54 protein-coding genes and 2 tRNA genes (2 of these 56 cut by a window edge) are annotated in these 57671 nt (G+C 43.5%); 34 read left to right on the top strand and 22 right to left on the bottom strand.

Features of this window, described 5'->3' with window-relative positions:
* From gspF to F955_RS01855, 3 genes are all read left to right on the top strand, one after another.
* A protein-coding gene (gene gspF, locus F955_RS01865) for a type II secretion system inner membrane protein GspF (protein ID WP_004813469.1) crosses the window boundary here: on the top strand, positions 1–1156 show its 3' portion. The gene continues 50 nt to the left of window position 1, outside the view; the window shows 1156 of its 1206 coding nt (coding positions 51–1206); the start codon falls outside the window, past its left edge; its stop codon occupies positions 1154–1156.
* Positions 1157–1244: 88 nt separating this feature from the next.
* The gene (gspG, locus tag F955_RS01860; RefSeq protein WP_017401519.1) at positions 1245–1712 is read left to right on the top strand and encodes a type II secretion system major pseudopilin GspG; all 468 of its coding nucleotides are present in this window, start codon (positions 1245–1247) and stop codon (positions 1710–1712) included.
* 284 nt (positions 1713–1996) lie between these two features.
* The gene (locus tag F955_RS01855) at positions 1997–2332 is read left to right on the top strand and encodes a hypothetical protein (protein WP_004890469.1); all 336 of its coding nucleotides are present in this window, start codon (positions 1997–1999) and stop codon (positions 2330–2332) included.
* 202 nt (positions 2333–2534) lie between these two features.
* On the opposite strand, the gene lnt is transcribed toward F955_RS01855, so the two are convergent.
* Both lnt and F955_RS01845 read right to left on the bottom strand, forming a co-directional pair.
* Positions 2535–4097, bottom strand: coding sequence for an apolipoprotein N-acyltransferase (gene lnt / locus F955_RS01850; protein WP_004890467.1), 1563 nt, complete (start codon positions 4095–4097; stop codon positions 2535–2537).
* Positions 4094–4933 (bottom strand): HlyC/CorC family transporter, encoded by an 840-nt coding sequence (locus tag F955_RS01845; RefSeq protein WP_004813460.1) that lies wholly within the window; start codon positions 4931–4933, stop codon positions 4094–4096. The genes lnt and F955_RS01845 overlap by 4 nt, the downstream gene beginning before the upstream one ends.
* 201 nt (positions 4934–5134) lie before the next feature.
* Here F955_RS01845 and tusA point away from each other — a divergent pair, with 201 nt between their 5' ends.
* The 5 genes from tusA to F955_RS01820 all read left to right on the top strand — a co-directional run bounded on the left by tusA (position 5135) and on the right by F955_RS01820 (position 11462).
* Positions 5135–5392, top strand: coding sequence for a sulfurtransferase TusA (gene tusA, locus F955_RS01840; RefSeq protein WP_004813458.1), 258 nt, complete (start codon positions 5135–5137; stop codon positions 5390–5392).
* 250 nt (positions 5393–5642) lie between these two features.
* Positions 5643–8282: a type VI secretion system Vgr family protein gene (locus F955_RS01835; RefSeq protein ID WP_004890464.1), complete on the top strand. Its 2640-nt coding sequence runs from the start codon at positions 5643–5645 to the stop codon at positions 8280–8282.
* The gene (locus F955_RS01830; protein WP_004890460.1) at positions 8283–9197 is read left to right on the top strand and encodes a DUF4123 domain-containing protein; all 915 of its coding nucleotides are present in this window, start codon (positions 8283–8285) and stop codon (positions 9195–9197) included.
* A gap of 101 nt (positions 9198–9298) precedes the next feature.
* Positions 9299–9754, top strand: coding sequence for a hypothetical protein (locus F955_RS01825; RefSeq protein ID WP_004890458.1), 456 nt, complete (start codon positions 9299–9301; stop codon positions 9752–9754).
* 4 nt (positions 9755–9758) lie between these two features.
* Positions 9759–11462, top strand: coding sequence for a T6SS phospholipase effector Tle1-like catalytic domain-containing protein (locus F955_RS01820; protein ID WP_004890455.1), 1704 nt, complete (start codon positions 9759–9761; stop codon positions 11460–11462).
* A gap of 664 nt (positions 11463–12126) precedes the next feature.
* On the opposite strand, the gene F955_RS01815 is transcribed toward F955_RS01820, so the two are convergent.
* Positions 12127–13839 (bottom strand): electron transfer flavoprotein-ubiquinone oxidoreductase, encoded by a 1713-nt coding sequence (locus tag F955_RS01815; RefSeq protein ID WP_004890452.1) that lies wholly within the window; start codon positions 13837–13839, stop codon positions 12127–12129.
* Positions 13840–14024: 185 nt separating this feature from the next.
* On the opposite strand from F955_RS01815, the gene F955_RS01810 reads away from it, so the two are divergent.
* From F955_RS01810 to F955_RS01790, 5 genes are all read left to right on the top strand, one after another.
* A complete protein-coding gene (locus F955_RS01810) occupies positions 14025–14636 on the top strand; it encodes a DUF1285 domain-containing protein (RefSeq protein WP_004890448.1) in 612 nt (203 codons plus the stop codon).
* Positions 14637–14684: 48 nt separating this feature from the next.
* A complete protein-coding gene (gene murI, locus F955_RS01805; RefSeq protein ID WP_004890445.1) occupies positions 14685–15548 on the top strand; it encodes a glutamate racemase in 864 nt (287 codons plus the stop codon).
* 128 nt (positions 15549–15676) lie between these two features.
* Positions 15677–16705: a DUF4062 domain-containing protein gene (locus tag F955_RS01800; protein WP_004890442.1), complete on the top strand. Its 1029-nt coding sequence runs from the start codon at positions 15677–15679 to the stop codon at positions 16703–16705.
* Positions 16706–16772: 67 nt separating this feature from the next.
* Positions 16773–17780, top strand: a complete 1008-nt coding sequence (hemH, locus tag F955_RS01795) for a ferrochelatase (protein ID WP_004890438.1) — start codon at positions 16773–16775, stop codon at positions 17778–17780.
* 21 nt (positions 17781–17801) lie between these two features.
* Positions 17802–18446 carry an MBL fold metallo-hydrolase gene (locus F955_RS01790; protein WP_004890436.1) on the top strand — a complete coding sequence of 215 codons (645 nt, stop codon included), beginning with the start codon at positions 17802–17804 and terminating at the stop codon, positions 18444–18446.
* A 514-nt stretch (positions 18447–18960) separates the two neighbouring features.
* Here F955_RS01790 and F955_RS01780 read toward each other — a convergent pair.
* Complete coding sequence (locus F955_RS01780) at positions 18961–19140, bottom strand: hypothetical protein (protein ID WP_004890431.1); 180 nt, start codon at positions 19138–19140, stop codon at positions 18961–18963.
* 144 nt (positions 19141–19284) lie between these two features.
* Positions 19285–19470, bottom strand: a complete 186-nt coding sequence (locus F955_RS01775; protein ID WP_004890428.1) for a DNA gyrase inhibitor YacG — start codon at positions 19468–19470, stop codon at positions 19285–19287.
* Between the two features lie 83 nt (positions 19471–19553).
* On the opposite strand from F955_RS01775, the gene F955_RS01770 reads away from it, so the two are divergent.
* The 3 genes from F955_RS01770 (at position 19554) to F955_RS01760 (ending at position 21897) form a co-directional block, all read left to right on the top strand.
* Complete coding sequence (locus F955_RS01770; protein WP_171058630.1) at positions 19554–20198, top strand: class I SAM-dependent methyltransferase; 645 nt, start codon at positions 19554–19556, stop codon at positions 20196–20198.
* Between the two features lie 3 nt (positions 20199–20201).
* Entirely contained in the window at positions 20202–21404 is a 1203-nt protein-coding gene (locus F955_RS01765; protein WP_004890425.1) for a TIGR03862 family flavoprotein, read from the top strand.
* An 82-nt stretch (positions 21405–21486) separates the two neighbouring features.
* Positions 21487–21897, top strand: a complete 411-nt coding sequence (locus F955_RS01760; protein ID WP_004890423.1) for a GFA family protein — start codon at positions 21487–21489, stop codon at positions 21895–21897.
* A 17-nt stretch (positions 21898–21914) separates the two neighbouring features.
* Here F955_RS01760 and F955_RS01755 read toward each other — a convergent pair whose 3' ends face one another.
* A complete protein-coding gene (locus F955_RS01755; protein WP_004890420.1) occupies positions 21915–22478 on the bottom strand; it encodes a hypothetical protein in 564 nt (187 codons plus the stop codon).
* Positions 22479–22501: 23 nt separating this feature from the next.
* A complete protein-coding gene (locus F955_RS01750; RefSeq protein ID WP_004890418.1) occupies positions 22502–23284 on the bottom strand; it encodes a class I SAM-dependent methyltransferase in 783 nt (260 codons plus the stop codon).
* 113 nt (positions 23285–23397) lie between these two features.
* Between F955_RS01750 and F955_RS01745 the strand changes: the two genes are divergently transcribed.
* From F955_RS01745 to F955_RS01735, 3 genes are all read left to right on the top strand, one after another.
* Entirely contained in the window at positions 23398–24669 is a 1272-nt protein-coding gene (locus F955_RS01745) for a hypothetical protein (protein WP_004890416.1), read from the top strand.
* A gap of 121 nt (positions 24670–24790) precedes the next feature.
* Entirely contained in the window at positions 24791–24988 is a 198-nt protein-coding gene (locus F955_RS01740) for a hypothetical protein (RefSeq protein ID WP_004813413.1), read from the top strand.
* 95 nt (positions 24989–25083) lie between these two features.
* Positions 25084–26037, top strand: coding sequence for a 2-hydroxyacid dehydrogenase (locus tag F955_RS01735; RefSeq protein WP_026056755.1), 954 nt, complete (start codon positions 25084–25086; stop codon positions 26035–26037).
* Between the two features lie 77 nt (positions 26038–26114).
* On the opposite strand, the gene F955_RS01730 is transcribed toward F955_RS01735, so the two are convergent.
* From F955_RS01730 to F955_RS01705, 6 genes are all read right to left on the bottom strand, one after another.
* Entirely contained in the window at positions 26115–26621 is a 507-nt protein-coding gene (locus F955_RS01730; protein ID WP_004890409.1) for a hypothetical protein, read from the bottom strand.
* A gap of 223 nt (positions 26622–26844) precedes the next feature.
* A complete protein-coding gene (locus F955_RS01725; protein ID WP_004813407.1) occupies positions 26845–27234 on the bottom strand; it encodes a hypothetical protein in 390 nt (129 codons plus the stop codon).
* Positions 27235–27301: 67 nt separating this feature from the next.
* Positions 27302–28036 (bottom strand): OST-HTH/LOTUS domain-containing protein, encoded by a 735-nt coding sequence (locus F955_RS01720; protein ID WP_004890405.1) that lies wholly within the window; start codon positions 28034–28036, stop codon positions 27302–27304.
* A gap of 170 nt (positions 28037–28206) precedes the next feature.
* Positions 28207–30276 carry a glycine--tRNA ligase subunit beta gene (glyS, locus tag F955_RS01715; RefSeq protein WP_004890403.1) on the bottom strand — a complete coding sequence of 690 codons (2070 nt, stop codon included), beginning with the start codon at positions 30274–30276 and terminating at the stop codon, positions 28207–28209.
* Complete coding sequence (glyQ, locus tag F955_RS01710) at positions 30276–31259, bottom strand: glycine--tRNA ligase subunit alpha (RefSeq protein WP_004890401.1); 984 nt, start codon at positions 31257–31259, stop codon at positions 30276–30278. The genes glyS and glyQ overlap by 1 nt, the downstream gene beginning before the upstream one ends.
* A gap of 95 nt (positions 31260–31354) precedes the next feature.
* A complete protein-coding gene (locus tag F955_RS01705) occupies positions 31355–31813 on the bottom strand; it encodes a hypothetical protein (protein WP_004890400.1) in 459 nt (152 codons plus the stop codon).
* Between the two features lie 186 nt (positions 31814–31999).
* Between F955_RS01705 and F955_RS01700 the strand changes: the two genes are divergently transcribed.
* Entirely contained in the window at positions 32000–33109 is a 1110-nt protein-coding gene (locus tag F955_RS01700; RefSeq protein WP_004890397.1) for an HPP family protein, read from the top strand.
* Positions 33110–33182: 73 nt separating this feature from the next.
* Here F955_RS01700 and F955_RS01695 read toward each other — a convergent pair whose 3' ends face one another.
* From F955_RS01695 to F955_RS01685, 3 genes are all read right to left on the bottom strand, one after another.
* Positions 33183–34595 (bottom strand): SLC13 family permease, encoded by a 1413-nt coding sequence (locus F955_RS01695; protein ID WP_004890394.1) that lies wholly within the window; start codon positions 34593–34595, stop codon positions 33183–33185.
* 79 nt (positions 34596–34674) lie between these two features.
* Positions 34675–35460, bottom strand: coding sequence for a sulfite exporter TauE/SafE family protein (locus tag F955_RS01690; RefSeq protein WP_004890392.1), 786 nt, complete (start codon positions 35458–35460; stop codon positions 34675–34677).
* 180 nt (positions 35461–35640) lie between these two features.
* The gene (locus tag F955_RS01685; RefSeq protein ID WP_004890388.1) at positions 35641–35910 is read right to left on the bottom strand and encodes a PspC domain-containing protein; all 270 of its coding nucleotides are present in this window, start codon (positions 35908–35910) and stop codon (positions 35641–35643) included.
* Positions 35911–36144: 234 nt separating this feature from the next.
* Between F955_RS01685 and F955_RS01680 the strand changes: the two genes are divergently transcribed.
* On the top strand, positions 36145–36834 hold the full coding sequence (locus F955_RS01680) for a hypothetical protein (protein ID WP_004890387.1): 690 nt from the start codon (positions 36145–36147) through the stop codon (positions 36832–36834).
* A 313-nt stretch (positions 36835–37147) separates the two neighbouring features.
* On the opposite strand, the gene F955_RS01675 is transcribed toward F955_RS01680, so the two are convergent.
* From F955_RS01675 to F955_RS16560, 5 genes are all read right to left on the bottom strand, one after another.
* Positions 37148–37223, bottom strand: a tRNA-Lys gene (locus F955_RS01675).
* Positions 37224–37295: 72 nt separating this feature from the next.
* Positions 37296–37371: transfer RNA gene (locus F955_RS01670), tRNA-Lys, on the bottom strand.
* Between the two features lie 131 nt (positions 37372–37502).
* Positions 37503–39344: a long-chain-acyl-CoA synthetase gene (locus F955_RS01665; RefSeq protein WP_004890385.1), complete on the bottom strand. Its 1842-nt coding sequence runs from the start codon at positions 39342–39344 to the stop codon at positions 37503–37505.
* 172 nt (positions 39345–39516) lie between these two features.
* Positions 39517–42951, bottom strand: coding sequence for an Rne/Rng family ribonuclease (locus F955_RS01660; RefSeq protein ID WP_004890383.1), 3435 nt, complete (start codon positions 42949–42951; stop codon positions 39517–39519).
* A gap of 96 nt (positions 42952–43047) precedes the next feature.
* Entirely contained in the window at positions 43048–43215 is a 168-nt protein-coding gene (locus tag F955_RS16560; RefSeq protein ID WP_155757520.1) for a hypothetical protein, read from the bottom strand.
* Between the two features lie 507 nt (positions 43216–43722).
* Here F955_RS16560 and F955_RS01655 point away from each other — a divergent pair.
* The 7 genes from F955_RS01655 to F955_RS01625 all read left to right on the top strand — a co-directional run bounded on the left by F955_RS01655 (position 43723) and on the right by F955_RS01625 (position 51809).
* On the top strand, positions 43723–44691 hold the full coding sequence (locus tag F955_RS01655) for an RluA family pseudouridine synthase (protein ID WP_004890381.1): 969 nt from the start codon (positions 43723–43725) through the stop codon (positions 44689–44691).
* 375 nt (positions 44692–45066) lie between these two features.
* Positions 45067–45735, top strand: coding sequence for an HAD-IA family hydrolase (locus F955_RS01650; protein WP_004890378.1), 669 nt, complete (start codon positions 45067–45069; stop codon positions 45733–45735).
* A gap of 407 nt (positions 45736–46142) precedes the next feature.
* Entirely contained in the window at positions 46143–46940 is a 798-nt protein-coding gene (locus F955_RS01645) for a 2-keto-4-pentenoate hydratase (RefSeq protein ID WP_004890376.1), read from the top strand.
* A gap of 21 nt (positions 46941–46961) precedes the next feature.
* Positions 46962–47858, top strand: coding sequence for an acetaldehyde dehydrogenase (acetylating) (locus tag F955_RS01640; protein WP_004729408.1), 897 nt, complete (start codon positions 46962–46964; stop codon positions 47856–47858).
* A gap of 11 nt (positions 47859–47869) precedes the next feature.
* Positions 47870–48889 (top strand): 4-hydroxy-2-oxovalerate aldolase, encoded by a 1020-nt coding sequence (dmpG, locus tag F955_RS01635; RefSeq protein WP_004813375.1) that lies wholly within the window; start codon positions 47870–47872, stop codon positions 48887–48889.
* 491 nt (positions 48890–49380) lie between these two features.
* The gene (locus F955_RS01630; protein ID WP_004890373.1) at positions 49381–50670 is read left to right on the top strand and encodes an OprD family outer membrane porin; all 1290 of its coding nucleotides are present in this window, start codon (positions 49381–49383) and stop codon (positions 50668–50670) included.
* Between the two features lie 278 nt (positions 50671–50948).
* Complete coding sequence (locus F955_RS01625; RefSeq protein ID WP_004813371.1) at positions 50949–51809, top strand: alpha/beta fold hydrolase; 861 nt, start codon at positions 50949–50951, stop codon at positions 51807–51809.
* Positions 51810–52203: 394 nt separating this feature from the next.
* Here the strand turns inward: F955_RS01625 and hcaR are convergent, their stop codons facing one another.
* Positions 52204–53106, bottom strand: coding sequence for a DNA-binding transcriptional regulator HcaR (hcaR, locus tag F955_RS01620; RefSeq protein WP_004813369.1), 903 nt, complete (start codon positions 53104–53106; stop codon positions 52204–52206).
* Positions 53107–53385: 279 nt separating this feature from the next.
* On the opposite strand from hcaR, the gene hcaE reads away from it, so the two are divergent.
* The 6 genes from hcaE to hcaD all read left to right on the top strand — a co-directional run.
* A complete protein-coding gene (gene hcaE / locus F955_RS01615; RefSeq protein WP_004781815.1) occupies positions 53386–54753 on the top strand; it encodes a 3-phenylpropionate/cinnamic acid dioxygenase subunit alpha in 1368 nt (455 codons plus the stop codon).
* A complete protein-coding gene (hcaF, locus tag F955_RS01610) occupies positions 54750–55268 on the top strand; it encodes a 3-phenylpropionate/cinnamic acid dioxygenase subunit beta (RefSeq protein ID WP_004781816.1) in 519 nt (172 codons plus the stop codon). The genes hcaE and hcaF overlap by 4 nt, the downstream gene beginning before the upstream one ends.
* Positions 55268–55594: a 3-phenylpropionate/cinnamic acid dioxygenase ferredoxin subunit gene (gene hcaC, locus F955_RS01605; RefSeq protein WP_004781817.1), complete on the top strand. Its 327-nt coding sequence runs from the start codon at positions 55268–55270 to the stop codon at positions 55592–55594. Before hcaF ends, hcaC begins: the two co-directional genes overlap by 1 nt.
* Before the next feature lie 2 nt (positions 55595–55596).
* Positions 55597–56412, top strand: a complete 816-nt coding sequence (gene hcaB, locus F955_RS01600) for a 3-phenylpropionate-dihydrodiol/cinnamic acid-dihydrodiol dehydrogenase (RefSeq protein ID WP_004781818.1) — start codon at positions 55597–55599, stop codon at positions 56410–56412.
* A gap of 70 nt (positions 56413–56482) precedes the next feature.
* Positions 56483–57448 (top strand): 3-carboxyethylcatechol 2,3-dioxygenase, encoded by a 966-nt coding sequence (locus F955_RS01595; RefSeq protein WP_004890370.1) that lies wholly within the window; start codon positions 56483–56485, stop codon positions 57446–57448.
* Positions 57449–57452: 4 nt separating this feature from the next.
* Positions 57453–57671: the beginning of a 3-phenylpropionate/cinnamic acid dioxygenase ferredoxin--NAD(+) reductase subunit gene (gene hcaD / locus F955_RS01590; RefSeq protein WP_004890368.1), read on the top strand. The gene runs 1011 nt beyond the window's last position; only the first 219 of its 1230 coding nucleotides appear in the window; it begins with the start codon at positions 57453–57455; its stop codon lies beyond the right edge, outside the window.

The raw sequence follows: 57671 nt of genomic DNA, 5'->3' as shown, positions 1-57671 counted from the left end.
AGGCGTACTGGAAGGGGACTCTGCACGTCAGATCCGTCAGCAACTTCGGGACAAAGCCTTGATTCCGGTGTCTGTTGATCCAGTCGAGCAAAAGGACAAGCATTACCGGCCGCGCTGGTTTGAAAAAAGCCTTACAGCTTATGACCTGGCACTGATGACCCGGCAACTCTCTGTTCTGGTTGCCGCCGGTATTCCGCTGGAAGAAGCCATTCGCGCCGTCGGTAAACAAAGCGAAAAGGTGCATGTACAGAACCTGCTGATGTCGGTGCGTTCCAAGGTGCTGGAAGGGCATAGTCTGGCACAGGGCTTGCAGCAATCCGGCCGCTTTCCGGAACTGTATATTGCAACCATTGCTGCCGGTGAACGTTCCGGACATCTGGACCTGATTATGGATCAGCTGGCGGACTATACCGAAAACCGCTTTGCCATGCAGAAAAAAATTCAGGGTGCGATGATTTACCCGATTATTCTGCTGCTGATGTCCTTTGCCATTGTGATGGGCCTGATGACCTATGTCGTTCCAGACATTGTCAAAACCTTTGACCAGAGCAAAGATGCTTTGCCATGGATCACGGTCGCGTTGATGAAAGCCAGTGACTTTATCCGGATGGCTTGGCCTTTCATGTTGGCTGGTAGTGCCGTTGCTATTTTCCTGCTGGTGCGTTTTCTACGCACCACCGCAGGACATTATGCTTTTGACCGCCTGACCTTGAAATTACCGCTATTTGGCAAACTATCACGTGGGATTAATGCGGCACGCTTTGCCAGTACCCTGTCCATTTTAACTCGTTCTGGGGTACCGCTGGTCGATGCCTTAAAGATTGGTGCGGCGGTCAGCAATAACTGGGTCATTCGTGATGCCGTTAATCTGGCAGCAGAAAAGGTGACTGAAGGCGGCAACCTGGCGACCCAGCTGGAGCGTAGTGGTTATTTCCCACCGATGATGGTACAAATGATTCGAAGTGGTGAAGCTTCCGGGGAACTAGACCGGATGCTGGACCGGGCATCAACCATGCAGGACCGTGAAGTGACCACACTGATTTCGACGTTACTGGCTTTGCTGGAACCTCTTATGCTGGTGCTGATGGCAAGTATTGTGTTAGTAATCGTAATTGCGGTGATGCTGCCAATTGTGAATATGAATAATATGATTTAAATAAAGTGTGGGTAGAATTCCAATTATAAGCCCAAACAGATTTTCAAAATTAAGCAATGAGAGACATGGAGTGAAAAGGACTGAGATGATGAATGAACAGCCAGATTCTTTAAAAACAGGCTCAGGTATGACGCGTATCAAACATACTTCGGGTTTTACCCTGATCGAAGTAATGGTCGTGATTGTGATCCTGGGCGTATTGGCTGCACTGATCGTACCTAACGTGATGGGTCGTGGTGAGAAGGCAAAAGTTGATACTACAGTGATTAAACTGCAAAGCGTGGCCGGGTCTCTGGACCAGTACAAGCTGGATAATGGTAAGTATCCAAGTATGCAGGAAGGCGGTTTAGATGCTTTAGTCAACAAACCTGCATCTGCAAAAAACTGGTTACCGGGTGGCTATGTCAAAGGCGGTTATCCGAAAGACAGTTGGGATAATGAGTTGCAATATGTCATTCCTGGTACGGATGGACGTTCATTTGACCTTTATTCATTTGGTGCTGATGGCCAGTCTGGCGGTGAAGGCACAGATGCGGATATTTATTATCAGCCTTAATTAAGAATCATTATAAATTTTTTATTTATGGAATATATCACTTCATTTAATTGGGTATCTCAATACTAAGTGAAGTGATAATAACTCTTAATACATAAATATAATTTAAATATATGAATTTAAAATTAATTTTATAATGCATTCTATTTGATAGTCATAATAAGAATTATTTCCATGTTTATCGATTACAATTATCGTAAAATATGAATAAATATAGACTTTTCATTTCTATAAAAAAGCTCATAATGATTTCTATGGCACAAATTCGGCCAAAGGAGATAGGTATGAAAGCATTAATTATAAGAGATGAAATAAATCAGTTTCATTGGACAATGCTGAAATCTGTCTTTTTGGTTCTAAGCATTCTTCCGGTGAGCCAAGCAGTTTTGCATTTGTGGCAAAGCACGGAAGGTAGCAGCCAGATCATGGTAGGTTTCTTTGCACTGAGTCTGATGAGCAGCTTGTTAGCTTTGTGCTTCTGGTCGGCATTAAAAGCCAGCGTCATGGAGGTGAAACAGGAAGAAATTTCATCCTTTGAGCGTGGCGTGGTTCAGCTCTACCGTTTTCTGCCGATGCTATCATTGGCCAGTATGATGTCCTATCTTGCTGTACAGATTTAATTATCTTTCCAATAAAAAAAACCGGGGCATAAGCCTCGGTTTTTATTTTTAAAATATTGCATAAAACTTCCTCTCCCTCTGGGAGATGAAAAGCACTGCTTTGCAAGAGAAGAGGGTAAAAATTTACCTCTCCCTAACCCTCACTTGCGCTAATTTAAAAAGCAGTGCTTTAAAATTAGCTCAGGAGAGGGAACTTAAGAAATTATCTTCTCGACTTAAAGCTGACATCCACTTTACGTGGGCGGAAACGCCATCCAAGTAATAACAGCAGGGTTGAGAGAATCAGTACAGGCCAGTCACTCAGTTTCGTATACAGCGTTTCACCCTGCATTGCTGGCAACTCACCGCGTAATACCGCTTCTTGATCCATAGGCGCACGTTTCACGATATGACCATTATGATCAATAAAGGCGGTTACACCGGTATTGGTCGCACGGATAAACCAGCGACCATTTTCCTTGGCCCGCATTTGCACCATTTGCAGGTGTTGCTGCGGTCCAGCAGTTCCAGTAAACCAGGCATCATTAGATACCGTTACCAGAAAGTCGCTTTGACTGGCATTGCGACGGGTCAGATTCGGATAAGCGACTTCATAGCAAATCGCAGAGCCCAGATGCTGATTTTTGATATTTAGCGGTTGCTGATCATTTGCCCCACGAGAAAAACCGCTCATAGATGGATCATTTTGCAAAGCGGGAAGTACCCAGCTGAGCGCGCCGGAAAGTGGGATGTATTCACCAAATGGCACCAAACGCTGTTTTTTATATAGCCCACTGGCTTCATCACCGATGGCCATGATGCTGTTGTAATACTTAGGTGTGCCTTCGGCTTGGGATTCTTTCAGATCCCAATAAGGAATACCAGTAACCCAGGAGCTTCCGGATTTCTCTGCCTGTGCTTTCATCGCATCTAGGAAATCAGGAATATCGGCCTGAAACATCGGAATCGAAGATTCTGGCCACACGATCAAATCACGACCCCATTCGGTCTTGGTCAGATTGGCATAGATCAGCAGGGTTTTAACCTGATATTCAGTCAACCATTTCAAATCTTGTGGAATATTACCCTGAATCAGGGACACGCTGAGTGGCTTAGTGCCTTCTTTCTGTTCCACAAAAGTCAGTTGCGAAGCTCCCCAGGCACCCAGCAAAAGCAGCAGGGATGGGATTGCCCAGAACACACGACGATTAAGAATCTCAACCAAAGCACAAGCCAGTATGATCACCACGAAGGATACGCCAAACACACCGAAGAGTGGCGCATAGCCATCCAGCAAACGTTCGGTAAAGGCATAGCCGGCAAATAGCCATGGGAAACCTGTAAAGACCCAAGTCTTCGCCCATTCAAACAGTACCCACAATGGCGCAAAGGTCAGAGGGGTTTCCGGAAAGAAGCGACGGTAGATAAAGGTCTGTACTGCGGTAAATAGACCCATGACCAAGGCCATGATCAGAATCATCACGACACTAAGGAATGAGCTGGTATCACCATATTCATGGATCGAGGTATACAACCAGAATGCACCAACAAACCATAAACCAATGCCATAAGCCCAGCCAATACCAAAAGCCTGTTTGGCACTGCGTTTACGCAGACAAGCATAAAGCAGCGCCGGAGACAGGATGGCTAACCACCAGTAGTGGTACGGCGCCAGTGCAAAACTGAAGATGGCACCGGAAAATAAAGACAGCAGCAGTGGATAAATCAGTGGAAGTTGCTCAGAGCCTTCAGACTGCTTCAACAACTTGTCGAAATGTGCCCTCATTGGCGCACAGCCCGAATCGAGTGAATAGAACGGGCATCCGCTTCCAGAATGGTAAAGATCCAATTTCCAAGCTCAATCACCTGACCTTCTAAATCGCTCACCAATCCGATTTCCTGCAATAACAGGCCACCCATGGTTTCTACTTCATCATCAGAAAAGTCGGCATCGAGCATATTGTTAAAATGCTCAATTGGAGTCAGTGCTTGCACAATCCAGGTATTGGCTGTGGTCGGATCATTGTCGGGAACAATATACAATGCTTCTTCATCAGCAATATCATGTTCATCTTCAATTTCACCAACAATCTCTTCCAGAATGTCTTCTAATGTCACCAGACCAGAAGTGGAGCCATATTCATCAATTACGACTGCAATATGGGTCTGGGTATTTTTCAACATACGCAAAACCTGATCTGAACGTGCACTTTCAGGTACGAACAGTGGCTGGCGCATTAAGGCACGAATATCCACCTTAGAAGTCGGTTCGGTCAGGAAAGGCAGCAAGTCTTTGGCAAGCAAAATGCCCACCACATTATCAGGCTGATCTGATGAAAATACGGGAAAACGCGAATGCGCTGATTCTACCAAAACATGCAGAATATCAAGAAGCTGGTCATCTTCCTGTAAGCTGATCATAGAAGTGCGTGGTGTCATCACTTCACGAATTTTGGTCGCTGGAAGATCGAGTACGCCTTCTAGCATCGCTACAGTATCGGGTTCTAGAAATCGACGTGAATCTTGTACTAGTTTTAGCAGTTCGTCGCGAGTTTCGGGAGCGGTTCCCAGCCATTTGCGTAAGCCGCGCATACCCCACGACGGGCCTGATTCCTCGTGCATGATCTTTCCTAAAAACTCTTAATATCTAAAAAAATGTAATTTTATCATACCGCAGAAAATGCAGTTGTCTATTGCAATTATTTAAGGCGACCGTGACTGTCGCAGTCAACTACTTAAAACGAAAATGGCAATAAAGCCAGTCATGGGTATAGACACATGTTTATGTTAAAATAACCTGGTCTTTCCCTCCTGAGTCTGCCGATGTCTGAAGCTGAAATTACTCCTAGCCTGCAACTAAATACTCGCGGTTTACGCTGTCCAGAACCTGTGATGATGCTGCATCAGGCGATTCGTAAGTCCAAGTCAGGTGATGTGGTTGAGGTGTTTGCAACGGATAATTCGACTTCATGGGATATTCCAAAATTCTGTATGCACTTGGGGCATGAATTACTGTTACAGGAAGAACGCCTGGATGAAAATGGCAATAAAGAGTTTCATTATCTGGTAAAGAAAGGGTAATAACGTGTTGGGCAGATGAGCTGAATCATTTGCCCTGCTTCGATTAATCAATACTTTCCGGGCGTGAAGCCTATTTCACAATAATAACCTGATTCTAGAAAGATAAAGTTTAAAAAAGCTCATCTCTTTAGCAAGCAAACATATTTTCTCTGGTCAGAGAATAATTGAAGCAAATCCATCAGACCAAACTGGCTAGGCTTAATCAATTAAATTTATTATAATGCCGAAAAAAATAAGCATAAAAATAAAAATGATCAGAAATTCTATTGCTCAAATACTCGAACAATTGGGATTAAGCGCACAGAAACGCGCTTTACATATTCAGTTTTCTAATCAACAGCTTAATTCGGAAATCTTTCTGCAGCGTATTGATGGACAGCATGTGCTCAATCAAGGGTTGAAGATTGAACTTATTTGTTTATCTAGCAATGCCCTGATTCCTCTCAAAAGTTTTATAGGTACACAGGTCGCGGTAGATCAGGTAACAGACCAGGGGCAGCTTTTTCGCAGTTCAGGCATTATTACCCGGGCAACTCAGGGGCAAAGTGATGGTGCATTAACGCTTTATAAGCTTACTTTGGAAGATGCCACTTCACTTTGGCATAAACGCCGGAATAGCCGTGTGTTTATGGACAAAAGTGTTCGCGATATTACCAGAATATTATTTGAGGAATGGCAGAGTAACAGTCCATTATTTGCGGCTGCACTCAAGCTGGATTTATCCGGTTTGCAGCAGACTTATGATGTGCGTCCTTTTAGTATGCAGTCGAATGAAACTGACTATGAATTTTTAACCCGTTTATGGCGCAGTGAAGGTATTAACTGGCTGATTGATGAATCTGAGCTATTGCTCCTACATTCCTCTGCACCGATTACAGTACAGAAACTCAGATTGATTGATGATAATAGTCAATATCAGGCTCTAAGCCGCCGGGTAATCCGTTTCCACCGTTCCAGTGCTACCGAACAGACTGATAGTATGACCAGCTTTATTGCAGAGCGAAAATTACAGCCAACTGCTGTGCATATCCAGCGCTGGCATGCTGATCGTTTGAGTCAGGAGGAAGGTACAGGTTCAGTACAAAGCATGCATCAGCATAGTGAAACTCAGGATAATGCCAGTCTGGGGCTGGAACAGGCGTGGCATATCAGTCCGGCATGGGTTACTGACCTCAAGCATGAAGATCAGGCTACGTCAGCATCAAATGCGCAAATTGAGGAAGTTAACCAGAACCTGCAACATTTTTATGATGTGCAGGCCAAGCAGTTTTTAGCAACATCCACTGTACGTGATGCGCAAGTCGGTTACTGGTTCAGCCTAGATCAGCATCCAGAAATTGACCAGCATCAGGTAGCCGATAAAGAATTTCTGATTCTTTCCAAGCAATTCTATAACCAGAATAATCTACCCAAAGACCTGAATGCACAGGTGAATGCTTTAATCCAGCAAAGCCAGTGGCAGCTGACAGAAGTTAAAGATGCTGATGAGCGCCAGACCAATCATTTAGTCTTACAACGTCGCAATATTCCTTTGGTTCCTGAATATCAGCCTTTATTGCATCGACCACCAGCCTGTCCGCAACGGGCAAAAGTAGTAGGGCCAGAAAGTGAAGACATTTATGTGGATGAATGGGGACGCATCAAAATCCGGTTTTTATTCACCCGTCCGGACGATCATACCCATGATAATGGAGCCGGAACGAATGACAGTGATACTGACTCGGCCTGGGTAGATGTTCTCACGCCTTGGGCAGGGGAAGGTTATGGTGTGCGCTTCTTGCCACGTATTGGTGAAATTGTTGTGATCGACTTTTTTGATGGCAATATTGACCGGCCTTTTGTGGTGGGCCGGATTCATGAAGGTCAGCGTTCACCAACAAAATTTGACAAGAAAGGACGCTTACCAAAGACCCAAAAACTTAGTGGTATTCGCTCTCAAGAAGTGCAAGGAGAAGGTTTTAACCAGTTACGTTTTGATGATACCACCGGGCAGATCAGTGCACAGTTGCATAGCAGCCATGCTGCGAGTCAACTTAACCTAGGTGATTTGAGCCATCCGAAAGAACAGGCTGAAAGTGAGAGGCGTGGAGAGGGATTTGAGCTGAGAACAGACCAGTGGGGGGCAATACGGGCAGGTGAAGGTCTACTGATTTCGACCCACAAACAGCAGGTTGCAAGGGGTTCACATATGGAAGCTGAACCAGCGAAAAGCCAGCTTCAATCAGCTCTACAGATGAGTCAGGTGCTCAGTGATGTGGCTAAAAATCAGCAAACTGATCCAGTGGAAATTTTTGAGAAGTTAAAAAGCCTGATTGAGCAGATTGAACAACAGGATCAGAAAAAAGCTGCTGCCTTTAAACAGGTAATCATGATCCTAACGGCACCACAATCGATTGCGCTGAGTACCCAGCAGGACATTCATCTATCTGCTGATGGGCAGATTAGTCAAAGTGCAGGAGAGAGTATTAACCTGAGTACACAACAATCTTTGATTGCCCATGCCAGCCAGAAACTAAGCCTGTTCGCAGCGCAAGACGGAGCACGCTTATATGCAGGTAAAGGTAAAGTCGAGATTCAGGCACAAGGAGATGAAATAGATGCTATTGCGCGTAAAGGTATCAAAATTATCTCTACTGAAGATCTGATCGAAATGACCGCTGCCAAGAAAATCATTTTAACCGCGGGCGGTTCTCAGATTGAAATCAGTAGTTCAGGAATTTTGCCCACCACTGGTGGCAAGTTTGAAGTGAAGGCAGGGCAGCATCAGTTTGTACCTGGCACGAAAGTAAATATGAACTTACCATTCTTCCCACAAAGTGTGTGTTGGGAATGTCTGGCACGAAGAGCAAGTCAACGTGGGGCATTTGTCAATAAAGGGGATGGTTCATAGATGATAAGTTTATTACATCCTGATTTACATTATTTTTTTGAAGAATATCCATCTGGGGAACATAAGACTTATTTTATTTATGCTTTGGCTGATGCAGCACAAGACAGTTGGTTTTTAAAAAAGAATTCACATTTACATTACCGCAATTTATTAACAGAAGCTGCTGGTGATAAAGCTGCAGAAATCTCACCTCATTTGGTTCAACTCGGGCATAATCATAATATCGAGTGGCAATATATCTCTAAACGCGTAGTTGGGACTCCTCGATTAACCTTAATAATAAGTCCTTTAGATTTTGATAGTTTATATTCACATTTGAGGCAATTTCTAAATGTCCAGTTTGAAGGTGGATTAGAGATGTATTTAGCATTTTGGGATCCAGCTATTCTTGGTACTTTAGTCGGTCAAATTTCAGACCAGACTCTTTATGTTAAGCAACAAGTGTTATCAGACCAGCAGAAGAAAGTTTTATTAGAGCCTATTCACAGTTGGTGGTATTGGGATCGAAAAGACAAATTACATAAAATCATCGGCGGTAATGGTTATGAATCTCTGAAATTTTATGATTGGCAAAATCCGTTTACATTTACGCCAGTACAAGAAGACATGATGGTAGAAGCAACCTTTCCTGATCATTTGATTTATTATCTAAATCTGAATAATCCTTTCTTGGTTGAGGACTTTAAGGAATGGGAGCTTTACCCATATGTTGTGAAAAAAATAGCATTAGCACGTGAATATGGTTTGGAAGGTACTCGGGATATTTTAAATTTTATTTGTCTAACTTTGATATATAAAAATACTTTCGAGCAAGATGAACTTCTTCAAAGTGTACTACTAAAAGTGAAGAATAAGATGGTCACAATGGATCAGGCGATGGAAGATTTAGAGCGTTTAGTTGACGAAAACGAATAAATCATAAAACATGAACTTTATGCTAACACAATTAATTAATCATCAAAGCAACGTGAAGTTAGGCATATTCTTTAAGTAAATTAAAAATTATAGGGGATGTTATGAATATATTTAAAAAAATTGTGATGCTACCAGTAGGCTTGGCTTTAGGTTTGGTGGGATGTAGTTCAGGCTCAAGTAAAACTTATGTACTTACGACAACATCGTTCGGTTATGATCCAAGTTATAGACCATACATTGTACGAGTGAATGGCGAGGAAGTTGGAGGAGGCTTTGGTGCTGCAACTAAACGATCTGCGATTATTACTGGACCACAATATATTACATGGGGACAAACAAATATTCGTAAACAACACGTCGCAAAAAATGTTCCTTATTTAACCAAAGAGGATTTAGAAGGAAAAAGTTATTTAGCTGTGCACCTTTATCCAGATGATAGGGTTGAAATCACATTGACTGAAGGGCGAAATATGCCTGATGCTACAAAAATGGGATTAGAAGTGAGATCGAAATTAATTGATGAATTAAATGAGAGTGATAAAAAAATAAAAAGGTAAGAATATGGTTTCTCATTTACAAAAAATAAAAAATAGCAATCAAGATGTTAGTAACCAGTCTCCACAAGCCAAGCAAGATTGTGCAGATGTAGTCAATATTTCTGTATTTTTTGATGGGACAGGAAACAATTTAGAAGCAGACCAAGATAAAGGAAAACTCGCCAACCCAGCAAAGTTATGGCGAAATGCACAATCTTATAGTTTATTCGAAATTGAGCGTACAAAGTCGCCAGTGAAGTTAAATCATCCTATTTATGTTTCTGGAGTTGGAACTCCGTTTAATGGTGAGCTAAACAAAGTCGAAAAAAGAATAGCCACAGTGCAAGACCATGAGCTTACAGGGGGGGTAACAGGGATTGGAGGTACAAGACGGTTAAAATATGGTGAGTCTCAAATCAGTATTAGCCTTGAAAACATCCTCAAACAAAAAATAGCCCAAGCCGAGGCGACCTTAAAGCCTCAGGTTGAAGCGCGAAAAAATGAAGCGATAGTTAAAATGGAGGCAAAGCTCAACGAACATCGTCTAATCAAAAAAGTTAATTTATCGATCTTTGGTTTCTCACGCGGGGCTGCACTGGCACGGGTATTTTCTAATGAAATGATTTGGAAGACTGAAACTGAGGACTTGAGCCTAAAGTATCAAATCTCAGGTCAAGCAGAACTTGCACCAATGGAAATACAGTTTTTAGGTATATTTGATACTGTTGCTTCTTTTGGATTGCCTGCGACCAATATGCCAAATAAACTTAGTTTTAAAGGACGAGACATGGTGGTCGATCCGAGAGTAAAAAATTGCTTACATCTAGTGGCAGGTAATGAATTACGCTTCGCTTTCCCAGTTGATTCTATCCATATAGATGAAAAATTAGCTAACCCAAGAACATGGAAAGAAATAGTCTATCCTGGGATGCATTCTGATGTGGGTGGTGGTTATGAGCCAAATTCACAAACAATTAGTAATAATTTTGCTCGTATACCTTTGAAGCATATGCTTGAAAGTGCAGCGGTATCAGGTGTGAAAGTATTTGGTTATAGCGAATTAGAAAATAATGACATTAAAATCTTTAATGAAGAGTTTAAGATCGAAGAAAAAACCCAGCAACTTTTTGAAGCCGTTCAAAAAGCAGTAGGAGCCTCGACAGGTAATGTAAAAAAAGACATTATAAATTATATGAAGCTTCATTATGGTGCCTATGGCACTTTACATCGTCAACGGCAACAATATTTAGCAGCAGGTAAATCAAAAGAAGATCTAGCTTATCTTTCAGTGAGTCAAATTGCTCGAGAAGAAGCCGGATTTTCTTTACCAACCGGTCCTACTGATATGGCCACTGAAGTTGAAAGAGTTAAAGCAGCTAAAAATTTCACCACATTTGATCAATCTAATTTAACAGGTATAAAACACGTATTTAGAATCATTTATCCATTTGCTAAAGCTTATGAGTTTTTAGTCGATATAGATGATTGGGAATTACAGAGTTGGGAAAAAAATGTTTCACAAGAAGCAGTAGATTTTTATTCAAGCTATGTACACGATTCGAAATATGGTTTCATCTATAATGCAGAGCCATTTAGTTACTTTAGACAACGAACGGTATATGAATCAAAACGAAGTTGGAAAGGTAAAAGAGTCGATAAAAAATTAGGGCCTATCCATGAACAAATAGCTTATGAAAATAATGAATTTGAAAAAACTCAGAATAATTAGTTTTGAAAGTTAATAAAAAATCTGTATATGAGAATTCTTTATTCAATAAATTAAATATTAGATAGTTCGGCCATCAGCAAGATCAAGTATAACGCACATAATATTCTGTGAAGGATCTTAAATGTCACAGGTCTTACAGCGTGCGCAGTTGGCTATATCAATGATGAGTAAAAAAATAATAATGAGTGTTTAAATGTATAACATGTTAAAAATTGAAAGTCGAATCCAGCGCCTGGAAGTTTGGATAATGGTATCTCTTGGATGAGAAAGTCTGATTTTGATAAGTTAAAAAGTCGTAAGGAATGGAGAGATATATTTGCATTAGGGTGAGCTGGAATAGTAATGGTGAATATCTTGAATATACTGTTCCAAAAGATTAGAAACTCTGTGCTTGGGAAGGTCCAGCGATATATCAACAGCGAGGTGAATTCTATTTAAAAGGTGGAGTCCCGCGAATCAGTCTGAATCACAGTATTTTATAAAAGGAGATATTTTCCTAAAATTAGAAAGTGATTGGGGTGAAACAATCTGGTATTTAAAAGCAACCAATAAAGAAAAATAAAATTGAATTTTCTAAAAATACTTAAGTGCTTTAAAAGGGATATTATAAAACTTATATAAATAAACCCGCTCGAAAGCGGGTTTATTTATATCTCATGAGAGATTACATATTTGGATAGTTTGGACCACCAGCACCTTCCGGTGTTACCCAGGTAATGTTCTGAGAAGGATCCTTAATATCACAGGTCTTGCAGTGCACACAGTTGGCTGCATTGATCTGGAAACGCTTCGAACCATCATCATTTTCCATGATTTCATATACACCCGCCGGGCAGTAGCGCTGAGCTGGCTCATCCCATTTTGGCAGGTTCACGTTCACTGGAATTGAAGCATCGGTCAGTTTCAAATGCGCAGGCTGGTTTTCTTCATGTACAGTGTTCGATACAAACACTGAAGACAGGCGGTCAAAAGTCAGCTTGCCATCCGGTTTTGGATAGTTCGGCTTGAAGTTCACCGCATCAACAGTTTTCAATGTCTTAAAGTCTGGCACCAGGTCATGCAGGGTAAATGGTACTTTAAACACGTTCTGGTCGATAAAGTTGAATGCACCACCCATCCATTGACCAAACTTATGCATTGCAGGGCCAAAGTTACGCGCGCTATACAGCTCTTCTTTCAACCAGCTGTTGTTGAACTTGTCTGTATAAGCAGTCAACTCTTTTACGAAGAAATCTTCGCCTTCAGTTACACGTGCAACTGCCAGGTCACCGCCTTTCTCTACACCGGCCTTGATTGCTTCAAATACCGCTTCACCACAGAGCATGCCTGACTTCATCGCAGTATGTGAGCCTTTGATCTTGGCAAAGTTCAGGAAGCCGGCATCATCACCGATTAAAGAACCACCTGGGAAAGTGAATTTTGGTAGTGAGTTAAAACCGCCTTTGGTTACGGCACGCGCACCATAAGAAATACGTTTACCGCCTTCCAGATACTGTTTGATCAGAGGATGGGTTTTCCAGCGCTGCATTTCCATGAACGGATACATATGCGGGTTTTCATAAGAAAGATCCACGATCATGCCCAGGGTCACCTGGTTATTTTCAGCATGGTAGAGCCACCAGCCACCTGAAGAACCGGTTTCATTGAGTGGCCAGCCAGCACCATGCATGACCAGACCCGGTTTGTGCTTGGCAGGATCAATTTCCCATAGTTCTTTAATGCCGATCCCGTAGTGTTGTGGATCTGCATCTTTATCCAGGTTGAATTTCTGGATCAGGCGTTTACCTAAGTGGCCACGGCAGCCTTCAGCAAAAATCGTGTATTTCGCGTGCAGCTCGTAACCTGGAGTGAAGTTATGCGTTGGTTCGCCATCTTTACCAATGCCCATGTCACCCGTCTGGATACCTTTGACTGAACCATCTTCATGGTAAAGGATTTCAGAGGCAGCAAAGCCCGGGAAGATCGAGACTTCCAGTTCTTCTGCTTTTTGGCCTAACCAGCGCACCACATTGCCCAGTGAGATGACATAGTTGCCATCGTTATGCATGGTTTTAGGCACCATCCAGTGCGGAGCTTCTTGTGATTTTTCATCAGAGAGCAGGAAGAAGGTTTTGTCTTCAGTCACTGGTACATTTAAAGGTGCGCCTTCTTCTTTCCAGTTCGGGAACAGCTCGTTCATGGCACGTGGTTCAAGTACAGCACCAGAAAGAATATGAGCACCGACTTCGGAGCCTTTTTCCACGACACAAACGGACAGATCATTCAGGTTGTTTTCAATTGCAAGCTGACGGATTTTGATCGCAGCAGAAAGACCCGCAGGGCCTGCGCCTACGATGACTACGTCAAACTCCATCGATTCACGTTCGATGTGCTCCATGTGGGACTCCTCATATTACATTCGGTGGCAACCATAATCGGATGATCGGGTGCTGCCATGAGTATTTATAATTCCTGGACACAAAAAGATTAGTGTCTTTCATCTTGTGGGCTAGTATAGTTTTAAACCCAGTTTAAGCCAATTGGCTGAAACATATTATTTTTCCGTCATTAAGGTCTTCTACTATGGATAAGTCAGCAGAAACGAATCATCCGACGAAAAAAACAGCCATGAGTGATGATAAAAATTTAACAAATATTGCACAATACATAAAAGATGCACAGGACAGTCACAAAAGGTCAATACCCCCTTTAGATCAGTGGCAGCCAAAGCATTGTGGCGCAATGGATTTGAAGGTTTTAGCCAATGGAGAATGGTGGCACGAAGGTCAATTGATTAAACGCCAAGCCATGATTGACCTGTTCTCAACAGTGCTATGGAAGGAAGATGGCAAATTCTATCTCAAAACCCCGGTTGAGCAGATCGAAATTGAAGTCGAAGATGAGCCCTTATTTGTAGGGCAGGCTGATCAGGTAGAAATTGATGGAAAAAGCTATATTCAGCTGACGACAACGACGCAGGATGTAATCATCGTAGATAAAGAACATCCAATTTTCATGCGTACTTTTGGTGATGAACAGCGCCCTTATGTGCATGTGCGTTTTGGTATTAATGCATTGATTCAGCGAGCTGCCTTTTTACATCTGGTAGAAATGGGTGAGCTTATCGAAAATTCTGAAGGCGACACGGTATTAAACTTGAAAAGTGGTGATTTAGACTTGCATTTAGGCACCTGAGGTTTAAGCTTTGTGCCATGTCTGTCCATTTGAGCAAACAGCCCCTGTATGAGCGCCATTTATCCGATTTCGTCCACACTCGATCCCATTATTGATGTTACTGCAGATGCACCCATTGGGATTTTTGATTCAGGAATCGGAGGCCTCTCTGTTGCACTAGAAATTGCGCATCATTTACCGAATGAGCGTTTCGTCTATTATGCCGATACTGCCAATGTGCCTTATGGTCCACGTGAGGATCAGGACATTCGTGAGCTCACCGCGCAGGCAATTGAATGGTTATATCGCAAGGGCTGCAAGGCTGCTGTCGTGGCATGTAATACTGCTTCAGCTTTTAGTCTGGATTATTTGCGTACGCATTATGGCGAGCGTTTTCCAATTATCGGTCTGGTACCGGCTTTAAAGCCAGCAGTTTTGGCGACCCAATCCAAAACTGTGGCCGTGCTTGCCACACCAGCAACTTTTCGCGGTCAGCTGATCAAAGATGTCATGATCCGTTTTGCCGAGCCCGCAGGGGTAAATGTGATTCCAGTCACCTGTCTGGATCTGGTGCCTTTTGTCGAGGCTGGCGAGCAGATGAGTCCCGCGTGTCTAGCGACATTAACTAAGATTTTACAACCAGTTGTAGATCAGGGTGCAGACTATTTAGTACTTGGATGTACACATTACCCCTTCCTAAAATCGTCAATTCAGTATATTTTTGGTCATAAAATGACATTGATTGACTCTGGATTGGCAGTTGCAAGACAAACCGCCCGTATTTTGATCAAAAATGAGTTATTATTTGAAGGCGAGCGTAAAGAAAGTGTAAGAATCGAAATTTTTGTCAGTGGTCAAAATGCTGAACAAGTTCAACCGATTATACAGCACCTGATTCCGGACGATATTCAATGGTCTGTAAGTAATATATAAGCTGAGTTTTAAGTCAGTGAATTACATTATTTTAAAATTTGATATTTTTAAGTGGGGCACGCATATGCAACAGCTCATGGAAATCGAGGTGAACTGTGCATATTCGCGGTAGTTGGAGAGGGTTTGGAATGCTGGATAAACGTTATCAGGTTTTTATATCCACATCTGGTTCGGAAATGCAGCCAGAGCGTATCATCTTGTCGCAAACACTGGTGGGTATGGGCTTCTTCTCCTGGGGGCTGGAACAGCGTAATCCACTCAGTACTGCCTTTGCTCGCCGTCAGATTGATGACTGTGACTATGTGGTAATCCTGCTGGGAAGCCAGTATGGTGAACAGTCCGTTTCTGGCGTTGGCTATATGCACCTTGAATATATCTATGCAGTAACCAAGCAGAAACCAATTATTGTATTTATGCATGATGACCCTGCCTCTCGTGAGCCGTCCCTGCATGATGCCAAAGCGGAATTGCGTGAAAAATTTAATGACTTCCGAAAACTGCTACAAAATGAAGTCGATCAGGTCTTTACCTATCGTAGCCTGCGTGATCTGGAAATGGCAGTTCGCCTGAACATGCCCCAGATGCTAGAACGCTATCCGGTGACTGGCTGGGTACGTCCCCAAAATGCCCAAGCCCTGCATGATGAAATTGATCAGCTCAAGGCGCGTATTGCCCAAATGGAAGCAGAAGCAGGCAAGCGTGAGCCTGATCCATTCCTGAGCTTGCCTAAAGTGTCCATGCATGAAATTTTTTCTTTTGAATATCGCATGCATGCCTATCAGGATGGTAACTTTAAAGAGCTCAAAATTCAGAAAAAACTGACCTGGGCCGAGCTTCTGGCAATTCTTGGATCTACTTTTGTCAATTCAACGCCAGAAGAATTCTTCTCTAAGCGCCTGAATGAATATTTAAATGAAACCGGTCTGGAAGATGCACGTATAGAAATGCCACGTGCACATGCCGTGGCACGTGCACAGATGAACATTCGTGCCTTGCATAGCCTGAAAATGCAGATGCGACAAAATGACTGGATTGTACCGACTGGCCGTGATGACCGTCAGCGTTTACTATGGCAGATCACGGCTAAAGCCCAGAAACTGATAGAAAGTAATTTACTGGATAAAGATCGGGTTTTTCAATATAAGTCAGTATATTAATCCATATTATAAATTTATTGAAAACTGTTAAAGTACAGGGGTTGACCCCTCAAGACGGATGATCTGAATGTTTGCTAAACCGAAAGTCACCATTATCCTGGCAAATCTCGGTACCCCTGATGCTCCTACCGTTCCCGCAGTACGAACTTTTCTGCAGCAGTTCCTGTCCGATCAGCGTGTCATTGAAATCCCCAAACCGCTCTGGCAGATCATTTTGCGCCTGTTTATTTTACCTTTCCGTCCTAAACGGGTTGCGCAGGCTTATGCAAAAGTATGGGCTAAAGATTCACCCATGCGTGAAATCCTGCTGCAACAGGTTGAAGCAGTCAGAGCAGAATTGACTCAGCGTTATCCACAATTCGAGCTGAATGTGGTGCCCGCCATGACCTATGGCAATCCGAACATTCAGACTGTTCTTAGCCAGATCAGTGCACAACCTCAGGATCATGTGATCCTGTTGCCCTTGTTCCCGCAGTATTCAGCCACTTCCACTGCGCCGCTGTACGATGCAGTCGCGAGATGGGTACTGACTCAGCGTAATCTTCCGGGTTTATCACTAATTCGTGATTATTATCAGCATCCACTGTTTATTCAGGCATTGGCACAGAGTGTGCGTGACTATCAGGCGATTCATGGCAAGCCAGAAAAGCTGTTAATGTCGTTTCATGGTATTCCACAGCCTTATGCTGATAAAGGCGATCCCTATGCTGACCGTTGCCGTATCACCGGGAAAATGGTAGCTAAAGCTTTAGGGTTATCTGAAGATCAGTATGCGATTAGCTTCCAGTCACGTTTTGGCAAGCAGGAATGGGTTAAGCCTTATACCGATGCCTTGATTGAAGAGTGGGGCAAACAGGGGGTGAAATCAATTCAGGTCATGAGTCCGGCTTTCTCGGCGGATTGCCTGGAAACCTTAGAAGAACTGGCAATGGAAAATGCGGATACCTTCAAGGCTAATGGTGGTGAACGCTATAGCTATATTCCGGCATTGAATAGCCGCGAAGATCATTTGCAATTGCTCAATTCATTGCTACAGGCTAATCTTGATGCATTGACTCATACTCTCGCTCACTAATTTTTTGAGGTTTTAAAGCCTATGCTCCAAGTCAAAATTGTTCCTGTAACTGCCTTTCAGCAAAACTGTTCCATTTTATGGGATACAGACAGCAAAGAAGCAGTTTTGATTGATGCCGGAGGTGAGCCGGAAAAACTGAGAGCAGAAGTCGAAGCGCTTGGTCTGACGGTCAAAGCATTATGGCTGACCCATGGTCATTTAGACCATGCTGGAGCGGTGGGTGCTTTGAAAAAAGCCTGGAATGTGCCGGTGATTGGTCCACATAAGGATGATGCGTTCTGGCTGGAGATGATTCAGGAAGTCTCTGCCCGTTATGGCTTCCCGATTCCGGAAAAGGTAGAAGTGACTGAATGGCTGGAGGGCGGTGAAGTACTGAAACTGGGGGACGAAGAGTTTGAAGTCCGTTTTGCACCGGGTCATACCCCAGGTCATGTCATGTTTTATAACCGTAATCATGGTTTGCTGTGGACGGGTGATGTGCTGTTTAAGGGTTCGATTGGTCGTACTGACTTCCCACGTGGCAATCATCAGCAATTACTTGATTCAATTCAGCGTGAATGCTTTAGCCTGCCTGAGGAAACCCAGTTTATCTCAGGGCATGGTCCAATGAGCACGATTGGTTTTGAAAAGCAGCATAATCCTTTTGTGGCAGGTAAAGCAGGTTAAGCGCTTAATGTACACGTAGTAGCTATCTAAAAAATGAAAAAGGAATCGATTCTAGATTCCTTTTTTATTTGAGTGGGTTAATGGGTTATACAGATTACATATTAAGCGAAAGGGTCATTTTGTAATTTATGTACCTGAAGTCTAATAATCCAAAAAGCCAGTGCAATGAGTATACCAATGCTAATAAAAAAATAATCATGGCGCATGATACCCGTGCCAATACTGAGACAGCATAGTAGAACAAACAAGAACATGACAGTCTTGAGTATAATTACTAACATTTATAAATCCCCAAAAATATAAGTCATTGACATTCTTTATAATTTTTTATGTTTTCTTACTTGTTTAAAGTAAAAAATATTTTATTATCAACTATATAGAATGTCTACGTAGTTTAACATTTGACCAAAAATAAATTCAAGATAAATACTGACCTTAGTTTAATAAAACTTATAAATAATTCTTCTTTTAGCTAGAGTTTCTAACAGACTGTGCAAATATTTTGGTTTTTACTTCAAGCGAAAGGATCATGTTGCAGTTGCTGGATTTGCAGTCTTAATATCACAATGGCCAGAACCAGCAGGATACCAATCAAGATAAAGATATAGTCCTGTTTCCAGAGTCCAAGGCCAATACTGGCGCAGCATAGCAAGAGCAAGAACAGCATAAAAATTTTAAGCAGGAGGATAAACATCGGCATGTCCTCTTTTTTTGTTATTTTATTGGAATAGTTATTTAAATTTTATTTTATTAATCAAGAATATAGTGTTTTTAGGCTAGTCTAGCACCAAATGAAAAAGGAATTCAATCCGAATTCCTTTCCTCTGGTCAGTCTCATTTAAAACTGGTCTTCTTCACGGCCTCCATCAGCTTGCGGAGCATCTTGAGTCGGCAGCTTATAGTCTTCATTGGCCCAGGCACCCAAATCAATCATCTTGCAGCGTTCGGAACAAAAGGGACGAAACGCATTGCCTTCCCACGTAGTCAGTGCACCACAACGTGGGCATTTCAGGGTCGTTGGCATGGACAATACTCCACAAAAAATTGGATTCAATTAGGCAAACATAGCCGCACTTGTTAGACTTATGCGGTTTTCATTAGTTTGATCTGATTATGCCAATTCGTCAATTTCAAGCGCAGCGTATGCATGCCCCTCGTGATTTTCAAAGCATTAGCCCTGAACCGATTTGTGTCGAAATTGGTGCAGGTAAGGGCAAGCATGCCTTGTTATTTACCCGGACACATCCAGAGCACAAACTGATTGCAATTGAACGGACCCGTGAAAAATTTCTGGCCATGCAAAAGCAGCATGAATTGGAAGGCCAGCCAAATTTAAAAACTGTACATGCTGATGCCCTGCCATGGGTGGTACATGCACTGTATCCTGGCCAGGTAGAGCAGTTCTTTGTCCTATATCCAAATCCGGAACCACATAACCCGGCACAGCGTTGGGCCAATATGCCGTTCTTTGAATTTTTGCTATCACGGCTGAAAACAGGTGGTTCGATTACGTTGGCAAGTAATATTCCGGAATATATTGATGAAGCTGAACAGCAGATGAAAGAGCTATGGAACCTGCCTTATGACAAGCAGATCATTGCATCCGATTCGGCCCGTACTCATTTTGAGATCAAATATCTGGAACGTGGTGAACTTTGTCAGCAGCTCATTATTACGAAACCTGAGGGTTATACCACCCGCTTTGATGATTTCCAGCCTCTACAGGGGCAAAATGTTGCGCCTGTGGAATAAGCCATGAGTAAACGCATTGCGATTGTTGGTACTGGCCCGGCAGGGCTGATGGCAGCAGAAGTGCTGAGCCAGCAGCATTATGACGTACATGTCTATGAGCAGAAGCCTTCAGCTGCGCGCAAATTTCTGATGGCAGGCAAGACCGGCCTGAATATCTCGCATGCTGAACCGGTAGAACAGTTTATCCAGCGTTATGATCAGGCTGAATGGCTGGCGCCGTGGGTAAAACGTTGGGATACTGCCTGGATCCAAGAGTGGATGCAAGGTTTGGGCATTGAACCCTATATTGGTTCTTCTGGACGGGTGTTTCCAACCGAAATGAAGGCCGCTCCGCTGTTACGTGCCTGGTTAAAACGTCTGGCCGAGCAGGGGGTACAGTTTCATTACCGCCATCAGGTGACCCAGTTAAAACAGAATCAATTGGAACTATTGGATCTGAAAACTGATGAGCTACGAACAGAACTCTTTGATGCGATTATCCTCGCCTGTGGCGCGGTATCCTGGTCAAAGCTTGGCAGTGATGGTCAATGGCAAGCATGGCTAAAGACAGAAGAAATTGAGCCTTTTCAGGCCAGTAATGTCGGAGTGGAGTATCCATGGTCTAGGTTTATACAGCCCATCTTTGGTCAGCCACTGAAACGGGTTGCAGCTTGGGTGGAAGGCAGTGACAAGACTATGGGTGATATCGTCATCAGTCATTATGGTCTTGAAAGTGGCTTGATCTATAAACAGGGACGTGGTTTGCGTGAACAGGTCAAACGTGGGCAGCCCATGCAACTGTATCTGGACCTGTTTCCCGATCAAAACGCAGCACAACTGGCGCATAAACTGCAATCCAGCAAGAAGCAGTCTTTAAGCAATGTCTGGCGCAAGGCAGGACTGGAAGGCGCTAAAGCTGCACTGGTGCGAGAGCTGGTGCCTAAAAATATCTGGCAGGATGCTGAACATCTGGCACAGCAAATTAAACAGTTGATGGTTCCTCTTCAGGGATTCCGTCCAATTGAAGAGGCGATTAGCTGCGCAGGTGGTGTAAAACGTGATGTGCTGACGGAACATTTGCAACTTAAATCCAATCCTTATGTATTCCTATGTGGAGAAATGCTGGACTGGGATGCGCCCACCGGTGGTTATCTGTTGACTGCCTGTATGGCAACCGGTCGTGCAGCGGGTGAAGGTGTCGCGGCTTATCTGTCTGATTCTGCTTGAAGCGAAGATATTTTAGACATTCACAGTCAGTAATTTTTTAGGCTATATTGGGCGAAAATTATTCACAAGGAGGTTTGCTGATATGTCGACTCAAGATCATTATGCCGGTAGCTGTCTCTGCGGTGGAATCCAGTATGAAGTTCGTGGATCGCTGGGTGATATTATTCAATGTCACTGCCGCCGTTGCCGTAAAGCTACCGGTACTGCCTTTGCTACCAATAGTCCGATTGCTAAAGCAGATTTTCATCTGCTGCAAGGACAGAAATTACTCAAGTCATTCACTACCACGACTGGCGTGAGCCGAAATTTCTGTAGCGAATGTGGTTCTCCGATTTATAGCGTGAAAGCAGATCTGCCGGATGTTTATCGTCTGCGTATTGGCAGTCTGGATACACCGATTGAGCAGAAACCGACTTGCCATTTCTATGTCGGTTCTAAAGCTGAGTGGGAGGACATTCACGATACCTTAGCGCAATATCATGAACGTCCTTAACAGAAAGCAGATCAGTCTTACTGGACTTTAGCCTGAGTTTTTGCATACTGGTTACGCCAGTGTTCCAGCTGTTCCTGAGCATGCAGATACTGTCCCAAACCTTTTACACTTTCCTTGGCATCATGCTGGATCGCTTTATCTGAAGAGGTTGTGCCCAGCAGTTTTTGCTGCTGTTCCCAATATTGATAAATTAGCCCCTGAATATAACGACCCTGTTCAGTTTTTAGTTCCAGACTTTTTAATAAAGTCAGTGCAGACTGGATATGGTCGCGCTGGCGTTGCTGCATAAATTCTTCAGTCAGATTACCTTCCTTACGCATATGCTCAGTTTCAGCTTCAATATCCTCATTTAAGGATTGCAGGCGCTGCTCAAAGTCATCCAGTACGGCAATATCATGTTGATCATCCGCTGTTTGCGGAAAATCTTTCACCGGTTGTGTTTTCAGTTCCTTCATCACTTCTTCAGCTGCTTCATTTTGCTGAGTCGCTTCCTGTTTCGGCGCATCTTTCTGATTACACGCCACCAGCAACAGGGTGGATGTAAGCAAGGTGATTCGGCTGAGATTCTGAATATTTGGCATTGTTTTGTCCTGTTAAAGTTTTATCAAGGCGTTAGAATTTTTTGAAAGATATAGACATGGGTAATATAGGGGAAGTCAATCTGTTCATCAGGCTGCTTGCCAGTATGTTCTCGTACGATTTGTTCAAACTGAGATTTGAGTTGCTGCTGTGCATCATCAGACTGGGCGGCGATAAAGCTGGTCGAGAGCAGACGTTTGGACACCACCTGTTCGACGGTTCCAGAATGGAACTGCTGCAAAGTCGTTTCTGCTACCGGGTGAAACAGCTGCTGATCTTGAAATACATCGCGCCACTGACCACTATGGTAGCGTGGCGTATCGCCTTCCATGGGGAGAATAAATTCTGCCAGAGCTTTGACCCAGTCGACATTAACATCACGTTGGTTCCAGATCAGGACCAGATAGCCCTGATCTTTCAGAATCCGATGAATTTCCTTAAGGCTGTCGAAATTGGCGAACCAGTGAAAAGACTGTGCGCAAAATACAGCATCCATCAAGGCATTTTCTAGCGGCAGAGCGTCACTCATCGCCTGCAAGGTCGGAATATCTGGATGAACCTGCTTGAGTTGCGTTAACATCTCTGCGACAGGATCAACCGCCAGAATATGCGAACTGAGTAATTTTAGCTGGGGCAGGAATTTACCGGTACCGCTACCCAAATCAAGTAATTGGGCATGACGGGGTAAGCCAAGCTGCTGTTGCAACCAGGGTACTAATGCTTCAGGATAACTTGGGCGCACCTGCTGATAGCGCTCGGCAGCGCTACTAAAAGCTTGTTGTGCAGCAGGATGTAATGATTGTGTCATATTTTGCGCTTTTTAATCTTGGTCTTCGCTATAAAATAGCATATTCATTTTTGCATCGTTTTGCGCCATTGAATTTGTAATGGAAGCGTTCGCTTTACAGGCATGGGAAAGTTATGGAAAAACAAATCGTCTTTGAAGATGAGCACATTCGCGCAATCTTTATGCCGGGTTCATCTTCAGAACTGATCTTCTCCTTTGGGGATCTGATTACCCGTGCCAAGGGAACCACCATCAATGCAGAGAAGTCGCTGCAAAAGTTTGAATTCAATGTGCTCGGGATTATGCCCAAGGATAAATCCTGGTTTCCACAAGCGTCTATGCAGGCCATGCTGGACGCGATTGCTGAACTGATTGCACCATTTGAGCAGCGTATTGCCTATGGCGGTTCAATGGGCGGTTATGCGGCGATTAAATATTCCAATGCTCTGGATGTACAGCGCGCCGTAGCCATGGTGCCGCAATACTCGATTGATCCGGAAGATGTGAAAGACGCCCGCTATAACATGTTCTATCAGCCGGAACTGAATGGCGAGATGCGCATTACTAAGGCAGATGTCAGTGAGGATCGTGAATACATTATTATTTATGATCCGCACTATGCCCAGGACCGTGCGCATTATCATAAGCTCAGAGAAGTCCTGCCGCCACATCACGTATTGCATCTGGCTTTTACCAATCACGATGCGATTGCCGTGTTGGCAAGCTCCGAACTGGTGAATGATTTCCTGCTGCATGAATTTGATGCCAGCTATTTTTATCAGAAGATGCGCCGGGTCAAAAAGAACAGCAAGTTTTATTACCGTAAGGTGATTGAAAACCTGTTGCCACGGCATCGGATGGCTTTGGGCCGTATCCTGAAAAATAATGACCTGCAACTCGATTCACAGTTTTTTGATGCCAATCAGAAGCAGACCATTTTGCGCGAGTTACTCAGCAATAAACAGGTGGATCAGCATGATCTGATGAAACTCGGCATTCAGGTCAATCTGCCACAGGAAAACCGTCAGATCCTGCTGGATATCTATGGGCATGGTCTGGTGTTCAATGTCATCAGTAACAAGATTGAAAGCTATGCCGATCAGGCGATTGCGCTGAACCATAAATTCCTGATTCCGATTTATGCGCGCGGCAATGGCCTGTTGACCATCAGCTTGAATGACGAACGTTATCTCGTCGTCATGAATGACCGTCATATGATGAAGCTGGTCAAGGAACAGGAACCGCTTTCGGTCGGAATGCACCCAATTCTGATGAAACGTTATACAGATTTCTATATGTTCGGTTATAAGGAATTAAGTCTCAAAACTGATGAATACGGTGCAGCGGCGTTTGTTGATGACAGTGACAAAAATACGCACTTTGTGACACGCAGTGAAGCAAATTAACTTGAAATATCACTTAAAAACAATGGCTTGACTTATTGTTTTGCTGGCATAAGATGTAGTTATGCGGTATGGATTTTTCATCACCGCACGCGATCGTTTTCGTGAGAAGGGGGTACATCTTATGCAATCTACACAGTTCGCCACCATATTTTTAATGCTAACTTTGGGCCTGCCCAATCTGGCATTCGCCAAAGATAGCGTACACCCGACCATTATTTTCCTGAGTGCAACTATCGTATTTTTGATGATTCTGACCGTTTATATTGTTTACAAAATTCGTCATTCTGTGCGTAACCATCTGGATAAACCACTCGATTAAACAAAGCAGGATAAAGTCTAAAAAACGGTTGAAAACCCTGTATGACTTGTTTTAAATGGCAGGATAAATTGTCTAACAGGATTGAGGGTCAGGCCGTGAAAGCCGTATATTTGGATTATGCTTCTCTAGATCAACAGGATCTCGACTTTCAGGCGCTGCATGGCGTATTTGACGAGTTAACCTTATATCCTGCTACTTCTGTGGCTGAACTTTTGCCACGCGTGCAAGATGTCGATGTCATCATCACCAATAAAGTCATGGTAAATGCCGAAACCATTCAGCAATGCCCTCAACTGAAACTGATTTTAATCTCTGCGACTGGTACCAATAATGTTGACTTGGCCGCAGCCAAAGCACGCAATATTGTCGTGTGTAACTGCCAAGCCTATGGCACTTCCGCTGTCGCCCAACATACTCTCATGTTAATGCTGAATCTGGCGACGTCTTTCCTGCCTTATCAGCAAAAATTACAACAAGGCGAATGGCAAAAGGCGACGCAATTCTGTTTGCTGGATGCACCGATTGTAGAACTGTCTGGTAAGACTCTCGGCATTGTGGGTTATGGCGAACTGGGTAAAGCTGTCGCCAAATTGGCAGAAGCGTTTGGTATGAATGTGATGATCGGATCATTACCTAACCGTCCGGGGGATGCCTCACGTGTACCATTCGCGGAGTTATTGCCACAGGTTGATTTCCTGAGTTTGCATTGCCCACTGACTGAAGATACCCATAACCTGATCAGCCATGCCGAGCTGGAAGCCATGAAATCCAGTGCCTTCCTGATTAACTGTGCGCGTGGCGGTATTGTTGATGAAGCGGCTCTGGCACAGGCATTACGTGCAGGCAAAATCGCAGGTGCTGCCACCGATGTACTGACGATAGAGCCGCCGAAAGAAGGCAATATTCTGCTCGATCCAGGCATTCCGAATTTGATCGTTACCCCGCACAATGCTTGGGGCAGTGTCGATGCTCGCCAACGCATCGTGGATCAGATGGTAGAAAATGTTAAAGCCTTTCAGGCGGGCCAGCCGATTCGACAGGTGAACTGATCTGATTTAGTTAATCCAGATATTATTCTCTTCAGATTAAAAAAGCCCTGAACGGGCTTTTTTAAATATTCTATTTTTTAGAGATCATCCACTGCATAACTGGTTGCACCACCTGAACTGGATGGTGACTGCGGTGTGACACTTTGCGTTGCTGTTGAAGATTGGCTTAAAGGCTGCTGCTCAATCGGGACTTGCTGTTGCGGATTACCGCGCCAGACATCTTTAGTCTGCTGGATTTTCTGACCGGTTTGCTGAGCCACTTGTGTTGCGCCTTGGTCTACTTTTTCAATGGTGGTGGCTGCGGTGGATTTGGTATTGTCCCAGGCACGATCCACACCCGGCTTGATTTTGGCAATGCCTTTTTCTGCTGCTGCACCAACTTTTTCAGCGGTATTGATTACACCTTGTTGGGTTTTATAAGCAAATACATGCAGCAGGTTTGGATTATCACCATAAGGGACAATCGGTTTTGCATCTTGCTGCGTTTCACTAGCTTGAACAGTCTGGATAAAAAGAGGCGTACACATCAATAATGCAGTGCTGAGGATCTTGGTTTTTTTCATCGTCGTTTTTTTCAGGGTCATAAGGGATCGACCTCGCAGATTGGGATAACGGTCTTAATTCTGTTTTCAGTGTAATGGAAGGTAATGTAAAAACAATGAATATTCTGTGCGATTCACTTAAATGATCCGAGAAAGAAGGAAGTAAAGCTGGCTGATCTCAAGAATAGGTAGAGAATAAATTTGATAGGAAGACTATTTGAAAGAAAAGTTGCCCCATATTTGATGTAAATACAGGGCGGGGTGCTTAGTTACACTGTTCGATTGCTTCTTTGGCAAAGTGATTACGTAGTGCCAGGAAGTTCTTTTGAGCGGTTTCGCTGTGCAGGTCAAATTTCTGTGCAGTGCTGGTGTTGTCGCGCTGGAAAGTTGCTGAGCCAGCATCAATCAGGGTCAAACCTTTAAAAGACCATTGTTCAATTACGCGGCTGCTTTCAAGCTGGCCTCTAAATTCGATCACGCATTTGTCCATGAATTTGGTCAGTTTTGCGCTGTTGTTCGTCGTTTCAGGATAAACCTCAAGATTCTGTACTTCCTGTAATACGCCCAGTTGGAGTTGAGGAACGGTCGGTTGAGATGTACACGCTGAAAGGGCAATACCCGCAAGACCAGTCAAAATAAGAGCTTTAAATTTCATATGATTCTTTCTTGTTGAGTGTTGTTAGGTTGAGTATAGGGATTTGAATGAAAAATGGCTATAAAAACTAGTTTTCAATTAATTCAAATATCGCTTCACCATTGTTTACCTGAATTAGTATTCTTTCACCTTTAAGTGTAGGTTCGATTTTAAGTAAGAATAGCCCTGTATTAAGAATTAAATCATTAAGATTTTTAAATCCGTATTCCATTTTGATTTTTTGATTAGCATCAGGAAATTTTTTATTAATTGATGTGCCTACGGTTGTCAGTGAAATCCAACCATCATTTTTTTTATTATTAATGATTAAACTTTCAATTTCTTTATAAATTTCATCTGCAGGGAAGAGGAAACGTGTCTTAAACAGATTGGATTTTAAAAAATTAATTTGAGTCTCTAAGCTTTTTTGAGCCGTCAAAAAATATTGATCAAATTGATCTAAAAAAGGCTTATGCTTTTTCTCCAAAGTTAATAAAAAATCAACAGCTGCTTTGGATTCATCGAGATTGGATAAATTATATTTTTCTTGAAAGTGATGTGTTATGAAATTTCGATCTTTAACAAATTCTTGTAGTTGGCTATTTAGTTTATGATGACTGTGTTCACATAAATTAAAAGATACTTTCATATCTAGACGAAGAGCATCTTCAGGTTCAGGAATGATCGTATCTTCCTCTGAGGGATTCACGAGAAACAATGAATTTAAAGCTTTTGTAGTTAAACCACCTAATGTTTGATTTTGTACAGATGGTTCTATAATCAGTGGTAGATCATTGGGTTTAGAAATAATAGTTCTATTCATCTTCACGAGGCTTTTTAGCCTCATCTCTATTGTTTGAAAACGAATAAGGTGTTTTCCAAGTAAGGAATAAATTCTTTCTCTAATTTCGTCGATATTTTGCATTCTAAATATATTAAAAAAACCCCACTAATTTATAGCGGGGTTTTGTTTAGATTTCAAGCAATTAACACTTAGTGTTGAAGCACTGAAATATCAGCCACTTTCGTAAACAAGTCACGCAATTGTGCAAGCATACGTAAACGGTTCGCTTTTAATTCAGCATCATCAGCCATGACCATCACACCATCAAAGAATGCATCTACAGGTGCACGAAGTGCAGCTAAAGCAGAAAGCGCAGCAGTGTAGTCTTTCGCAGCAAACAACGGCTCAACCACAGGCGTGATTTTCGCAAGTTCAGCGAACAATGCTTTTTCAGCATCTTCAACCAAGTTTGCTTCAACCACTGAGCCTTCAGGTGCAGCTTCTTTTGCAAGAATGTTGGCAACACGCTTATTCGCAGCAGCAAGAGCAGCAGCTTCAGGCAAGGCACGGAAGTGATTGACTGCATTTACACGCTTGTCAAAATCAAGAGGAGATTTTGGAGACAACGCTTGAACGGCTTGAATTACATCAACAGCAACGCCTTGGTCTTCGTATTTCGCACGGTAACGACCTTCAAGGAATGCAACAGCATCATTTAGCGTCTTATCATGATCTTTCAATACATCGCCATAAGCAGCAAGAGCAAGTTTGATGAGGTCTTCAATCGACACATCAAGCTCATTTTCAGTCACGAGACGTAAGATACCAATCGCAGAACGACGTAGTGCAAACGGGTCTTTAGAACCTGTAGGCGCTTGACCAATACCGAAAATACCAGTCAAAGTATCTAAACGGTCTGCAAGTGCAATCGTTGTACCTGTCTTAGTTTTCGGTAAAACGTCACCTGCGAATTTAGGTAAATACTGCTCACCTAAAGACTCAGCAACTTCGTCATTTTCGCCTTCAAGACGTGCGTAGTAAGTACCCGCGATGCCTTGAAGTTCTGGGAATTCACCCACAAGTTCAGAGGTTAAGTCGCATTTCGCAAGAAGTGCCGCTTTTTCAGCATCAGCCGCATTTGCACCTGTAATTGGCGCTAAAGCTACAGCGAGTTTTGCAATACGTTCAGACTTATTCCAAAGCGTACCGAGTTCTGCCTGGAAGACCATGTTTGCCAGTTTCTCTTTACGAGAAGCAAGCGGCTGTTTTTGGTCTTGTAAAAAGAAGAATTCAGCATCTGACAAACGTGGACGAACCACTTTCTCGTTACCTTCAATAATTTGTGTCGGGTCTTTCGACTCAATGTTTGACACAGTAATGAAGTACGGTTGAAGTTTATTATCGCTATTCACTAAGCAGAAATACTTTTGGTTGTCCTGCATCGTGGTGATCAACGCTTCTTGAGGAACCGCAAGGAAGCGTTCTTCGAAGCTTGCACGAAGCGCAACAGGCCATTCAACCAGTGCAGTCACTTCATCACGAAGATCCGCAGGCACAATCGCAATTGCATTTACTTCATCAGCCAATGCTTTCACTTGACCATCAATGATGGCTTGACGCTCTTCAAAAGACGCCACAACGTAAGCTGTTTTTAACTTCGCTAGGTATTCATCAGCATGCGTTAAAGTAATCGCTTCAGGTGCATGGAAACGGTGACCATAGGTCACATTACCTGCTTTGTGATCTTGAATGGTTGCATCAACCACATCGTTGTCTTTTAATAACACCACCCATTTTACAGGACGCACGAATTCGGTACGGCTTGCCGCTGAACGCATGCGTTTTGCGATTGGTAGGTTGTCTAAAGCATTTTGTAAAATTTGTGGTAAAAGTACATCAAGGCTTTGACCTTTGACATCTTTTAAGTAGCATACTTTTTCAACTTTACCGGCCTGGAAAGTTGATACTTGATCAACAGTGATGCCTTGACCACGCATAAAGCCTTCTAAAGCTTTGGTTGGATTGCCTTCAGCATCAAACGCCGCTTGTTTTGCAGGACCGTCAAAACGTTTTTGAGTGTCTGCTTGTGCGCCATCAACATTGATAATTTTAAGTGCAAGGCGACGTGGTGCTGCATAAGCTTCGATTGAATCAAAAGCAAGACCCGCATCTTTTAAGCCTTTAACCGTTTCAGCTTGCAAAGCATCACGTAATTTTTTCAGGCTTTTCGGTGGAAGTTCTTCACAGCCTAATTCGAACAATACTGTATGTTTAGACATTATTTGCTCTCCTTAGATTCAACTTTTGCTTCTGCTTCAACTTGCGCTTTTAATTGTGCCAACACTTCATCACGTAGATGTGGTTCTGCCATTGGGAAACCAAGTTCAGCACGTGCTGCTACATAGCTGGTTGCAATCGAACGTGCCAATGTACGTACACGTAAGATATAACGCTGACGTTCAGTCACAGAGATTGCACCACGTGCATCAAGCAGGTTAAAGCTATGCGATGCTTTCACCACTTGCTCATAGGCAGGAAGTGGCAGCTTTGCTTCGATTAAACGCGTTGCTTCAGCTTCATAGAAGTCGAACAGTTCAAACATTTTATCGACTGGTGCATATTCAAAGTTATAAGTCGATTGTTCTACTTCATTTTGATGGAACACATCGCCATAGGTCACTGTACCGAACTGACCTTTGGTCCAAACCAAGTCATAAACTGAATCAACACCTTGCAGGTACATTGCCAGACGCTCAAGACCGTAAGTAATTTCGCCTGTTACCGGGTAGCATTCAACACCGCCCACTTGCTGGAAGTACGTGAACTGAGTCACTTCCATACCGTTCAGCCAAACTTCCCAACCTAAGCCCCAGGCGCCCAGTGTTGGAGATTCCCAGTTATCTTCCACAAAACGGATGTCGTGAACTAAAGGATCAATACCGATGGCTTTTAAAGAATCCAGATAAAGCTGCTGGATATTGTCCGGGTTTGGCTTCAATACCACCTGAAACTGGTAGTAGTGTTGCAAACGGTTCGGGTTTTCACCATAACGGCCATCTTTCGGACGGCGTGATGGCTGAACATAAGCTGCGTTCCAGGTTTCAGGACCTAGCGCACGAAGGAATGTTGCAGTGTGGAATGTCCCTGCACCCATTTCCATGTCGTAAGGTTGCAAAACGACGCAGCCTTGCTCCGCCCAGTAGTTTTGTAAGGCAAGAATTAAGCCTTGGAAGGTATCAATATGCGATATGGCGCGACTCATGGTCATCCACTTAAAATTAGAGAAAAATTGTGCTTGATTATAAGGATTTTACAAGGGTGTGGCAAAGGTTATCCATGAATTGCCTGCGCCGCTTTTTATTCGCCTGACGCAACTGCCTGTTCATGCGCACGCAGACTGAGAAAGATAAAAAATCCGATAGAGGGCAGGCTAAAACAGGAAATCATGAATAGAGTACTGAGCAGATCATTGGAACTGAGGAAATAAGCCAGAATCAGCGTTGCCAGAATACCCACCAGTACAATACTGAAGATATGAAACTGCTGTAGATGGTGTAATACGAATAGACTGATACATAAAGGAATATAGATCAGGCAAAGATAGAACAGGAGTCCGAAAATGTACATGATCAGCATGAAAGTCACCATCGAGAGTAGAAGTGAGCTCGAAGTCATAGCCAGGAATAACAAGTGCAAGATCAGCAGCACGAACATCAAAGGGCCATAGAGTGAGGCTAAACCGAGTACAGGTGCCAGCAACAGTTGTACTGCAATTCCGGTTTTGGTTTGTTGTAAAGGCTGGATTAGAAAATGCATCGTTTTTATTCTTGTTTGAGAGAAGAAAATACGCCGCTTAGGCGCGGCCCTGATTATAATTTTTTAGATAGAGCACCCTCAGCATAAGCAGAAAAACCAATGAGTAAAAGATATAAAATAAATACATCTTTAAAGCCAAGGGTTTTATAATGCCTGCACTCCCCAAAACAATAATTCAGGCCAACCGTGTTGCATAGTTCCTCAGAATGGCTGCAAAGCCTTAAGCCAAATTTTAAAATTCTTCCTGTCAAAGACCGTATCCTGTGTGGTTTAGGTGCATTGATCGGTCTGGCACTGTCGTCTTTAATCAGCTTGTGGGCACTGGGCGATTTTCAGGCCTGGTATATCGCGCCGATGGGTGCTTCGTCAGTATTACTGTTTGCCGTACCTGCCAGTCCGCTGGCACAGCCGTGGAATATGGTGGTTGGAAATACTATTGCCGCGATCGTAGGGGTGAGCTGTACTTTGCTGTTTCCCAGCCTGACCCTGGCATTTAGTCTGGCCGTAGCAATTGCGATTATATTGATGCTAAGCACCGATTCTCTGCATCCACCGAGTGGGGCGGTGGCGATTACAGCGGTACTGGGCGGCAATGCCATTCATGAGCTGGGCTATGCTTTTGTGTTCTATCCGGTCTTGCTGAACTCGGTACTGTTAATGGTGGTAGCGATAGTATTTAACCGGATGTTGGGTAAGGCTTATCCGCAACAGCTGCAGATTAATACCCGTTCTAAAGATCCAACCCCGACCCAGAAAGTGACGATTCAGCCACAGGATATTCAGGCTGTACTTGATCAACAGACCCAGTTGCTGGATATCAGTGAATATGACCTGCAAAAAATTATTCTGGAAGCACAGAGCAAGGCCAGTGAACGTGCTGACAGCCCATTCCTGTGTCAGGATATCATGAGTAAAGACGTTGCCAGCTTGCAGGAAAGTGATGATATCCGGCATGCCTTGGCGAAATTCCGACAGATGAATCTGATGAGCCTACCGGTAGTGAATGCGGAAAAGAAACTGGTTGGAACTTTGGCGATGTATCAGCTGGTGGAATGGTTTGAGCGTGCCACCGATATTCGCAGTGGCTGGGAATCCGAAGTCGGGCATATCATGAGCCGGAAGGTGGTGACTGTACAGCCAGGCCAGCCGATTCAGGACCTGGTGCCGTATTTCGTTGAGCGTTCCTTTAATTATATTCCGGTACTGGACGAAGGTCAGCTGGTCGGTATCATTAGCCGTGCTGACATGATTGCTGCTTTATATCAGGAGTTAAATCATTTCAAGCTGAGTGCCTGATCTGGACGGATGTAGATCTATCTTCAAAAATAAAAAAGCACGCCGTAGCGTGCTTTTTTTAATCCATTCATCTTTAGAGAAAGAACCAGTAAATAAATAGTGATACCAGGAAAATACACATGATGTTGAGGACAAAGCCAACTTTCATCATTTCCGACTGCTGAATATAACCGGTACCAAAGACAATCGCATTCGGCGGTGTTGCTACAGGCAGCATGAAAGCACAGGATGCGCCGATTCCAATCACAATCACCAGAATTTCTTTAGGCATTCCCATCTGATCGGCAATGGCGGCAAAGACCGGCACCAGTAGTGCAGCGGATGCAGTATTACTGGTAAATTCGGTCAGGAAAATAATGAAGGTTGCTACCACAAAGATAATCACTAAAGGTGAAGTATCACCAAAGGTATTTGCCAGAGTTTGACCTAAGACCAGAGAGCTGCCTGAATCTTTTAAAATGGCACTCAAGGTCAGGCCGCCGCCAAACAGATAGAGCACGCCCCAGTCGGTATTCTCTGCAATCTGCTTCCAGGTTGCGGTACCTAAAATTGCCACCATACATGCGGCCAGAATCGCAATCCAGGTATCTGGCTGGCTGATACCAAAATTCTCGGTCAGCTTTTTACTGAAAATCCAGGCCAGGGCAGTACAGATAAATAGCACCATTGCGGCAATACGGCTGCGGGTCCAGGGAATATCTTCAGTGACAAACTGCACTTTGTGATTCAGCTTGGGACGCAGCACCAGATACAGACTGATCAGCATCGCAGGCAAGATAATGAACATCATCGGCAAACCGATTTTCATCCAGTCTGCAAAGTCATAACCCAGCGCTTTGGCAGCAATGGCATTCGGTGGCGAACCTACAATTGTACCTAGACCACCAATACTGGCGGAGTAGGCAATCCCGAGCAGAATAAATACGAAGGTTTTACGTTCTTTCTCGACATCCAGATGCGAAAGTAAACCCAGCGCCAGCGGTAACATCATGGCTGCAGTAGCGGTATTGGAAATCCACATGGACAGGGCGGCAGTCACGGCAAAAATGGCCAATACTGAAATACCCAAATGTCCACCGGATAAGGAAATAATCCACATGGCAATTTTCTTGTCCAGCTTCTGGATATGCAGCGCCGTTGCCAGTGCAAAACCGCCAAAAAACAGGAAAATAACCGGATCGGCAAAGGTGGTTAAAGCAGCTTGTGTGGTAATGGGTACCAGCGCATCGCCGTCGGCCATCGGCATGGCTAACAGTACTGCCAGTATGGGAATCAGCAGGGCAGTAATAGTGATATGAATTGCTTCTGTCAGCCATAAAATACCAATAAAAGCCAGCAGAGCCAGACCTTTGCTAGCATTCTGGTCATAAGGTAAAACCTGATACAGGATAAAGGCTACAATGGCCGCGATGATAATCAGGATCCATCCTTTCATTACGCCTTTGGGCATAACGTTGGTGGGGGTGGCAAGGTTTTGACTTGTCATACGCACACTCCTTGTTTTTATACAGCTAATTTTTATGAAAAATCTTTCTAATCATAAAGATGTTTGATTACAAATTATACTAATTTAAAAAAAGATGATTTGAATGTTGTAATAATGCAGTACTCTGCCATAGAGCCTGTATGCCTAAAACCATCAATAAGCCCAAGACTAAAAATTTAAAATGCCGCTGTGACAGGCGATGACGGATTTTTCCGCCAATCCAGACGCCAATCAAAGCAAAAATGGTAATACCGATCAAAATGGATTGTTGTTGTGGATTAATCTGGGTCAGGATTGGGAACAATAAAAGTAACTGGATCAGTTTACTGACAATAAAATTCAGGTTGCTGATAATGACGATATCGGTCTTGCTGAGCTGGCTGCTAAGCAGGTACATCATCAGGAAAGGAGCCATGGCATTGGTCGCTCCACCAATCACACCAGCCAATAAACCAAAACATACCATACTCAGAATATGTGGGTTACTCTGAAAAGGTTTGGAGCGAAGCTGATCTAGTACATAAAATATAATCACTGTCCCTAGCAGCAGTTTGAGATAGCCTTCATTCAGCCATAGCAGCAGTTTGACTCCGAACAAACTGCCAATCAAGCTGCTTAAAATCAGTGGCCAATAATGTTTGAGATAATAGCGAATGCTCTGCAGCAGACTGTGCCGCGGATCAGCATTCAGCATCAACAGATTCAGGAGCAGGCAGGGAAAAATGACCAGGGTCACTGCCAGACTCAATGGATATTGGCTGGATAGTACCGCAGTACTCATCATCGGGAAGCCAAAACCACTCAACCCATGCAACAATGCTGCTACAGCACATAAGCACAGTACAATCCATTCAGCCTGCGTCATCCTGAATCCATTTCAAGGAGTTTTTAACTAAGTTATAGAGAAATCAGCCGGTTGGCAAAGGCTAAAGAAATAATTTAACAATTTATCAAATCGCCTGAAGCAGGCAAAAAAAAGCTGTGGTCATTAGGGGAAATGCCACAGCGCAAAAGGGAATTACTATTTACTCTATAAAAAGGAAACTTACAGCGGATCTTTATTTACATCACGAATTGGTCGTTGATAGCCCGTAGACTGATGCGGCGTATGTTCAACCATAGCTTGCTTTTTTGGCATGATCAGCCAAAGTACAAGATAAACCAAGATACCTGGGAAAGCGGCACTCATTATAGAGATCACCACGAAAATCAGACGCAGTAAATTTGCATTCCAACCAAAACGTTCAGCAATACCACCCATCACACCTGTAATCATGTTCGAGCGGTTAGAGCGATATAAACCAACATTGGCCATTCAGGTCTCCTTAATAATTAAGATAAAAGAACAACGACGTTCCTCTTAAAATATGGAGCTAAGTCATTATTTTTAAAGTGTCTAAATACAATTTATTCGTAAATTTATGTAAATTGGGATTAAGTATTTTTCTCGGAATCTTTAACATGAAGACGAAGGTTCCTGAATTTAATAATAATCTCCTGCCTTTGATTTTATAAAAATGCTTGGCTGTTCATAATCTGGTTGAATTAAATGAAATTTAAGGTTTTTAAAGCTTTCAAGAGACTGGAGTATCAGCTCGGTGTGATATTGCTGGGTACACTCGGGCTGGTGGGGTGTGAGCGTCATTCGGGTAAACCGATCAGTGATACTGAACTTGAGTTGCACCATAAAGAGGAGGTAGCTGTTTCTCTCGCTAATCAAGCGCTAGATGAAAGTACTCAAGCCAAGAAACTGACTGATATTGCTGGTCATGCCACTTTCAGAGAGGAAGATGGCTTTAATGGGCAGCCTATTCCAGATTATGCGGTTGACTTCGTGGGACGCTATTACACGGAAGTCAGTTGTAATGATGATGGTTTTTCTCCCTGCAAAAATGGCAAGGCAATGTTTATTCTCACCCTTGCCCCGAATGGTCTGGTATATCGCAGTATCTTGCAACATGGTCAGGTATTTACCTTCCAAAACAAGATGGCGACACCTTATTCAACCTATCGTAAAGACCGTTGGGAATTGAATCCCACTCGTAAGGAGCTGGTGGTCTACCGTAAAGAGGGCCTGGTTTTGTTTTATACTGTCAAAGACAATACCAAGCTGGTGATGAATATTGAAAAAAACCAGAAAGAGAATCGTCAAGAGCTGATGGATCAGCACTACGTGCTGCCACGTATAGCCTATGAACTGGTAAAAGATGTCGATAATCAATTGCCTTCGCCACAATAAGGCGAGGGGAGACTAAGAAAACTCACAAAAATCCTGATGCGTTGACATAGCCCAGATATAGATAAAAATTATAAAACGATTGAAAGAAAACTGTAGCTTGGTGGTTGTGTAGGACTTGAAACCACGCCCCATAGCTTAAGAAGCTCTTGCTCTAGCAACTGGACTAATAACGCACAAATATATCTAAAATAATCCCGGCATATTTTAAAATTAAGAGAGCAAGAATTCAGAAAAGACAAATCAAAGCCGTGATCGGTTGATAATCTTGATTGGAATATACAGGTATTATGATCTTCGCAGAATGGAAGAGGAATGGTGGGTCGTCCGCGACTCGAACGCGGGACCAACGGATTAAAAGTCCGCTGCTCTACCAACTGAGCTAACGACCCTGAGGAGTAGAAATGATGAAGATCATTTTTACGACGCAAGATTTGGTAATTGCGCTATCCCGAAGGATAAGATGGTGGGTCGTCCGCGACTCGAACGCGGGACCAACGGATTAAAAGTCCGCTGCTCTACCAACTGAGCTAACGACCCATATCATTTGATGGAGCGTATTGTAGCAAGATATGAAATCAGCGCAAGTAAAAAATAACAAAGTTGCCCATGTTTGATTATAAATGCAACAAATTGAATTTATATACACAAAAAATAGGCAACTTCAGCACTTAGAAGCGATATTGATAGGCCTGGATGTTAGTAAAAACTTCTGCCGTTACATCGCAATAAGCATCTGCTCCCGGTAAGCACACCAGTAAACGCTCATCAGTCTTGCTTGGATCAAATGCTTGCTCTTTCAATTTATTTTTCTGGTATTTAAAAGTACCAGTGGTTTCAACCTGTTGCTGTATACGCAGGAATACCGGAACCGAATAAGCAGGCAGACATTTCTTGAAACAGCTCAACATCTCTTTCAGATCGGTATCGTTCAGTTCAGCTTCAGGTTTCAGCGTAATGGCTGCCATACCGGCGCGACCATTGGTGTTTGGAATTTCCACCCCATACACCACAGCCTCTACAATCTTATCATACTCGGTCAGCATGTTTTCCACTTCGGTCGTCGATACATTTTCACCTTTCCAGCGGAAAGTATCCCCCAAACGGTCGACAAACTGCGCATGACGGAAACCGATGTCGCGGACCAGGTCGCCGGTATTGAAATAGGCATCACCTTTGCAGAACACATCTTTCATAATGACAGACTTATTCTTTTCCGGATCGGTATAGCCATCAAATGGCGAACGACGGGTAATTTTACCAATCAACAGGCCTGTTGTGCCTTTTTTGACACGTTTACAGTGACCTTTGGCATCACGTACCGGCTCGTTTTTGTCTTTATCGAATTCAACAATCGCGTAGGGAGTTGGGGAGAAGCCGACAGTATTGTCGAAATTGAATACATTACTGAAACCGACATTGCCTTCACTGGATGCATATAGTTCAAGTACTTCTTCAATACCGAAACGGTTTTTGAACTTATCCCAGATATTTGGACGCATACCGTTACCGATCATTTTCTTGACGCGGTGACCTTTTTCCAGCTCTGAAGAAGGTGCATCCATCAGGTAACGGCAAAGTTCCCCGACATACCCAATTGCAGACGCATCAAATTTTTGTACATCTTTCCAGAATGAAGAGGTTGAGAATTTACGGCGAATTGCAAATGTCCCCGCACCGGCAATCACACCACACCAGCACACCACCATGCCGGTCGCATGATACAGTGGCAGGGTGCAGTACATCACATCCTCTGTACCCAGGTTAAGCACATGACCATAGGTGCCATAAGCAAGGGTCCAGCGGCTATTGGTAAAGATTACGGCTTTCGGTAGACCAGTAGTGCCGGAAGTATAGATGTAGAACAGACCATCTTTACCTTGCACATTATGTGTTGTTGATGGATTGAATTTCGGGAAAGTATCAATGACTTCAGCAAGATTGATAAAACCTTCAGGTGCCTGACCAGGATTTTGTTGGGTAGGCTGATCTGCAAACCAGTGGAAACGGTCCGCCGCGATATTCAGTTCATCACGGATCTCGTTAACTGCATGACGACACTCTTCACCCACAATCAGGGCAATCGGTTTAACCAGATTAATGCTATGTGCCAGCACCTTACCGACCTGTGAGGTATTCAGCAGGGCAATGGTCACGCCAAGCTTGGCCAGACCGATCACGCTGGCGACCATTTCCGGACGGTTCTCGACCATCAGGGCAACGACATCGCCTTTTTTCGCACCTAGCGACAGGTAGTAATGTGCAATCTGGTTGGCCCAGCCATTCAGTTCTGTATAGCTAAAGCTCTGGTCTTCAAAACGCAGGGCAATACCTTCCGGGTTGCGCTGTACCGCTTTTTCAAAAGCGAGACCCAAACCTGCAGCAGTATTTGGGGTACGTAAATAAGCCTGCCTAAGCCCATTGACCAAGTTCGGTACTTTTTTCAGGAAAGCGGGGATTTTGGCTGCGACATCAGCAATACCAATCAGATCATGTTGTGTGGTTTGGCTCATGGTAATCCTATTTCTTTTACGTATCCGATACGTGCACTGAATATGCAATAACTGTCCGTTGTAGTTTTAATGGTTGATTTAAAGAGTAATCAACCTAATTTGACAAAATCTAGCAAAAAAAACCTAGTCACCGAAATGACTAGGTTTTTTTTAGTTACTGCAATTGGGCGAATTATGACTCAGTTGCAGTATTGGCTTTCTTCGGTGGACGGCCACGTGGGCGACGCGGACGGGCAGGAGATTTCTCTGCTTTTTCCGCTTCTGTTTCCACTGTTTCTGCTTTTGCTTCAGCTGCATTTTCAGCTGCTGATGCTTCTTCTTCAGCGGTAGCAACTGGTGCTTTAGCTGTAACAGATGCATTTTCAGGCTGGTCTGTAGCTTCTGGCTCAGTTTGAGCTGCTGTTACTGCAGTCTCAGGTTGATCAGCAACTAAAGGTTTAACAGGCTCGTCAGTTCTTAGAACTTCAATCGTCTCAGCTTGTTGTGCTGCCACAGCCTGAGCTTCAGCAGCGGGTTCAGTCGGTTTTTCTTCCGGTTGAGCTGCCTGTTTTGCTTGTGCAAGTGCCTGTTCCGCAGCAAGTTTTGCCAGACGACGACGCTCACGTGGATCGTTAGCTACACGCTTTTCTGACACAGGTTTTGGTGGAGTCAGATCCAGTACCGGAGCAGGTTCTGGTTCAGGCTGAGCCTTGTTCACCTCTACATCACGCGTCACCGGTTTTTTCTCGGCGGTCACTGCTACAACAACAGTTTCATTGTATTGCTGCGTGAACTTGTCCAGTGCACGGTTGAAGGTCGCCATCAGGCCGAACTGCTCAATCAGTACTGAACAGTCTTCACCGTACACATGACGGATCAGGCTGCCTACGGTGTACTGACCAAGTGTCGGTACTTGTGAAGGACGAAGCTGAGCGGCCTGAGCCTGCTGACCTTGTGCCGCACGACGGTCACGACGACGTTGACGTGGGTCATTGCTGGCACGAGACTTTTCAGCTTTCGGCGTTACTTGTTCAAGCGCTGCTGCTGGAGCAGGGGCTTCAGTCAGATCAACCGCTTCAGTTTTCTCTTCCAGTTCTGCTGCCATCGTTGCTACGGCTGGTGCCTTTTCAGGTGCAGTTTCTTCAGCCGGAGTAGCCACTACAGGTGCTGTACCGTTCAGCGCTACGATTTCACTTTGGCCTTGATCGACATTCACCATCATAGCTGTTGGTGTAACGTCCTGACGCGGTGCATCAATCAGCTCTACGCGTACTTGACGTTCATTAGCTGCTGGAGCTTCAACTTGAGCAGGTGCTTGTGGAGCAGCCGTTTGCTCATTCAGTACGCTTTGATCGCGGTGGCGATTAGGACGTTCTGGACGTTGCTGGTTACGACGGTCACGACGTGGCACAGCTGCTTGCGGTTCAGCTTGAGCATCCTGGTTGTGCTCCTGCTGATGGCGCGGGTTCTTGCGCTTTTGCTCACGTTGTTCTTGACGCTGTTCCTGGCGAGACAACTGAACCACTTCTTCATGCACTTGTTGCGGTGCATTATCATGTTGTTGCGGTTCGCGTTGCTCTTTGTGCTTGTTGTTGCGCTGTTTTTTATGGCTGCGTTGTGATTTTTCTTCACGTTCAGCCTTTTCAGCCTGATCACGCTCTGGCTTGTGTGCCACAGTTGATGGTGCAAGGTAAGCATTGCTACTTGGTGTAGCAGCTGGTTGTGGGACATGCTGCGACGCCTGCTGTGCAACAGGTGATGTAACCTGGCCGAATTGACCACGACTGACTGCGCCATTATTTACCAGCTGTTCAATCGCAGCAGCTGCATTATTGGCAGTGCGAGATTGATCCACAGTGGCAGCCTGTTTTTGTACAAACAGGTTTTCTAACCAAGCACATGGGCTGGCAGCAGTTGCAGCAACCTGAGCAGGGGCCTGTTGGGCAACCGGCGCTTGCTGTGCATTCTGGTTCTGGTTTTGCTGGTTTTGATGTTGATTATTACGGCGTTTATTGTTTCTGCCATTGTTTTGTTGCTGTACAGGCGCTGGTGCAGCTGCATGCGCATTTTGTTCTTCTTCTAAATGCCACTCAGAAGACTCATAACCCAGTTCTTTTTCACTTGAACGTGTTGCTTCAGTACGTTCATAGCTCGTCGGTGCAAAACCTTCAGGATTATAAGAAATCTCGTAATGCGGCGTTTCCAGGTGCGGGTGCGGCAATACAGTCACACGTGTACTTGAAGTCTGTTCCAGGTAAACCAAGCTGTGACGCTTTTCATTCAATAAGAATGCAGCGATTTCAACAGGTACTTCAACCTGAACTTCACCATGACGTTCACGCAGAGCAATTTCTTCCACTTTACGCATGATTGAAAGTGATAAAGAACGCAGGTCACGCACCATACCTGTGCCATGACAGCGTGGGCAGACATAGCCCGTGGCTTCTTCAAGCGAAGGACGTAAGCGTTGACGGCTCATTTCCATCAGACCAAAACGTGACAATTGACCAAACTGGATACGTGCACGGTCACTTTGGGTTGCTTCACGCAGTTTTGCTTCAACCATGCGCTGGTTGCGGTCTTTGGTCATATCGATAAAGTCGATCACGACTAAGCCGCCAATATCACGTAAACGTAACTGGCGTGCAATTTCTTCAGCAGCTTCAAGGTTGGTATTTAACGCGGTATCTTCAACGTCCTGACCACGAGTCGATTTTGCTGAGTTGATGTCGATCGACACCAATGCTTCAGTCTGGTCAATCACGATTGAGCCACCTGAAGGAAGTTTCACTTCGCGCTCATAAGCCGTTTGGATCTGGCTTTCGATACCGAAGTGCGCAAATAATGGCTCATTTAAAGTATAGGTTTTGAGCTTGTCTAACTGACGTGGCATGACCGCTTTTACGAAGTTATAGGCTTCATTATAGGCTTGTTCAGAGTCAATCAGGATTTCTGCCACGTCGTCACGTAAATAATCACGGATCGCACGAGTTACTACGCCTGCTTCCTGATGAACCAGCATTGGTGATGGACCAGAGCTTGCAGTGCTTTGGATTTGCGCCCAAAGGTCAAGCAAGTGCTGAAGATCAAGTTGCAATTCTTCTTGAGAGCGGCCGATCCCTGCAGTACGTACAATCACGCTCATACCACGCGGTACATTTAAAGAGGCCAGCATCTCTTTCAGCTCTTCACGGACTGAACCTGAAATCTGACGGCTGATACCACCACCTTTCGGATTGTTCGGCATCAATACCAGATAACGGCCAGCAAGAGAAATGAAAGTAGAAAGGGCAGCACCTTTATTGCCACGTTCTTCTTTTTCCACCTGAACCAAAAGCTCAGTGCCTTCAGTAATCAGTTCGCGGATATTCGAAGTTTGGCGAGGATCTGCTTTGTAGTAAGTATTGGCAATTTCACGCATCGACAAGAAACCTTGACGACCCGCACCGTATTCAACAAATACAGCTTCTAAAGAAGGTTCTACGCGAGTCACGTGACCTTTATAGATATTAGATTTCTTTTGTTCACGGGTACGATTCTCTAAATCGAAATCGTAAAGACGCTGACCAGTGACAAGTGCAACGCGAATCTCTTCGGCATGTGTTGCATTAATCAACATACGTTTCATGGGTGTAACACCTTATAGTGATACACAGCAAAAAATCGCTATACACGTAGCGAACATCACACATCACGGATCAATGGCTCAAATCTGCAATGAATTTCATTGTGGTTTGAGTCTTTTATTCCCAGCGTCTATTTTGATATAGATCAGCTTTGGTTTTGATTCACGTATTGATGATGGCAATACGGCTTCAATCTTTAAACGATTAAAGTCACCTGAACGCTTCACTGGCGGACGAGCGGTGCATTGGATGTGAGTAACTTTCACTGTCACATTGCTCGAAGATCATCCCTTCTTTATAGATAGAGTGTCTTGATACGGAATTATCGTCGTACCTTTACAAACTGTGCAGATCCAATGCATCAAACGCTGTAGCCTGAAGTCGTCTTCAGGGTGCGACTAATCTGATGTGTATCAGTTTACGTTTAAAAGCCAACTAGGTTGGCGACATATTTTTTCAGACAAACTGATTTATGTACCTGAGGTACAATTAAACGCAACAGTTTGCTTTTTTGCCGATATAATAAGCCTTCGGCGTCGGCATAATTCTTTTGGGACCTTCCCGTATTATGTGAGGGTTTAATTGAATGATCATGTACAGAAATAAATCTGTCATGCACCAACTTTTACTCACAAACGATGGTTTCCGTGCGCTGACTATATCAAACCTTGAATCATCTGCCTATGGGCTAAGCTTATGTTTCTTGTGTAAAGCATAGCCTAAGTGGTCATTTATTAATCAATTTCAATCAATTTTTAGGTCATAGTAACTGTATGAATTCTACGCAACAATGGCAAAACGTCACGTGGTTTGAGGTGGATGAGCACCAAGATGGACAGCGAATCGATAATTTCCTGTTTAGCCGTCTGAAAGGTGTACCAAAAAGCCGCATCTATCGTTTGATTCGTGAAGGCCAAGTTCGCGTTAATAAAAAACGAATTAAGGCAGAAACTAAACTGGCCATTGGTGACCAAATCCGTGTGGCACCGATACGTTATGAACAAAAAGATGAATCTGCTGCACCGGTTTCTGACAAGGTGGCTCAAGGTCTGTTGGCACGTGTAATCTATGAAGATGAAGGTTTGATAGTTGTCAATAAACCTTCCGGGATTGCAGTACATGGCGGTAGCGGTGTGGCCTATGGCCTGATCGAAGGTCTGCGTGCTGCAACAGGTAAAAAATACTTGGAGCTGATTCATCGTATTGACCGTGATACTTCAGGTCTGGTGATGATCTCGAAAAAACGTAGTGTGCTTAAAACCCTGCAAGATTTATTACGTGAATATAAAATTAAAAAAACTTATGTGGCAGTCGTGAAAGGGCAAGTAAGTCTGGATAAGCAACTTATTGATGCACCTTTACACCGTTATGAGCTGTCTAATGGTGAACGTCGTGTCCGTGTTTCTAAAGAAGGTAAGGATTCGAAAACCCAGTGGAATGTAGCAGAACGCTTTATGCATGCCACACTGGTCTATGCATCGCCATTGTCAGGTCGTACCCATCAAATTCGTGTACATGGTTTAAGCATTGGTCATCCGCTGGTGGGTGATGAAAAGTATGGTCATGAGACGGAGTATCGTGGGCCAAAACCACGCCGTTTATGTTTGCATGCCATGCGTCTGGAGATTCCGGGTTATCCGACCATTGAAGCGCCATTGCCAGAGGATATGCAAAGTCTGGTGGCACAGTTAAGAGCACAGAAGGCAGATAAGGTTGTAACACCTGCGGAAGATGATGAGTAATCACCCTCATAATTTTTCTTTGATATTTCTAGATACTTAGAGAAAGTTCTCCCTCTTTTTTAAAGAAGGGTTAGGAGATATTTAAAATCTCTTAATTGTTGTTAAGTACAAGGCAATGCCTCAAAAGACCTTTATAAATTAAAGAACTATTTCGTAGGCTAGCCTTACTTTTCAAAGATGAAAAGTAACAAAAATCTTTTGTAGATCTGATGGCACTTCCTTGTGCCACAGATCTACAGCGACATCCATGTCGCAATCAAATAGCCAATATCTGTTGGGAAATTGCGTAATAGTAATTTTAGAATGAAACTCACTCTTCTTTTTCAAAAGAGGTTCGAGGTGGATTTAACCCTGAATCAAATCTAGGAAATCTTTATGAACTCACCTGTAAAACTGGTCATTTTTGATTGGGATGGCACTTTGTTTGATTCAGTTGGTCAAATTGTGGCTAGCCTGCAATTTGCCGCGCAGCAATTTAATCAACCGCTGACCGATGCTGATGCCAAAAGTATTATCGGTTTAGGTCTGCCGGAAGTCGCACAACGATTATTCCCAGCTGTGCCAGAATTGCATGTGGATATTTTGCAGGCTTATTCAGAACATTATGTAGCGAACTCTGTTGAGGATGCCTGGTTTGAAGGTGTATCTGAGATGCTATACGCATTAAAAGATCAAGGGATTAAACTGGCTGTCGCTACAGGTAAAAGCCGTAAAGGGTTGGACCGTGTATTAAAGCAGACCAATAGTCTGGAACTCTTTCATGCGACTCGTGCTGCCAGTGAAACGCGTTCTAAACCAGATCCTTTAATGTTGGCTGAAATCCTGGCAGAAACTGGTATACATGCCCATGAAGCGATTATGGTGGGGGATACCTCTTATGACCTGGAAATGGCGCTGAATATTGTCATGCCAAGTGTAGGCGTAAGTTATGGTGTGCATACGTCAGAGACTTTAGCGAAGTTTAATCCGCTGTCGATTGTGAATGATGTCAGCAGCTTACATGAGTTTTTATTGGCTAAAGTCCAATGGAAGGAAGCGATTTAATTCAGTATGCTGGGTTTTATCAAATGACAGACAATTTATACAGTTTAAATGTCTGTCATTGAATTAAATTCGCGCATTTAGTCTAATCTTTTAGTCTAAAGCTGCAAACTTGATCAATTTGAACGACCAAAATTGTTGAGAATTTCACTCGGTATTTTTCTATTAAAATTAATCAAATTATTGTTTTATATGAATTAACATAAGAAATATTTATAGCTATTAGCTATAGCGAAAAATAAAATAACTATTGGCATTCATTCATTAATTTTCCGATTCTTAGACTGTTTATTTTTATGCTCTTTTCAGAATCCGCCACTTTTCCAAATTGCAGAACGTTTTTTGCTCTTGGTCTGGCTCGGTTCTGGATTCCAGTATAAACCTCATTTTTGCAGTTTAAGGAAACATTGATGTCGAATTCTGCTGTCGTTGAATCAGTTGCTCAAGCACTCCGTAGCGCTGAATTATCAAAAACTGCGATCACACCGATTCGCCCACAGCTGGGTGGCGAGAGTGCTGACGTGGATATCGCCTATGCCGTTCAGGAAGTGAATACAGCACGTGCATTGTCTGAAGGCCGCCGTTTGGTCGGTCGTAAAATTGGTCTGACCTCTAAAGTGGTTCAAGCACAACTAGGTGTGGATCAGCCTGACTTCGGTATGTTGTTTGCCGACATGGCCTATGGCGATGGTGAAGCGATTCCTGCAGGTGTTTTGATTCAACCTAAAGTTGAAGCGGAAATCGCATTGGTGATCAAAGAAGATTTAACCAAAGAAAAACATACTTACGCAGACATTATCAGTGCAACTGACTATGCACTTCCTGCAGTCGAAGTGGTTGATAGCCGTATCGAAAACTGGAAAATCAGTTTAATCGACACCGTTGCAGATAACGCATCTTCAGCGGCTTTTGTATTGGGTTCACGTCCTGTGAAACTCGACAACCTTGACCTTGTAAATTGCAAAATGACCATGACTCGCGCAGGTGAAGTGGTATCACAAGGTATCGGTAAAGCATGTCTTGCAAATCCATTGAATGCAGCAGTTTGGCTTGCAGACGAAATGGTACGTCGTGGTCGTCCATTGTTAAAAGGCGACATCATTTTGACAGGCGCTTTAGGGCCAATGGTTGTCGCAAATGCAGGCGACGAATTTGTCGTTGAGATTGAAGGCTTTGGTTCAGTAACAGCTGCTTTTGCTGCTGAATAATCGAATATTGAGAGTACATTCATGAAAAAGATTAAATGTGCAATGATCGGTCCAGGTAATATTGGTACGGATTTGCTTTACAAGTTACAACGCAGCGAATGGTTAGAACCAGTATGGATGGTGGGTATTGACCCAACTTCTGAAGGTCTTGCGCGTGCAGCGAAAATGGGTTTAAAAACTACTGCTGAAGGTGTAGATGGTCTTCTTCCTCACGTTCTTGAAGATGACATCAAAATTGCATTCGACGCAACATCTGCCTACGTTCACGCTGAAAACAGCCGCAAGTTAAATGAACTTGGCGTGCTCATGATTGACTTAACGCCTGCAGCGATTGGTCCATTCTGCGTACCACCAGTGAACCTTGAAGCATTGCTTGCAGCTGGCGAAGTGCCAAACGTAAACATGGTAACTTGTGGTGGTCAGGCAACAATTCCAATGGTTGCTGCAGTATCTCGCGTTCAACCTGTTGAATACGGTGAAATCATTGCAACTGTATCGACTAAATCTGTTGGTCCTGGTACACGTAAAAACATTGATGAATTTACGCGTACAACTGCAGGCGCAATTGAGAAAGTTGGTGGTGCGAAACAAGGTAAAGCGATCATCATCATTAACCCGGCTGAGCCACCACTGATGATGCGTGACACTGTTCACTGTCTAGTAGAAGGTGAACCAGATCAAGCGGCGATCACTGAATCAGTACACGCAATGATTAAAGAAGTTCAAAAATATGTACCAGGTTATAAACTTGTAAACGGTCCTATTTTTGACGGTAACCGTGTTTCTATCTTCCTAGAAGTAGAAGGTTTGGGTGACTTCCTGCCGAAATATGCAGGTAACTTAGACATTATGACAGCAGCAGCTGCACGTACTGCAGAAATGTTCGCTGAACACGTATTCAACAAAGAAGAAGCTTAAGGAGCAACCACATGTCTAAGATTATTGTTCATGATATGACTTTGCGTGATGGTATGCACCCACAGCGCCATCAAACCACTGTTGAGCAAATGATTGCCATTTCAACAGCACTTGATGATGCAGGCGTACCTTTAATTGAAGTGACTCACGGTGACGGTCTTGGTGGTTCATCAGTGAACTACGGTTTTGCTGCTGCAACGGATGAAGAATATCTGTCTGCTGTTGTACCACGTATGAAGAACGCAAAAGTATCTGCATTACTTCTTCCTGGTATCGGTACGGTTGACCATTTGAAAATGGCACATGAAATTGGTGTATCTACCATTCGTGTGGCGACGCATTGTACTGAAGCGGATTGTTCGGAACAGCACATTACCGCTGCACGTAAATTAGAAATGGATACAGTGGGCTTCTTGATGTTAGCTCACATGGCTTCACCTGAAAAATTGCTTGAAGAAGCAAACAAGATGGTGTCTTACGGTGCAAACTGTATTTATGTGACTGACTCTGCGGGTTACATGCTTCCTCAAGATGTGATCGACCGCGTAGGTCACTTACGTCAACACTTGGATCCAAGCATCGAACTTGGTTTCCACGGTCACCATAACTTAGGTATGGGTGTATCAAACACTGTTGCTGCTGTTCAAGCAGGTGCGGTACGTGTTGACTTAGCGTCTGCTGGTCTTGGTGCTGGTGCGGGTAACACACCACTTGAATTGTTCATCGCTGTTGCAAACCGTATGGGTATGGACACTGGCGTTGACTTGTTCAAAGTACAAGACGTTGCTGAAGACCTGGTGATTCCAATGATGCACAACCCAATTCGTGCAGACCGTGATGCGGCAACTTTAGGTTATGCGGGTGTTTACTCTTCATTCCTGTTGTTCGCGAAACGTGCTGAAGCGAAATATGGCGTTTCTGCGCGTGAAATCCTGATGGAACTTGGTCGCCGTGGTACGGTTGGTGGTCAGGAAGACATGATCGAAGATTTGGCATTAACAATGGCGAAAGCACGTGAGCTTCAAGCTTAATTGTTAAAACGCAAGTTTTAAAAAAGCGTCCGAAAGGGCGCTTTTTTATTTTTAAATTTAAAAATATTTAAGCAACACAATTAAAAATAAATTTAGAAATAACTTATGTATGCTGTCGTACATAAATATTTGAACTGCGAAATAAATCCCCTGAATTAAATATCTATCATATTTTTTATAAATACAACTTATAGTTTTTGGGTATTATAAAAAGCCTTAAACGTAAAAACGATTAAAAAATAGATTTTAAAGAGTTTATATATTTTTTAATCTTGAATTTGAAATATAGAACAAAGAGTTATTTTCATTGTTTAGTAAAATAATAAAAAATATCTAAGATTTTAAAAATATTAAAGAAATGATAAATATATTCAAATAAATCCAGAAAAATAATTGGGATCAAAAAGTTAATACTGTGGTCGGATTTTAAATAAATACGTTGTTCAGCATGATGCAGCCATTACTTCTTATGTTGGTTAAGGACAAAGAAAATGCGTCGTCATAATTTATGGATAGCAATCATTGCTGCAACAGCGACTTTAGGAATAACAGCTGCTCAAGCTGATTTTATTGACGACAGTAACGTTCAATTAAAATTTAAGAATTTTTATTTAGAACGTAATTATGATAATGAATCTCAAAAAAACTATGGTAACTGGACGCAAGCGGTAACACTAGATGCTAAGTCTGGTTATCACGATATCGGTGGTGGGGTTCAGGTAGGTGCCGATCTATTAGCACAATATGCCGTAGGTTTGAAATCTCCTGATAATGTGAATGATATTCACATGCCATATAGCAACAAAGAGCAGAAGACTGAACGTGATAATGCCAAGTTGGGCGTAACCTTAAAAGCAAAAGTTGGTCAAACTGAATTGAAAGTAGGTGACTTACAACCCCTGTCACCAGTGGTGTTCTTTGATCCATCTCGTCAATTGCTAACGACCTATAGTGGCGCATGGCTAGAATCTAAAGATATCAAAGACACTAAACTGACCTTGGCTTATATTGATGGTATTAATGCGCGTTATGATAATCAATATCAAAATTTAACGCTGTTCCCGCAAAATGATTTTGCTAAAGCTGAAGCTGCAGGTCTATCCACTGATGACGGTATGTATATCGTAGGAATCGACCATCAATTCACACCTGAATTTACTAGTAGCTATTGGTATGCCGATGTGACCAATATCTATAAACAGCATTATGTAGCTACAGATTATAAAACAACTGTCGGTGAAAAGACTAAGCTCGATGGACACGTTCGCTACTTTGATAACAGTGAATCTGGTGACAAACTTTATGGCAATATCGATAGCCAGGCGGTTTCTGCAGGCCTAAAAGTAAATCAGGGTGCTCATACAGTTCAGTTGGGCTATCAGCAAATGTTTGGTGATCATGGTACGAGAGCCACTATGTTCCCGACTCTGGGCGGATGGGTTCCACAACCATATTTAGACAACTGGTCTGTAGCAAGTTTTATTCGTAAAGACGAAAAATCATGGAGTCTTGGTTATACCTATGACTTCTCAGAGCTGGGTGCGAAAGGTTTAACTGCAACTTTACGTCATTTTAAAGGATGGGACGTAGACAATGGTGCTGGCAATAAGCGTGGTAAGGAAGATGAAAACAATGTAATTGTTAATTATGTTGTTCCTGAAGGTAAATTAAAAGGCTTAGGTTTCCAATACATGTTCATCGATACCAACTATGACAATATTGCAGGTGGCTTTGATTTGCAGGAACATCGTATTGCAACAACTTATACCTATAAATTCTAAAATTGAGAATTTAAAAGAGCGGTATACTAATACCGCTCTTTTTTATGTCATTTGAAATTTAAAGCCTGAGTATTCATAAGGAATTATTTTTAAAATAATTATATAAAACAATATCTTAAATTATATATTTTTTATAGTATGCAATCGTAATTTTGTATCAGTTGAGCTGTGCTAAGCGGTTAATATAAAGCTGTAAAAATTCATTTTTTAAAGAGTCAACTTGCCGTCGACCTCTGAATAGATGGACACGCAAGCTAAAGACTGTACGAGGAATCAACATGAGCACTGTTCAAATCCCTGATTATAAAACAGATCCATTCTTTGGCTTAGAAGACAAATGGATTGAAACTGCAGAAGGTGAGTTGACTCACTACCACGAAATTGGTGAAGGTACACCAATTCTATTCCTTCATGGTTCTGGTACTGGCGTATCTGCTGCTGCAAACTGGTGGTTGAACCTGCCTGCAATTGGTGAGCAAGCACGTTGTATCGCAATTGACACGATTGGTTATGGTCAAACTGTTGTTGCACCTAACACTGCTTATGGTATCCGTGCCTGGGTTGATCACGCGATCCGTACTCTAGATGCTCTTGGCATTGAAAAAACCTGGTTGGTAGGTAACTCTTTAGGTGGCTGGTTGGCATTCCAATTGGCACTGGATTATCCAGAGCGTGTTTTAGGTATTGTATCTATGGGTACCGGCGGTGCAAAACAGACTGCTGCACTGAAAGCACATGCAAATCCAGTATTGACCGAAGAAGGTATCAAAAAGACACTTTCTATGTTCGTTGTGAACAAAGACCTGATTACTGATGAATTGGTGAAAGTACGTTTTGCTTCTGCTGCAAATGACTATGCATCAAACCGTTTGATGGATGTTGTAGGGGCACGTGACCGTGACCGTTTCGAATTCCCGTTAGACTTCGAAAAGATGAAAGACATCACTGTTCCTGTACTTTTGATTCACGGTACTCAAGACGTGGTGATTCCAGTTTCTCGTACTTGGGACATCCTGAACATCGTGCCAAATGCTGATGCACATATTTTCAGCCAATGTGGCCACTGGTCTCAAGTTGAAAAAGCAGATGAGTTCAATACTGTCATTAAAAACTACCTGGCTGTTCACGGCGTAAAATAAGTCGTAGCTCGGTGAAAAAGGATGGCTGAAGCCATCCTTTTTTTATACTTAAAAAGATAAAATTAAATGCATTCAATGAGGGTGATTCTCATTAACCACTGATTTAGATTTAAACATAATTTGCACAATATCTTTGGCGTCTAAATCCTTTTTTCTTACCCTTAAAATCGCATTAGACTTAAGTTGTAAAAGCAGGGGGTGGTTTGAGTATTAAATAATCAATTTGGAAATTTTGATAGATTTTTTTAATATAGCGGTTGGCAGAAATATAGATTAAAACGTTAAATACAGATGTTTCTGTTTGATTAAAAAATACACATTTGAATTGGGGGAATAAAAAACGCGCCTCTGAGCTTGTCAGTAAGCGCGTCGGGATTAAGCTAAAGGCTTATTTTTACTGATCGCGATTAATATCGAGATAGAATACACGTGTCAGTAATTCAAGGAATTTCTTCACTGCAACCGAATTGCCATCTTTACGGTAGCTGACATACAGATCCAGATAAGGCAGTTCAACGTCTAAGGGACGAATCACCGTATTGTTCATGGTCAGTGGCGCGATATAGCCTGGCAGAATAGTACAACCTAAACCAATCCCGATCGAGTTGATGTTAAACAGAATATTGTCTGCTTTCTGCACAATATTAAATTCAATACCATTGGCTTTAGCGAAGTCCAGGATAGCATTGTGCAGCGTCAATGACTGTTCTGCTGAAGGAATAATAAAATCAATGCCATTGAGGGCTTTCACCGGAATACGGTCATATTTCGCAAGTGGATGATCTTTCGGAAGAATAAAGATTAATGGTTCACGAATGACAAACTGGCTTTCAATCTCGTCACTGTTGAAGTTATGACGGGTAAAGGTCAGATCTAGCTCACCTTTTTTGAGCAGTTTCATCTGTTCAGTGTTATTCAGGCTGAGCAGTTCAATTTTCAGGTCTGGATTTTGAACGCGCAGATTTGGCAGCACATAAGGGAAGATTTTCATCTCTGCTACAGGAACGAAACCAATGCGCAGCATCTGCTGCTTGGCTTGTGATACCTGGCGTGCCATGGCAATCGCTTTATCTGCTTGAGCCAGCGTCAGGCGTGCCTGTTCAAGGAATACAGCACCTTCCTCAGTGAGTTCGACTTTACGCTTAGTACGGTTGAGTAGCTTTACGCCGACATCTTCTTCCAGGTCTTTGATTTGCTGACTCAAAGAAGGCTGTGCCGTATAAAGTTTGAGTGCCGCCTTGCTAAAGTTCAGTTCTTCAGCAACGGTAATAAAGTAACGAAGATGTCGTAATTCCATAAAACTAGCCCGCCGAGTAATCCAAAAAATGTATTACTATAATTTTCAGGCAGTATAGTGCATAAGCAACTATATGGTGAAGCTTATTTTACCATTCACAAAGTAAATGAATGTGTCGTAAAAAAAGTGTTTTAATGGAGAATATCGCCAAGTGATTAATTGGTGAAATCTATTAATCAAAACAAAAAAAATATTTCCGCAAATTCACTCAAAAATCCATCATCGTTGAAAAGTTGAGTCTATTACTTTGTGCCATATCTGGTCACAGGAGAGCTTTTCATGAGTGGAAAAATTGATGTGCGCGAAATCGACGCTTTAGTCGATGCACAAAATGGACGTATCACGCCATCTATCTATACAGATCCTGACATTTACGAATTAGAACTTGAACGTGTCTTCGGTCGTACATGGTTGTTCCTTTGCCATGAAAGCCAGATTCCTAAGGCCGGTGACTTCTTCAATACCTATATGGGTGAAGATCCAATCATCGTGGCACGTCAAAAAGACGGCTCAATCAAAGCATTCTTAAACCAGTGCCGTCACCGTTCTATGCGTGTGAGCTTTGCTGACTGTGGTAATACACGTGCATTCACTTGCCCGTACCACGGCTGGTCATACGGTATTGACGGTTCTCTAAAAGACATTCCGCTTGAAGATCGTGCTTACCCACATGGTGCATGTAAAGAGCAATGGGGTCTGGTAGAAGTTAACCGCGTTAAATCATACAAAGGCCTGATCTTCGGATGCTGGGATGAAACTACGCCAGATCTAGAAGAATACATGGGCGATATCGCTTGGTACCTGGACGGTGTTGTCGATCGTCGTGAAGGCGGTACTGTGATCGTGGGTGGTGTACACAAATGGGAAATCGAGTGTAACTGGAAATTTGCAGCCGAACAGTTCGCATCTGACCAATACCACGCGTTGTTCTCTCACGCATCTGCAATTCAGGTACTTGGTGCAAAACCAGACGACGAATCTTCTAAGAAATTAGGTGCTGCACAAACTGCTCGTCCAGTTTGGGAAACTGCGAAAGACGCGATCCAATACGGTTCACGTGGTCACGGTTCAGGCTTCTTCTTCACAGAGAAACCAGATGCAAACGTATGGGTTGACGGTGAAGTAGCGAACTACTTCCGTGAAACTTACGAAGAAGTGAAAGAACGCCTAGGTGAAACTCGTGCGCTTCGTTTAGCGGGTCACAACACCATGTTCCCTACATTGTCTTGGTTGAACGGTACTGCGACTCTTCGTGTATGGCACCCACGTGGTCCAAACAAAACTGAAGTTTGGGCATTCTGTATCTGTGATGCGGACGCACCAGAAGATGTACAAGCAGCATTTGAACGTTCTGCAACTCGTGCCTTCGGTCCTGCAGGCTTCCTGGAGCAAGATGACTCTGAAAACTGGATCGAAATCCAAAAAGTTTTACGTGGTTACAAAGCGCGTCAAAACAAACTTATTATGGAAATGGGTAAAGGCAACGAGAAAGTACGTGAAGATGGTATCCCGGGTATCACTAACTATATCTTCTCTGAAACTGCAGCACGTGGTATGTACCGCCGTTGGGCAGATTTATTGATTCATGAAAAATGGGAAGACGTTGAAGCTGCGGCTGACGAATACGAGAAGGAGCTTATGAAATGAGTCAAATCAGTTTAGAACTTCATCACCAAATTAGTCAGTTCCTGTATCAAGAAGCCAAGCTTCTTGATGACTGGAAATTCCGCGAGTGGTTAGACACGCTGGCTGAAGATATTTCTTACACGCTACGTACTACACCAAACGCTCAAACGCGTGACCGTCGTCGTTCAGTTGAACCACCTACTACCTGGGTATTCAACGATACGAAAGATCTTCTGGAACGTCGTGTTGCACGTCTAGAAACTGGTATGGCTTGGGCTGAAGAGCCTCCATCACGTACCACTCACATGGTGAGCAACGTGATTGTTGAGCCAACTGAAGTTGAAGGCGAATACGATGTGTACGTGACATACCTACTGTACCGTACCCAGAAAGAGAAAGACGTTACGATTTACTGTGGTAAACGTCATGACAAGATCCGCAAAGTTGAAGGCGGCCTGGGCTTCCAGATCTTCAACCGTAAGATCACGCTTGACCAAGTTACCTATAACTCACATAACCTGAGTGTGTTCTTCTAATGAATAAGATTTTTGTTTGCCAAGTTGACGAATTAGACGAAGGCGAAGCGTTAAAAGTGGATTGCGGCGTAAACGGTATCGAAGCGCTTGCAGTATTCAACAACGGTGGCGAATTCTTCGCAATGAACGACCGCTGTTCACACGGTAATGCTTCTATGTCTGAAGGCTACCTTGAAGACGACGGTACAGTGGAATGTCCACTTCATGCAGCTCGTTTCTGTTTGAAAACAGGTCAGGCACTTTGCTTACCAGCAACTGACCCAATTCAAACATTCCCAGTTGTACTTGAAGATGGTGCGTTATACGTAGAGATGGCAGGAGAGTAATCATGGGTTGGCTACAAGGCGAAGTTGCACTGATCACTGGTGGTGGTTCAGGTCTCGGTTGGGCACTGGTAGAACGTTTCCTGGAAGAGGGTGCACAAGTGGCCGTTCTTCAACGTTCACAGTCTAAAGTCGATGCACTGAATGCACATTTTGGTGATCGCGTGCTGGCAATCGCAGGTGATGTGGCCAGCTATGAAGACAACGTCCGCGCTGTTAAAGCAACTGTAGAACGTTACGGTAAACTCGACTGTTTCGTGGGTAATGCCGGTATCTGGGATCACTATGCAGATATCGTCAATACTTCAGGTGAGCAGCTGGAAAAAGCCTTTGATGAGATTATGGGGATTAATACCAAATCTCTGATCTTAGGCGCGAAAGCTGCACTTGATGAGCTCGTGAAATCTGAAGGTTCGATCATTTTTACACTGTCAAATTCTGCACTTTATTCTGCAGGTGGCGGTCCAGTTTACACAGCATCGAAACATGCCGGTGTAGGCATTATGAAAGAACTGGCCTACGAGCTTGCGCCTAAAGTACGAGTGAACGCCGTTGCGCCATCAGGTATGAATGTGAACATCAAAGGTGCTGCATCTTTAGGTCAGGAAAATCTTGGTCTGCTTGATGCACGTGATCCTGAGAAAATCGCACGTGGTATGCCACTGAATTTCTTACCTGAGCCGGAAGATATGACGGGTTCATATGTGCTCTTGGCATCTCGTCAAAATAACCGTCCACTGACTGGTGTTCTGATCAATGCAGAATGTGGTCTGGGGATTCGTGGTTTACGTCAACCACGTGCCGGTTTCTTTGACGAATAAAAATCTAGTCTAAATCAAATAGACTTACCGGCAGCCTCCTCTTGGCTGCCTTCCTTTTAAGGAGTCTCTCATGGCCGTTAAACTTATTTGTGCATCGCACAGTCCTTTAATGGAATTTGCTTCACCGCAAGACAAGGCACAAGAACAAAAAGTTCGTGATGCTTTTGAAAAATTGTCTGCTGAAGTAAAAGCTTACGACCCAACCCTGATCATTACTTTCGGTCCTGACCATTTCAATGGTTTCTTCTATGACCTGATGCCAAGTTTCTGCGTGGGTATCCGTGCAAAAGCAGCAGGTGACTGGGACTACGGTAAAGACAACGACCATATCGATGTACCTGAAGACAAAGCTTTGGGCTTGGTTCGTCGTGTACTCGATGAGGGCGTGGACGTTGCGTATTCTTACCGTATGCAAGCCGACCATGGCGTGACTCAGCCATTGCACTTCCTGTGTGAAGGCAAACTTGATCGTTATCCAACGATTCCAATTTTCATTAATGGTGCTGCAGCACCAATGCCAACGACTAAGCGTACGATCGCTTTAGGCCGTGCTGTAGGTCAGTTCATCAAATCTCTGAACCTTGAAAATGAGCGTGTCCTTGTTTTAGGTACAGGTGGTCTGTCACACGATCCACCAACTCCGCAAATGGGTTCTGTACCACCAGAAGTGGAAGAGTTCCTGATTGCAGGTCGTAACCCGACACCTGAAGCACGTAACGCGCGTCAGTCAAAAATTATTGCAGTGGGCCAGAAACTGGCAGCGGGCGACACCTCTGTTGCAGTTCCTCTGAATGCTGAATGGGATATCGCATTGCTTGAAAAATTCAAAAATGCTGATTTCGCTGCACTAGAAGCCATGACTGAAGCTGAAATCCGCCGTGATGGTGGCCGTGGTGGTCAGGAAGTTCGTTCGTGGATGGCGGCATTTGCTGCTTTAAGCGAAATGGGCGAGTACGAAATGACAACGCACTGTTATGAAGAAATCAGTGAATGGATTGCGGGCTTCGGCATCGTATCTGCAGAGTTAAAAGGTTAAAGACATGAGCAACATCGAAACCATCGTAATTGTAGGTGCTGGCCAGGCAGGTGCAAGCGCGATTTTAGAACTTCGTGGCAACAAATACGAAGGTAAAATCATTCTGATCGGTGATGAAACGCATCTTCCTTATGAGCGTCCACCACTGTCTAAAGACGTGATTCTAAAACCTGAAGAGACCAAGATTGAAATCCTGTCAGAAGAAAAACTGGCGGAACTTGGT

Origin of the sequence: Acinetobacter schindleri CIP 107287, assembly GCF_000368625.1 — a bacterium.
GTDB lineage: Bacteria > Pseudomonadota > Gammaproteobacteria > Pseudomonadales > Moraxellaceae > Acinetobacter > Acinetobacter schindleri.
This window is presented reverse-complemented; position numbering and strand designations above follow the sequence as displayed.

Bases quoted from the DNA above. Each gene is read 5' to 3' on its own strand.
- murI (WP_004890445.1), top strand. From the start codon at position 14,685: ATGAGCGCCATTTATCCGATTTCGTCCACACTCGATCCCATTATTGAT.
- F955_RS01705 (WP_004890400.1), bottom strand. From the start codon at position 31,813: ATGCATTTTCTAATCCAGCCTTTACAACAAACCAAAACCGGAATTGCA.
- F955_RS01685 (WP_004890388.1), bottom strand. From the start codon at position 35,910: ATGGCCAATGTTGGTTTATATCGCTCTAACCGCTCGAACATGATTACA.
- hcaF (WP_004781816.1), top strand. From the start codon at position 54,750: ATGAGTCAAATCAGTTTAGAACTTCATCACCAAATTAGTCAGTTCCTG.
- F955_RS01625 (WP_004813371.1), top strand. From the start codon at position 50,949: ATGAGCACTGTTCAAATCCCTGATTATAAAACAGATCCATTCTTTGGC.
- F955_RS01780 (WP_004890431.1), bottom strand. From the start codon at position 19,140: ATGTTTATCCTCCTGCTTAAAATTTTTATGCTGTTCTTGCTCTTGCTA.
- F955_RS01855 (WP_004890469.1), top strand. From the start codon at position 1,997: ATGAAAGCATTAATTATAAGAGATGAAATAAATCAGTTTCATTGGACA.
- F955_RS01690 (WP_004890392.1), bottom strand. From the start codon at position 35,460: ATGACGCAGGCTGAATGGATTGTACTGTGCTTATGTGCTGTAGCAGCA.
- F955_RS01845 (WP_004813460.1), bottom strand. From the start codon at position 4,933: ATGCACGAGGAATCAGGCCCGTCGTGGGGTATGCGCGGCTTACGCAAA.
- F955_RS01640 (WP_004729408.1), top strand. From the start codon at position 46,962: ATGAAAAAGATTAAATGTGCAATGATCGGTCCAGGTAATATTGGTACG.
- F955_RS01750 (WP_004890418.1), bottom strand. From the start codon at position 23,284: ATGACACAATCATTACATCCTGCTGCACAACAAGCTTTTAGTAGCGCT.
- F955_RS01745 (WP_004890416.1), top strand. From the start codon at position 23,398: ATGGAAAAACAAATCGTCTTTGAAGATGAGCACATTCGCGCAATCTTT.
- F955_RS01650 (WP_004890378.1), top strand. From the start codon at position 45,067: ATGAACTCACCTGTAAAACTGGTCATTTTTGATTGGGATGGCACTTTG.
- F955_RS01695 (WP_004890394.1), bottom strand. From the start codon at position 34,595: ATGACAAGTCAAAACCTTGCCACCCCCACCAACGTTATGCCCAAAGGC.
- F955_RS01810 (WP_004890448.1), top strand. From the start codon at position 14,025: ATGGATAAGTCAGCAGAAACGAATCATCCGACGAAAAAAACAGCCATG.
- F955_RS01830 (WP_004890460.1), top strand. From the start codon at position 8,283: ATGATAAGTTTATTACATCCTGATTTACATTATTTTTTTGAAGAATAT.
- hcaR (WP_004813369.1), bottom strand. From the start codon at position 53,106: ATGGAATTACGACATCTTCGTTACTTTATTACCGTTGCTGAAGAACTG.
- hcaB (WP_004781818.1), top strand. From the start codon at position 55,597: ATGGGTTGGCTACAAGGCGAAGTTGCACTGATCACTGGTGGTGGTTCA.
- F955_RS01595 (WP_004890370.1), top strand. From the start codon at position 56,483: ATGGCCGTTAAACTTATTTGTGCATCGCACAGTCCTTTAATGGAATTT.
- F955_RS01655 (WP_004890381.1), top strand. From the start codon at position 43,723: ATGAATTCTACGCAACAATGGCAAAACGTCACGTGGTTTGAGGTGGAT.
- F955_RS01720 (WP_004890405.1), bottom strand. From the start codon at position 28,036: ATGAATAGAACTATTATTTCTAAACCCAATGATCTACCACTGATTATA.
- F955_RS01775 (WP_004890428.1), bottom strand. From the start codon at position 19,470: ATGCCAACGACCCTGAAATGCCCACGTTGTGGTGCACTGACTACGTGG.
- F955_RS01730 (WP_004890409.1), bottom strand. From the start codon at position 26,621: ATGACCCTGAAAAAAACGACGATGAAAAAAACCAAGATCCTCAGCACT.
- F955_RS01725 (WP_004813407.1), bottom strand. From the start codon at position 27,234: ATGAAATTTAAAGCTCTTATTTTGACTGGTCTTGCGGGTATTGCCCTT.
- F955_RS01645 (WP_004890376.1), top strand. From the start codon at position 46,143: ATGTCGAATTCTGCTGTCGTTGAATCAGTTGCTCAAGCACTCCGTAGC.
- gspG (WP_017401519.1), top strand. From the start codon at position 1,245: ATGAATGAACAGCCAGATTCTTTAAAAACAGGCTCAGGTATGACGCGT.
- F955_RS01815 (WP_004890452.1), bottom strand. From the start codon at position 13,839: ATGGAGCACATCGAACGTGAATCGATGGAGTTTGACGTAGTCATCGTA.
- hemH (WP_004890438.1), top strand. From the start codon at position 16,773: ATGTTTGCTAAACCGAAAGTCACCATTATCCTGGCAAATCTCGGTACC.
- F955_RS01765 (WP_004890425.1), top strand. From the start codon at position 20,202: ATGAGTAAACGCATTGCGATTGTTGGTACTGGCCCGGCAGGGCTGATG.
- dmpG (WP_004813375.1), top strand. From the start codon at position 47,870: ATGTCTAAGATTATTGTTCATGATATGACTTTGCGTGATGGTATGCAC.
- lnt (WP_004890467.1), bottom strand. From the start codon at position 4,097: ATGAGGGCACATTTCGACAAGTTGTTGAAGCAGTCTGAAGGCTCTGAG.
- F955_RS01760 (WP_004890423.1), top strand. From the start codon at position 21,487: ATGTCGACTCAAGATCATTATGCCGGTAGCTGTCTCTGCGGTGGAATC.
- F955_RS01825 (WP_004890458.1), top strand. From the start codon at position 9,299: ATGAATATATTTAAAAAAATTGTGATGCTACCAGTAGGCTTGGCTTTA.
- F955_RS01790 (WP_004890436.1), top strand. From the start codon at position 17,802: ATGCTCCAAGTCAAAATTGTTCCTGTAACTGCCTTTCAGCAAAACTGT.
- F955_RS01680 (WP_004890387.1), top strand. From the start codon at position 36,145: ATGAAATTTAAGGTTTTTAAAGCTTTCAAGAGACTGGAGTATCAGCTC.
- F955_RS01800 (WP_004890442.1), top strand. From the start codon at position 15,677: ATGCTGGATAAACGTTATCAGGTTTTTATATCCACATCTGGTTCGGAA.
- tusA (WP_004813458.1), top strand. From the start codon at position 5,135: ATGTCTGAAGCTGAAATTACTCCTAGCCTGCAACTAAATACTCGCGGT.
- glyQ (WP_004890401.1), bottom strand. From the start codon at position 31,259: ATGAGTCGCGCCATATCGCATATTGATACCTTCCAAGGCTTAATTCTT.
- F955_RS01835 (WP_004890464.1), top strand. From the start codon at position 5,643: ATGATCAGAAATTCTATTGCTCAAATACTCGAACAATTGGGATTAAGC.
- hcaC (WP_004781817.1), top strand. From the start codon at position 55,268: ATGAATAAGATTTTTGTTTGCCAAGTTGACGAATTAGACGAAGGCGAA.
- F955_RS01740 (WP_004813413.1), top strand. From the start codon at position 24,791: ATGCAATCTACACAGTTCGCCACCATATTTTTAATGCTAACTTTGGGC.
- F955_RS01755 (WP_004890420.1), bottom strand. From the start codon at position 22,478: ATGCCAAATATTCAGAATCTCAGCCGAATCACCTTGCTTACATCCACC.
- F955_RS01820 (WP_004890455.1), top strand. From the start codon at position 9,759: ATGGTTTCTCATTTACAAAAAATAAAAAATAGCAATCAAGATGTTAGT.
- F955_RS01660 (WP_004890383.1), bottom strand. From the start codon at position 42,951: ATGAAACGTATGTTGATTAATGCAACACATGCCGAAGAGATTCGCGTT.
- F955_RS01630 (WP_004890373.1), top strand. From the start codon at position 49,381: ATGCGTCGTCATAATTTATGGATAGCAATCATTGCTGCAACAGCGACT.
- glyS (WP_004890403.1), bottom strand. From the start codon at position 30,276: ATGTCTAAACATACAGTATTGTTCGAATTAGGCTGTGAAGAACTTCCA.
- hcaE (WP_004781815.1), top strand. From the start codon at position 53,386: ATGAGTGGAAAAATTGATGTGCGCGAAATCGACGCTTTAGTCGATGCA.
- F955_RS01665 (WP_004890385.1), bottom strand. From the start codon at position 39,344: ATGAGCCAAACCACACAACATGATCTGATTGGTATTGCTGATGTCGCA.